Source organism: Pseudomonas sp. GM33 (assembly GCF_000282295.1).
GTDB lineage: Bacteria > Pseudomonadota > Gammaproteobacteria > Pseudomonadales > Pseudomonadaceae > Aquipseudomonas > Aquipseudomonas laurylsulfatiphila.
The window spans coordinates 1-57,671 of the sequence record NZ_AKJO01000070.1; the positions used below are offsets into that span (position 1 = coordinate 1).

Sequence of the window (57,671 nt, forward strand, 5' to 3'; positions counted from 1 at the left end):
CGAGCCTGCTCGCGATGACGGCTTACCGGACGATGAGTCGCCCGAAGCAGTAAGACTAACCCCGCTGCGCCTCAGCCTCTTCATGGGCATGGCGCAACCGTTCACGACTGTTGGTCAGGTGCAAACGCATGGCGGCCCGCGCCGCATCGGAATCCTGACGGGCAATGGCATCGTAGATTTCCTCGTGCTCACGGCTCAGGCGCCCCATGTAGTGCTGCTGGTCGTCATGGGCCAGGCGTGCGGAATTCAACCGTGTGCGCGGGATAATGCTGGTGCCCAGGTGGGTCATGATGTCGGTGAAATAACGGTTGCCGGTGGACAGCGCGATTTCGAGGTGGAAGGCGAAGTCCGAAGCCACGGCATCACTGGCGTGGGCGGCGCTTTCATTCAACGCATCGAGGGCGGCGCGCATGTTGGCCAGTTGTTCCGGACTGCGGCGTTGCGCCGCCAGCCCGGCAGACTCCACTTCGAGACTGATACGCAACTCCAGGATCGCCAGCACATCGCGCAAGGTCACCACGGTCGCCGGGTCGATACGAAAGCCACTCGGGCTCGGCGTGTCGAGCACGAAGGTGCCGATGCCATGGCGGGTTTCCACCTGGCCGGCCGCCTGCAGACGGGATATCGCTTCGCGCACCACCGTGCGGCTGACACCATGGGCATCCATGATGGCCGACTCGGTGGGCAACTTGTCGCCACGCTTGAGATGGCCGTCGCGGATCTGCTCGGACAGCACCGTCACCAGTTCCTGAGCGAGGCTGCGACGCTTGCGTGGGAGGCGTGGTGTGTCGATCGGGTTTTCCATGGTGTACATCGGTCTCGAAAGTTTCGGCGGCTGAAAGCGCATCATAGCGCAACGCGGTTGTACGATCACCACCGCCCCATGTAGGAGCGAGGTGTTTATGCGGTCACGGCCTGGTCCACCAGATGACCATTCTCGATACGAACATGCCGCGGATGGAAGCGCTTGAGGCTGCTGCGATGGCCGACGCTGACAATGCTCAGCCCCGGCAATTCATCGATCAGCGCCTGATACAGCGTGGCCTCGTCTTCCTCGTCCATCGCCGAGGTCGCTTCGTCCATGTACAGCCATTGCGGTGCATAAAGCAGCGCACGGGCAAAGGCCAGGCGCTGCTGCTCACCCGGAGACAACATGCGCTGCCAGTGGTTGGCTTCGTCCAGGCGGGCAATCAGGTGCGGCAAACGACAGGTTTCCAGCACCTGCACGTAGCGCTCGTTCGGATAGGTATCGCCGGGCTGTGGATAACTGAGGACATCACGCAGGGTGCCAATCGGCAAATACGGCTTTTGCGGCAGGAACAGGTAACGCGCCGATGGCAGGCGAATACTGCCGTGGCCGGTCGGCCACAGGTGTCCCATCGCCCGCAGCAGGGTCGACTTGCCGCTGCCGGAGCGACCGCTGAGCATCACGCGCTCGCCCTCCTCCACGGTCATCTCGGCGTTGGTCAGCAGGTGACGACCTTCCGCCAGGTCGAGGCCGAGGTTGTGCACCTTCAGGACGGAGCCCGAATTCTGCACGTCGATGGCGGGGGCACGCTCTTCATTGTCACGCATGGCCTGGTGGAAGCTCAGCAGACGATCACAGGTGGCGCGCCAGGAAGCGAGGCTCTGGTAGGCGCTGATGAACCAGCTGAAGCTTTCCTGCACATTGCCGAACGCCGAGCTGATCTGCATCAGTTCGCCCAGTTCGATCTTGCCTGAGAGGTAACGCGGCGAGGCCACGATGAACGGGAAGATGATGGCTGCCTGGCTGTAACCGGCGGTGAAAAACGTCAGGCGCTTGGACACCTTCATGATGTCCCAGAAGTTATGCCAGACCATCCCGAAGCGACTGCTCAACCGCCGATTTTCGTTCGGTTCGCCGTTATACAACGCGATGCTTTCGGCATTCTCGCGAATCCGCACCATGGAGAAACGCAGGTCGGCTTCGAAGCGTTGTTGTTGGTTGTTCAGACCGATCAGGCGTCGACCGATCAAATGCGTCAGCCAACTGCCCACCACGGCGTAAACCAGCACGCACCAGAACATGTAGCCGGGAATGGTGATGCCGAACACTTCGATACTGCCCGATACGCCCCACAGAATGATCGAGAACGACACCAGGCTGACGATATTGCGCAGCAGCCCGATACCCAGTTCAAGGGTGTTGGAGGTGAAGTTGTTGAGGTCTTCGGAAATCCGCTGGTCCGGGTTATCGGTGTAACCGCCCTGCTCCAGCTGGTAGTAGTTTTTGTCCGCCAGCCAACGGCTGAAATGCTTTTCGGTGAGCCACGCCCGCCAGCGGATCGTCAGCATCTGCGTCAGGTAGAGCCGATACACCGCGCCGACGATCGCCACCGCCGCAATCGCACAGAAATACAGGATCAGTTGCCAGAATGCTGCCTCGTCCTTCTTTTGCAGCGCGTTGTAGAAGTCCTTGTACCAGGTGTTGAACCACACCGAGATCCCGACGCTGATCAGCGACAGCGCAATCACCGCGATCAGCAGCGTCCAGGCCTTGACCTTCTCTTCACTGCGCCAGTAAGGCGTGATCATTGCCCACACTTTGCGAAAAAAATGCCCGCGCACGGCGTCGTTGACCGCGGAATACTCAGCGTTCTGATTCATGGATAAGGCTCGATAAAGAAAAGAACACGCACGAACCGATCATAGATGATCGGTCCGGTTTGTCGCGAGAAACGGCCCGCATTCGTTCAGCGCAGGTTCAGCGGCGAACGGGGCGCTTCTGCAGTTTGCGCTGCAGGGTGCGGCGGTGCATGCCCAAGGCGCGGGCAGTGGCGGAGATGTTGCCTTCGTGCTCGGTCAGCACGCGCTGGATGTGCTCCCACTGCAGGCGGTCCACGGACATCGGGTTTTCCGGCACCAGGCTGTCGAGGTCGGCGTGTTCGGACAGCAGCGCCGCCAGCACGTCGTCGGCGTCAGCCGGTTTGCACAGGTAGTTGCAGGCACCGCGCTTGATCGCCTCGACAGCGGTGGCAATGCTCGAATAACCGGTGAGAATCACCACGCGCATTTCCGGGTCCATTTCCAGCAACTTGGGCAACAGCACCAGGCCCGAATCGCCGTCCATTTTCAGGTCCAGGGCGGCGTAGTCCGGCAGATCGGCCTTGGCCAGTTCCAGGCCTTCTTCGGCGGAACCGGCGGTGCTGACGCGAAAACCGCGGCGGGCCATGGCGCGGGCCATGACGCGGGTGAATGTGGCGTCGTCATCGACCAGCAACAAATGCGGCAGTTCTTCGCCTTCGACTTGGATCTCTTCACTCATGTTCGTCTCCTCGGGCGACACGGGGAAGGCGCAGCTCGGTGAGCGTGCCGCCTTCCTCATGACTGTAGAGTTTCACTGAGCCGCCGGCGCGTGTCACGCTGGCCTTGCTCAAAAACAGGCCCAGGCCGAAACCTTTGCCCTTGGTGGTAAAAAACGGCTTGCCGATTTGCTCGGCGATGGCCAGCGGCACACCGGCGCCATGGTCACGGATGCTGATGGTGAGGTTTTCCCAATCCCAGTCCAGCGTCACCTGTAGCCCTTCGGGGCAGGCATCGGCAGCGTTGTTCAGCAGATTGAGCAACGCCTGGGTCAAGTCCGGCGGCGGCGCCATGCGGGGTACCGGGCCCTGGCCGAGGCGCTGGAAGCGATAGCTGGCTTCCGGGCGCATCAGGTGCCAGCGATTGAGGGCTTCATCAAGCCAGTCGGTGACGTCCTGCATCTCCACCGCCAACCGACGATTGGCCTCTGCGGCGCGCACCAGATGTTGCAAGGTCTCCTTACATAGCTTGACCTGATCCTGCAGCACGCTCAGGTCATCCTGCAACATCGGGTCAGAGTGGTCCTGACGCATTTCCTTGAGTAACACGCTCATGGTCGCAAGCGGCGTGCCCAGTTCATGGGCGGCACCGGCGGCCTGGGTGGCGACGGCCAACAGTTGCTGATCGCGCAAGCCTTCTTCGCGACGAATGGCGCGCAGTTCTTCCTGACGACGCAGCTCTTCGGCCATGCGCGCGGCGAAGAACGTGATGACCGCAGCCGCGAGGGCAAAGCTCAACCACATCCCGTACACCTGCAGGTTTTCCCGGGCGATGGGGAAGGTTTGCAGCGGATAGAACTGCGCCAGCAACAGTGTGTACATCGTCAGCGCGATCCCCGAGAGGATCACGGAATAACGCCATGGCAACGTCACGGCGGCAATGGTCAATGGCACCAGGTAATAGGAGACGAAGGGGTTGGTCGAACCACCGGAGAAATACAGCAATGCGCTGTGGATAAACAGGTCGCAAGCCAGTTGCACGGCGTATTCGAGCTCGGTCACCGGCCACGAGGTACGCAGGCGAATCGCTGTGAACACGCACAGCAGCATCGAACAGGCGAGGGTCGCAGCCAGTTGAAACCAGGGCAGAGGCAACAGTTCGAGCCAGTAAGCCAGGCCCACGGAACCGGCTTGGGCGGCCAGCACCAGTGTGCGGATGAATGTCAGCCGCCAGAGGTTCTGGCGAGTGGCGGAAGTGATTTGAACGGGGGCGAGCATGAGCTCTCCTGATGAGCGCTCCAGGCGGATCGCAGGGAGTATAACCAAGCGCGGGGGCTGACAGGCAAAAGTGCGGCAAACGGCCACAGTGTGGGAGCGAGCTTGCTCGCGAAAAACCAGAGCGCGCCACGGGGTGCCAGACTTGCCGCGTATTCGTTGACGACCTTCGCGAGCAAGCTCGCTCCTACAAAGGGCCGTGTGCATCTGTATAGAAGTTGTAACTGTGCGAACCAGAGCATAAAAGCTAGAGTCTGATGGTTTCACGCAGGTCCGGACCACACCCCTGCGCACCTTTCAAGGAGCCTTCATGCACACATTCCGCCGCAGCGCCGCCCTCCTCGCCCTGAGTCTCGGCACCGTCGCCAGCCTCCCGGCCCTGGCCGCCGACGAACTGCATTACAACCAGATTTCCCTGCGCGCCGAAGTCAGTCAGGAAGTGGCCCGCGATCTGATGATCGTGACGCTCTACACCGAAGAACAGAACAGCGACCCGGCCAAACTCGCCGCCGACATCAGCACCACCATGAACAAGGCACTGGCCCAGGCCAAGCAGGTCAAGGACATCACCCTGCGTCAGGGCAGTCGCAACAGCTACCCGATCTACGACACCAAGGGCCAGAAAATCACCGGCTGGCGTGAGCGCGCCGAATTGCGCCTGGAAAGTTCGGACTTCGCCGCACTGTCGAAGCTGACTGGCGAGCTGCTCACTGACCTGAAAATGGGCGGCATGGACTTCGCCATCGCCACTCCGACCCGCCAGGCCAGTGAAGACGCCCTGCTCAAGGACGCCGTGAGCGCCTTCAAGGCCCGCGCCCAACTGGCCACCGATGCCCTCGGCGGCAAGAGCTACAAAATCGTCAACCTGAACCTCAACAGCAACGGTTATCCACAACCGTACCTGCGCGCACCAATGATGATGAAAGCCGCCGCCATGGACAGCGCACCGGTGACGCCGGATGTCGAGGCCGGCACCAGCCAGGTCAGCATGACCGCCGATGGCTCGATTGAAGTGCTGATGCCTTGAATCGATAGCCCGCAGACAAGAACGGCGATCACTAAATGATCGCCGTTTTTTTTGGCAGTTTTCCGGCATGAGCTATAACTGGATAGGTCCTCCCGAGAAATGCCGTCGATTGGCCACTATCGGTGCAACAATAACCACTCTTATTCACGCCATGCCCACCCCACAATCCGGGGTATGAATAAGTAACACCCCCGCCCCACGCGGGAGCAACCCGAGTCAGGCGCGCACTGTAAAAGTGCGTCACTTGCACCGTAAAAACGCCGCGCAAACGGTCAAATGCGTCAGGAATTATACAAATGCGACATTAAGGTACGTTCGTGCCACCGTTTAAGGCTTGTAGTCACTCTGGATCTTGCATTGGGTATGGCCCCTGCATAAGTATCCGCAGGCACGACTCACGAGGTCGTCCTCTAATTCCAAAAATGACAACAAATCATGAGGCCACCATGCTTAAACAAGCGGTCATTCCGTTTTTAGTCGGCGCCAGCCTGTTGGCTAGTGCACCGTTCGCTCAAGCTGCGACTAACCTGGTGTTCTGCTCCGAAGGGAGCCCGGCCGGTTTCGATCCAGGTCAATACACCACCGGAACCGACTTCGACGCCTCTGCAGAAACCATGTTCAACCGCCTCACCCAGTTCGAGCGCGGCGGCACAGCTGTCATTCCAGGTCTGGCGACCAGCTGGGACGTCTCCGATGACGGCCTGACCTACACCTTCCATCTGCGTGAAGGTGTGAAGTTCCACACGACCCCATACTTCAAGCCGACTCGTGAGTTCAACGCCGACGACGTGCTGTTCACCTTTAATCGCATGATTAACAAGGATGATCCGTTCCGCAAAGCGTACCCGACCGAATTCCCGTACTTCACCGACATGGGGATGGACACCAACATCACCAAGATCGATAAAGTCGACGACAAAACTGTCAAGTTCACCCTCAAGGACGTTGATGCCGCGTTCATCCAGAACATGGCCATGAGCTTCGCCTCGATCCAGTCCGCCGAGTACGCTGCCCAGCTGCTCAAGGAAGGCAAGGCCGCCGACATCAACCAGAAACCGGTCGGCACCGGCCCGTTCGTGTTCAAGAGCTACCAGAAAGACTCCAACATCCGCTACACCGGGAACAAGGACTACTGGAAGCCTGACGACGTGAAGATCGACAACCTGATCTTCGCCATCACCACCGACCCGTCGGTACGCATCCAGAAGCTGAAGAAGAACGAGTGCCAGGTCACCCTGTTCCCTCGTCCGGCCGACCTGAAGGCGCTGAAAGAAGACAAGGACCTGAAACTGCCTGACCAGGCCGGTTTCAACCTGGGTTACATCGCCTACAACGTGATGCCCAAGGTCAAGGGTCAAACCGATGCCAACCCGCTGGCCGAGCTGAAGGTTCGCCAGGCATTGGACATGGCGGTCAACAAGCAACAGATCATCGACTCCGTGTACCAGGGCGCCGGCCAACTGGCCGTCAACGCCATGCCGCCGACCCAGTGGTCCTACGACACCACCATCAAGGATGCGCCGTACAACCCTGAGAAAGCCAAAGAGCTGCTCAAGGAAGCCGGCGTGAAAGATGGCACCGAAATCGTGCTCTGGGCGATGCCGGTACAGCGTCCATACAACCCGAACGCCAAACTGATGGCAGAAATGCTGCAGTCCGACTGGTCCAAGATCGGCCTCAAGGTCAAGATCCAGAGCTACGAGTGGGGCGAGTACATCAAGCGTTCCAAAGGTGGCGAGAACCAGGCGATGCTGATTGGCTGGAGCGGTGACAATGGTGATCCGGACAACTGGCTGAACGTGCTGTTCGGCTGTGACTCGCTGGAAGGCAACAACTTCTCCAAGTGGTGCGACAAGAAGTTCGACGACATCGTCAAGCAGGCCAAGCGCACTTCCGACCAGGCCAAGCGCACCGAACTGTACAAGCAGGCGCAACACGTCCTCAAAGATGCAGTCCCAATGACACCTATCGCTCACTCGACGGTGTTCCAACCTATGCGCGCCAACGTGCAGGACTTCAAGATCAGCCCATTTGGCTTGAACTCCTTCTACGGCGTCAGCGTCAGCAAATAAGGTTTTGCAACGGCGACGTTTCTGACGTCGCCGTTGCTTTATCTACCGAGCAAGCAGGAATTTGCCTACATCCAAATCCGCAGCTGACTACAGCATCGGGTGAGGACGCGTCGCCATTTCCTACGAGTCTTTAGGACTCTACGCATTTACTGCCGGACCCGTGGCTCATACCGTCGGGATCCGACCAGTACACGCGTGGGTCATCGGTTACTGCTGCGTGCATGGCTTGAAATCAGTGATGCCTCCACGTCTACGGACGGAGCGACCGCTCATTGACAACACTTTGAGAGAAAAGGGAGCGTTATGCGCCATACCTTGGTTTTATCCGCATTGCTGGGCACCGGCCTGTTGGCCGCCACCTCCATCAGCCAGGCCGCCAACAACAGCCTGGTATTCTGCTCCGAAGGCAGCCCCGCCGGTTTCGACACGGCGCAGTACACCACCGCGACCGACAACGACGCCGCCGAACCACTGTACAACCGGCTGGCAGAGTTTGAAAAAGGCGCGACCAACGTCGTACCGGGCCTGGCCACGAGCTGGGACATCTCCGAGGACGGCCTCAAATATACGTTTCACCTGCGCGAAGGGGTGAAGTTTCATACCACCAAATACTTCACGCCAACCCGCGACTTCAACGCCGACGACGTGCTGTTCACCTTCAATCGCATGCTCGATCCGCAACAACCTTTTCGTAAGGCTTATCCGACAGAGTTTCCGTACTTCAACGGCATGAGCCTGAACAAAAACATCGCCAAGGTCGAAAAGACCGGGCCACTGACCGTGGTCTTTACGCTCAACAGCGTGGACGCCGCGTTCATCCAGAACATCGCCATGAGCTTCGCCTCCATCCTGTCGGCTGAATACGCCGACAAGCTATTGGCCGAAGGCAAGCCGAGCGACATCAACCAGAAGCCGGTCGGCACCGGGCCGTTCGTGTTCAAGAGCTACCAGAAAGACTCGAACATCCGCTACACCGGCAACAAGCATTACTGGGCTCCTGACCGGGTCAAGCTCGACAACCTGATTTTCGCCATCAACACCGACGCCTCGGTTCGCGTGCAGAAACTCAAGGCCGGCGAGTGCCAGATCACCCTGCATCCGCGCCCTGCCGATGTGCCCGCACTGAAGAACGACACGGCCCTGCAACTGATCGAGAAGCCTGGTTTCAACCTCGGCTACATCGCCTACAACGTGCGCCACAAGCCGTTCGACCAGCTCGAAGTGCGCCAGGCGCTGGACATGGCGGTGAACAAACAGGGCATTCTCAACGCCGTTTACCAAGGTGCGGGGCAACTGGCGGTCAACGCCATGCCGCCGACCCAATGGTCCTACGACGACACGATCAAGGACGCCGCCTACAACCCGGAAAAAGCCAGGGAATTGCTCAAGGCCGCCGGCGTCAAGGAAGGCACTGAAATCACCCTCTGGGCCATGCCGGTCCAGCGTCCGTACAACCCCAACGCCAAGTTGATGGCCGAAATGCTCCAGGCTGACTGGGCGAAGATCGGTCTCAAGGTCAAGATCGTCAGCTATGAGTGGGGCGAGTACATCAAGCGCACCAAAAATGGCGAGCACGACATCAGCCTGATCGGCTGGACCGGTGACAATGGTGATCCGGACAACTGGCTGGGCACGCTATACAGCTGCGATGCCATTGGCGGTAACAACTACTCGATGTGGTGTGATCCGGCTTACGACAAGCTGATCAAGCAGGCCAAGGTCGTCACCGACCGTGACCAGCGCACCCTGCTCTACAAACAGGCGCAGCAGTACCTCAAGCAGCAGGTGCCGATCACGCCAGTCGCCCACTCAACGGTCAACCAGCCGCTGAGCGCCAAAATCGAAGGGTTCAAGGTGAGCCCGTTCGGTCGCAACGTGTTCTCGGGTGTCAGCATAGAAAAATAACCGATTAGCCAGAAATGCCGGGGGGCGGATTTTCCGCCCTCACGCAGACGCTTTGCCGTCTTTTGCCAATTTGGCCGACAGCAAACGTTTGCGATGCCATGAATGAGTTCTAAACCAATAGCCGGATCACAAAAAAAGACCGGTATAAAAAAAGAAAGTAAGGAGCTTTACCCATGAAACTGAGCAGCACCGCGTTATTGGCCTTGGCCATAAGCAGCGTAACCGCCACGGCTTACGCAGAAACCCAAAGCCAGGCTTTCACCCCGGTTACCGTGAACGAGAAGAACGCCCAGAGCGAAGCCACCGGTTTTGTCGAAGGCCAGTCGATCACCGGCACCACGCGTAACTGGTACGCCAACGAGCAACTGAAACGTGGTGCAAAATTCAAATACAACGATCACGGCACGCTGACCAATACCGATCGTCGTATCAACTGGGTCCAGGGCACTATCGTCAAATACAACTCGGGCTTCACCGAAGGGACTGTCGGTTTCAGCACCGAAGTGGCGGCCTACAACGCCATCGCACTGGACCGGGATCGTAAAGACCTGGCCTCCGGCAACGGTGGCGCACCGGGCACTCGTCCAAGCGCAGGCAACAACCGTACCCTGACCAAAGAAGGCGGCGACGCTCAAGGCCAGTGGAGCAAAGTGGGCCTGGCCAACGTCAAGGCCCGTGTCTCCAACACCACCCTGACCGCCGGCCGCATGAACTTCAGCAGCCCGATGGTCGACGTGATCGGTAACCGCGCACTGCCTTCGAGTTTCGAAGGTGTGGCCATCCACAGCGAAGAGCTGAACAACCTGGCCTTCGACCTGGCCACCTTCGACCGCAACTCACCGCGTACCGAAGAAAGCCAGCGTAAATTCCGCACCGAATACGCCAACGGCATCGTCGAGACCGATCACGTCTACACCGGCGGCCTGACCTACACCCCATTTGCCAGCCTGACCACCAGCCTCTGGGCGACCCAGGCGGAAGATATCTGGAACCAGTACTACTTCGGCGCTTCCCACGTTCTGGGCGACAGCCAGGTACTGAGCCTGACCACCGGCCTGAACTACTACAAAACCCAGGACACCGGTAAGGCCCTGATCGGCACTATCGACAACGACACCTACTCCCTGTCGTTCGGCCTGACCCACCAGGCCCACACCCTGACCCTCTCGTACCAGGAAGTGAACGGCAACGAGTACTTCGACTACCTGCACGAAACCAACGGCATCTACCTGGCCAACTCCCTGCTGTCGGACTTCAACGGCCCGAACGAAAAATCGTTCCAGGTTGCCTACGGTCTGAACATGGCCGAATACGGCGTGCCAGGCCTGAAGTTCAACATCTACCAGGCGCGCGGCTGGGGTATCGACGGCACTCACTACACCGGCAACGGCGGCGTGCCCGGCAAGGGTTACGACGGCATCCAGTCCCAGGATGGCGAACACCACTATGAATACGGCATCGGCGCAACCTACGCCGTGCAGAGTGGCCCGCTCAAGGCCACCACGATCCGCGGTACCTACACCGCTCACCGTGCCAGCGAAAACCAGGCTGACGGCAGCATCAACGAGTTCCGTCTCGTGACCACGGTTCCGTTCAACATCCTGTAATGCTCGCGCCTGACGGCTGATTCAATGACGAATCGGCCGTTCGGCTTTTGTCCTTTAACTGATTGCAGAGGGTTCTTGATGAAAATGCTTCCCCTACGTGCGGCCATCGCGGCCGCGTTGCTCAGTGTCGCTGTCGGCGTCTCGGCCAAACCCTTGGTGGTTTGCACCGAAAACAGCCCCGAAGGCTTCGACATGGTCCAGTACACGACTGCAGTCACAGCCGACGCCGTGGCCGAAACCATCTTCAATCGCCTGGCGGACTTCAAGCCCGGCACCACTGATGTGATTCCGGCACTGGCCGAATCCTGGGACATCAGCGAGGACGGTCTGACGTACACGTTCCACCTGCGTAAAGGCGTCAAGTTCCACACCACCGAATACTTCAAGCCGACCCGCGACATGAATGCCGACGACGTGGTCTGGAGCTTCCAGCGTCAGCTGGACCCGAACCACCCATGGCACAAGCTGTCGAGCGTAGGCTTCCCGTACTTTGAAAGCATGGGCTTCAAGGAACTGCTGAAAAGCGTCGAGAAAGTCGACGACAACACGGTCAAGTTCACCCTGACTCGCCGCGAAGCGCCGTTCCTGGCCGATATCGCCATGGCGTTTTCTTCGATCTACTCCGCCGAATACGCCGACCAGTTGCTCAAGGCCGGCAAAACCGGCGATCTGAACAACAAGCCCGTCGGCACCGGCCCGTTCGTCTTCCAGCGCTACAACAAGGATGCCCAGGTTCGTTTCAAGGCCAACCCGGATTACTTCCGTGGCAAGGCACCGGCTGACTCATTGATCTTCGCCATCGCCACCGACAACAACGTGCGCCTGCAGAAGCTCAAGGCCAACGAATGCCAGGTCGCGCTGTACCCGAAACCGGACGACATCCAGAGCATCAGGAAAGACACCAAGCTCAAAGTCGACGAACTGAACGCGATGACCGTTGCGTACATCGCCATCAACACCACTCACAAATACCTGAGCGACGTGCGTGTGCGTAAAGCCATCGACATCGCCTTCGACAAGGAAGCAGCCGTCAACGCGCTGTTCGGCAAAGGCAATGCGACCGCGGCGGTCAACCCGTTCCCGGACACTCTGCTGGGCTACAACCACGACCTGAAGAACCCGCCCCGTGACCTGGACAAGGCCCGCGCCCTGCTCAAGGAAGCCGGCGTACCGGAAGGCACGGTATTCACCCTGTTCACCCGTAACGGCGGTGGTGCCACCAACCCGAACCCGATGCTTGGCGCGCAGATGATGCAAGCCGACCTGGCCAAGGTCGGGATCAAGATCGACATCCGCGTGATGGAATGGGGCGAAATGCTCAAACGCGCCAAAAACGGCGAGCACGACATGGTTTCCGCCGGATGGGCGGGCGATAACGGCGACCCGGATAACTTCCTTACGCCTATGCTCAGTTGTGAAGCGGCCAAGAACGGAGAAAACTACGCACGCTGGTGCAATGACAAGTTCCAGGCGCTGATCGATCAGGCCCGGGAAAAAACCGACCCGGCCGAACGTGCAGCGCTCTACGAGCAGGCCCAGGTTATTTTTAACCAGGACCAGCCATGGATCAGCATGGCGCACACTAGAATGTTTACCGCAATGCGCAACAACGTAGAGGGCTATCACATTAGCCCCCTCACCACGAACAACTTCGCCACCACCCAGGTGAAGTAGATAAGAAAACTCCCGGCATTCCTGACGCAGGGATGCCGGGCACGCCTAACCGGCTGATGAGGTACACCTTACGATGTTTAGTTTTATTGCCCGCCGACTGGGGTTACTGATCCCCACGTTTTTCGGCATCACCTTGCTGACATTCGCGTTGATTCGCATGATCCCTGGCGACCCCGTGGAAGTCATGATGGGCGAACGCAGAGTCGACCCGGAAATGCACGCTCAGGCAATGGAACGCCTAGGTCTGAACAAACCCCTGTATGCCCAGTACCTGGATTACATCGGCAAACTGGCCCACGGCGACCTCGGGGAATCCCTGCGTACCCGTGAAAGCGTCTGGAACGAATTCACTTCCCTGTTCCCTGCGACCCTGGAGCTGTCCATGGCCGCCCTGCTGTTCGCCGGCATCCTGGGCCTTCTGGCCGGGGTGATCGCGGCACTCAAGCGAGGGTCCCTGTTCGACCATGGGGTGATGGGTGTCTCCCTGGCGGGATACTCGATGCCGATCTTCTGGTGGGGCCTGATCCTGATCATGTTCTTCTCGGTGAGCCTGGGCTGGACCCCGGTATCCGGACGGATCGACCTGCTCTACGACATCGAGCCACGCACCGGCTTCATGCTGATCGATACGCTGCTGGCCAACGAGCCGGACGCCTTCTTCGACGCCCTGCACCACCTGATCCTGCCGGCCATCGTGCTAGGGACCATCCCGCTGGCGGTGATCGCACGGATGACCCGCTCCTCGATGCTCGAAGTACTGCGTGAAGACTACATCCGCACCGCCAAGGCCAAGGGCCTGTCGCCGTCGCGCGTGGTGTTCGTGCACGGCCTGCGTAACGCGCTGATTCCGGTACTGACCGTGGTCGGCCTGCAAGTCGGCACCCTGCTGGCCGGTGCGGTCCTGACCGAAACCATCTTCTCGTGGCCCGGCATCGGCAAATGGCTGATCGAAGCCATTGGCGCCCGAGACTATCCCGTCGTGCAAAACGGCATCCTGTTAATCGCCTGCCTGGTGATTCTGGTCAACTTCGTAGTGGACATCCTCTACGGCTTTGCCAACCCACGCATCCGTCATCAGCGCTGAGATCATGACCATGACCACTCCAATTCCATCGGTAGCAGTCGATCAAAGCCTGCTGTACCCGTCTCCGTACAAAGAATTCTGGCAAGCGTTCTCCAAGAACAAAGGCGCCGTCGCCGGCCTGATGTTCATGCTGCTGGTGATTTTCTGCGCCATCTTCGCCCCGTGGGTCGCCCCCCACAACCCGAGCGAGCAGTACCGCGATTTCCTGCTGACCCCGCCGGCCTGGCTGGAAGGTGGGCAACTGCAGTTCCTGCTCGGTACCGATGAACTGGGTCGCGACCTGCTGTCGCGCCTGATTACCGGCTCGCGCCTGTCGCTGCTGATCGGCTTGTCGTCGGTGGTGATGTCGCTGATCCCGGGGATCCTGCTGGGTCTGTTCGCCGGGTTCTTCCCGCGCGTGCTCGGCCCGACCATCATGCGCCTGATGGACATCATGCTGGCCCTGCCGTCCCTGCTGCTGGCCGTGGCGATCGTCGCCATCCTCGGCCCTGGCCTGATCAACACCGTGATCGCCATCGCCGTAGTGTCCCTGCCGTCCTACGTTCGTCTGACCCGCGCCGCGGTGATGGGCGAACTGAACCGCGACTACGTGACCGCCGCGCGCCTGGCCGGTGCCGGCCTGCCACGCCTGATGTTCGTCACCGTGCTGCCCAACTGCATGGCGCCGCTGATCGTTCAGGCCACCCTGAGCTTCTCTTCGGCGATCCTCGATGCCGCCGCACTGGGCTTCCTCGGCCTTGGCGTACAACCGCCAACGCCTGAGTGGGGCACCATGCTGGCTTCGGCCCGCGACTACATCGAACGCGCCTGGTGGGTGGTGAGCCTGCCTGGTTTGACCATTTTGCTCAGCGTGCTGGCAATCAACTTGATGGGTGACGGCCTGCGCGACGCGCTGGACCCGAAACTCAAGAACGCCGCCTGAGGAGATTCCCATGTCACTGTTAGAAATCAAGAATCTCAACGTTCGCTTCGGCGACAAGAACGCCACGCCAGTGGTCGACGGCCTCGACCTGAAAGTGGACAAGGGCGAAGTGCTGGCCATCGTTGGCGAGTCCGGTTCCGGCAAGTCCGTGACCATGATGGCGCTGATGGGCCTGATCGAGCACCCCGGCATTGTTACCGCCGACTCGCTCAGCTTTGACGGCAAGGACATGCTCAAGCTGAACAATCGCCAACGTCGGCAGATCGTCGGCAAAGACCTGTCCATGGTCTTCCAGGATCCGATGACCGCGCTGAACCCGAGCTACACCGTCGGCTTCCAGATCGAGGAAGTGCTGCGCCTGCACCTGAAAATGTCCGGCAAGGCGGCCCGCAAGCGTGCGATCGAACTGCTGGAAAAAGTTGAAATCCCGGGCGCAGCCAGTCGTATGGACGCCTACCCGCATCAATTGTCCGGCGGTATGAGCCAGCGTGTCGCGATTGCCATGGCGATTGCCGGCGAACCGAAACTGCTGATCGCCGACGAACCGACCACGGCACTCGACGTGACGATTCAGGCGCAGATCATGGACCTGCTGCTGGCGCTGCAGAAAGAGCAGAACATGGGCCTGGTGCTGATCACCCACGACCTCGCGGTCGTGGCCGAAACCGCCCAGCGCGTGTGCGTGATGTACGCCGGCCAGGCGGTCGAAGTCGGTCAGGTGCCGCAACTGTTCGACATTCCGGCCCACCCGTACAGCGAAGCGCTGCTCAAGGCGATTCCGGAACACAGCCTGGGGGCCTCGCGCCTGTCGACCCTGCCGGGCATCGTTCCCGGTCGCTACGACCGTCCGCAGGGTTGCCTGCTGTCGCCACGCTGCCCGTACGTGAAAGACAACTGCCGTCAACAACGTCCGGCCCTTGACCAGAAAAGCAACAGCCTCGCTCGCTGCTTCTACCCGCTGAACCAGGAGGTGGCGTAATGGCCGTCGTTCTTACCGCCCGCGACCTGACCCGTCACTACGAGGTGTCCCGAGGCCTGTTCAAGGGCCACGCCACCGTGCGCGCCCTCAACGGCGTGTCGTTCGAACTGGAAGCCGGCAAGACCCTCGCTGTCGTCGGTGAATCCGGTTGCGGCAAATCCACCCTGGCCCGTGCCCTGACCCTGATCGAAGAGCCGTCCTCGGGTTCCCTGAAAATCGCCGGCCAGGAAGTGGCAGGCGCCGACAAGGCCCAGCGCAAGCAACTGCGCAAAGACGTGCAGATGGTGTTCCAGAGCCCGTACGCCTCGTTGAACCCACGGCAGAAAGTCGGTGATCAGTTGGCCGAGCCGCTGTTGATCAACACCAACCTGAGCGCTGCGGAGCGCCGTGAGAAAGTCCAGGCGATGATGAAACAGGTGGGCTTGCGTCCCGAGCACTACCAGCGTTATCCGCACATGTTTTCCGGTGGTCAGCGCCAGCGGATCGCCCTGGCTCGCGCGATGATGCTGCAACCCAAAGTGCTGGTGGCAGACGAACCGACCTCGGCGCTGGACGTGTCGATTCAGGCACAGGTGCTCAACCTGTTCATGGATCTGCAGCAAGAGTTCAACACCGCCTACGTGTTCATCTCCCACAACCTGGCGGTGGTTCGCCACGTGGCCGACCATGTGATGGTGATGTACCTGGGTCGCCCGGTGGAAATGGGCACGAAAGAGGACATCTACTCCCGCCCCCTGCACCCCTACACCCAGGCACTGTTGTCGGCGACGCCCGCCATCCACCCGGATCCGGACAAGCCGAAAATCAAGATCGTCGGCGAGTTGCCTAACCCGCTGAACCCGCCACCGGGCTGCGCCTTCCACAAGCGCTGCCCGTATGCCACTGCGCGTTGCAGCACTGAAGAGCCGGCCCTGCGCCTGCTCGACAATCGCCAGGTGGCCTGCCACTACGCCGAGCAATTCCTCGACGGCGCGGCATAAAACTGTGGGAGCAGGCTGACTCCCATAGGGATTGAGTTGCTCAAATTCTTGAAGCGTCAACCAAACCCCTTCTCATTCGATTGCGCATCAATCGATACAGGAGGGGTTTTCTTTTGCCTGTCGAGTGGTGATTGAGCGTCGCTGTTTTGCAGAAACGCACCTGTCATTCCTGAGAGCTTCGAACGCTCAGCCGTTTTGTTTGAATCCTGTCGGTGAGTCATGAGTCGTGATGACGGGCTTGTCACGCGACTCGCGGCATAAACCCGCAAGCGTTCGAAAACTATAAGGACAGGTGAAGCTCATGGGCACTCAAGCAAAAGACGTAAACCTGCTGTACGCCGGTCAACTCGACCCGGCATTTGGTGTTGTTGGTCAGATCCGGCCCAATTTTCTGGCCGGCTCGGCCAGGGCCGTTGTGTTATCGGCTGAAGGTTCCCTGACCTACGCCACTCGGCAGGGAGAGGGTTTCACTCTGTACCGCACCGATTCTGACGGTATCAAGGACAAGGCGTTTGGCAATGACGGGAACACAGGTGAGTGGCAATTCGTCAGCGGTAAAAAGGCAAGTCCGTCGCGTTTGCTACTGCAAGAGGATCGCAAGATCCTGGTGATCGGTGATACCCGGGAACCCGACGGTATTGGCCGGGCAGCACTGAGACGCTTTCATGCCAACGGCAGCCCTGACCTGGACTTCGGCAGTGTCGTCGTTCCTGTAGCACAGCATGATTATTCCCAAGTGGCATTGATCGACGGTTGCCTGCAGGGTGATGGAAAAATACTTGTGGCGTTCAGCTATTTCATCAGTGAGTCCGAAGGGTCACTGCTGGCTCGCCTGCACAATAATGGCGAACTCGATACCGGTTTCGGCAAAAGCGGTTTTGTCGAGATCGAAACCGGGGGCGACTTCATCCGGCTTTGCAGCGTTGTGATTCAAGACGGAAAAATCGTTGTTGGCGGAACCACCACATCCGGTCAGCTTGTTCTTGCACGATTTGATCTGGAGGGGAAGGTCGATAGCCAATTTGGTGTCGATGGTTTTGCCTTCCTGGCATCAACGGATGGCTCACTCAAAATGAGTCAACTCATTCAGCAGGCTGATGGGAAGCTGGTATGCGCCGGCGGTCTCAAGGAGAGCATGGGCATGGCGATGAGGTTTACCGCAGACGGTCACCCCGATAAGGAGTGGAATGGCGGGCTTCCTGTATTCACCAACACCGGTCCTGAAACATTCTGGCGATCCCTGGCCCAGCAGCCGGATGACAAGATTGTCGTGGTCGGTTACAACCGGGCACTCCATATCATCGCTGGCAGGTTGTTGCCCAATGGCGACTATGACACCCACTTCGGCGGGACGGGGTCCGGGTGGGTTTCTTTTGGTCCTTCAGGAGGATTGCCGTGGGATATGAAGGTCCAGAGCGGTGCTCGCATTATCGTTGGCGGCGAGGCTTTCATTGAAGCAGGGAATCGCGGCCCGGTCGTCTACGGGCTCCAGGCCTGATCCCGTTCTCGACGGCGCGGCATAAAAACAGTGGGAGCGGGCTTGCTCGCGAATGCGATCTGCCATTCAAAATTAATGCTGACTGACACACCGCTTTCGCGAGCAAGCCCGCTCCCACAGGGTTGGAGTTGTAACCCAACCCCTTCTACCGCTCGCCATCGAGCGATTACGTCTGGCTATCGCCCTCTTCTTCATCGGAGTCCGGCTCGTCGGTGGTCGAGTCATCGTCGTTGTCAGCACCACCCTGCCCCTGATCTCCCGGTTCCGATTCGGATTTGGCGAGCATCAACCCCGCGTATCCCGCTTGCCCGCTCGAAGCCTGCTCCCCGTGATCGATGCACTCGGCCCACGCCGTCGACGTTCCGAGCGATAGCATCACCAACACCTTCAACAGCAGTAAAACGCGAAACAACCTGTTCATAGCCGATTCCTTCCTTTCGTGGAGTGCCTGTCTGGCGCTGAGTGAAATCTAGTTCCGATCAGCCGGGTTCTCCAGATTGGACGCTGACGAGCGAGCAGAAATGCACTCGGCAGAAAGACCGGTTTCAAATATACCCAATAGCCGGATCAACTAAGCGAAACCGTTCGGCCAGGTTGCCCCTCAAGCTTGTCTGGAGCGCGAGGACGGGTGGCCTGATAAATCATGGGTATGGACAGCAGCGCCAGTGCCGCACTGGCCAGCCACACACTGTGCCCGCCAAAGTGACCGTACAACTGACCGCCAAGCATGGGCGACAACAGTGCACTCGCACTCCAGCTCATGAAAAACACGCCAAAGTACTGCCCGCTTTTTCCACGTTGCGCATGCTGCATGACCCGTGCATTCAGTGGCGGCATGAACAGCGCCTCGCCCAATGTCCAGACCACCGTCGACAGACAGGCATAGAGCAGCCCGGAACCCAACGGCAACATACCGAGCCCACAGGCCAGCAACAGACTGCCCGCCACCAGTTGGCGACGCGTGCCCCAACGTTCACCCCAATGGGCCAACGGAATCTGTAACGACACCACCAATACGGCATTCAATGCGAACTGCCAGCCGATCGCTTCGGTGCTCAGGCGATAGTAATCACGCAGATAGTTACCCAGCGTGCTGTAGACCGTGTCGAATGCCATCCCGAGCAAGACCGTCGTCGCCAATAACCAGAGAAAGGGTTTGTCGCGATACGGCACGCATGAGCCTGAGTCGGTATCAGGTCTCTCATCAGGCACCAGTACCGGTCGGCGCCATGTCGTGCGGACAAACCAGAGCAAGGCCAGCAGGGTCATGGCCGCGCTGGCGAAGAACACCCAGCGAAAATCGGTCTGCGCCAAAACGCCGCCGGCCACCCCGGCAGCGGCCATTCCGAGGTTCCGGGCTACCCGGCTCAAGGCCTGTGCCCGGGAACGCTGCGCAACCTCGCAATACTCCATGATCAGCCGCTGATGCAGCGTACGGATCGCCCCGTCGACGGCCCCGCTGAGCAACAGCAGCCCGCCCAGCAACGGCACCTGCGTGACCAGCCCGAGCAGGATCAGCACCCACATCGACACAAAGAACAACGCCGCGGTGAGCCGTGCCGTGCGCACATGGTCACTGAGCAAACCACCGAGCATCGAGCCGATCAGCAATCCAGCGCCATAGGCTGACAACAGCCAGCCAACGGTTTCAATTGCCAGCCCCAGTTCCTGACGCAGGTACAGCGCCATGAACAACTTGACCATGCTGCTCAGTCGATTGATGAACAACAGCGCCGCGAGCACCCAGGCCATCACGCCGAAATAGCCGTCCAGCCTCAGCCGATGAGTCAGCCGATGCGTCATTCCCTTGATCATCAAGATGGCCGCTGATTGCGAAATGTGTCTTGAACACTAAACGCCAACAACTGACTTGTCGCGGGCAAATCTCCCCATAGGAGAAAAGCAGAGGCGGGCTACAAACGGGAAGGAAAAGACCTACACAATCGCCTCCAGCGCAAAAATCAATCCAAAAAAAACCCACTGCTTTCACAGTGGGCTTTCGGGTGTCGCCATTGAGCGCTTAGTGATGCTCGCGGGTCGCACGGAATTTCACGTCCGGCCAACGCTCTTCCATCAGTGCCAGGTTGACCCGCGTAGGCGCGAGGTAGGTCAGGTGACCGCCGCCGTCCAGTGCCAGGTTTTCCACAGCCTTGTTGGAGAATTCCTCAAGCTTCTTCTTGTCGCTGCATTCGATCCAGCGCGCGGAATAAACAGTGATCGGCTCGTAGGAGCACTCGACCTTGTATTCCTCTTTCAAACGGCTGGCGACCACATCGAACTGCAGCACACCGACGGCGCCTAGGATGATGTCGTTACTGCGTTCCGGGAAGAACACCTGGGTCGCGCCTTCTTCGGCCAACTGCTGCAAGCCCTGGCGCAGTTGCTTGGATTTCAGCGGATCCTTCAGGCGCACGCGGCGGAACAGTTCCGGGGCGAAGTGCGGGATGCCGGTGAAGCCCAGGACTTCGCCTTCGCTGAAGGTGTCGCCGATCTGGATGGTGCCGTGGTTGTGCAGGCCGATGATGTCGCCGGCAAACGCCTCTTCCAGTTGCTCACGCTCGGAGGAGAAGAAGGTCAGCGCATCGCCGATCCGCACGTCCTTGCCGGTGCGCACATGGCGCATCTTCATGCCTTTTTCGTACTTGCCGGAGCAAATACGCATGAAGGCGATGCGGTCGCGGTGTTTAGGGTCCATGTTCGCCTGGATCTTGAAGATGAAGCCCGAGAACTTCTCTTCCACCGGCTCCACGGTGCGCTCGTTGGCCACCCGGGCCAGCGGGCGTGGAGCCCAATCAACGACGGCGTCGAGGACATGGTCGACACCGAAGTTGCCCAGCGCCGTACCGAAGAACACCGGGGTCAACTGACCGTCGAGGAATTCCTGCTGGTTGAACTCGTGGCAGGCGCCCTGCACCAGCTCAAGCTGTTCGAGGAAACGCTCGTACTCGTCACCCAGGTGCGCACGGGCTTCATCGGAGTCGAGCTTCTCGATGATCTTGGTTTCGGTGCGCTCATGGCCGTGACCGGCGGTGTACACGATGATGTAGTCGTCGGCGAGGTGATACACGCCTTTGAAGTCACGGTAGCAACCGATCGGCCAGGTGATCGGCGCGGCCTTGATCTTGAGGACGGCTTCGATTTCGTCGAGCAGTTCGATCGGGTCGCGGATATCACGGTCGAGTTTGTTGATGAAGCTGACGATCGGCGTGTCACGCAGACGGCAGACGTCCATCAGGGCGATGGTCCGTGGCTCCACACCTTTACCGCCGTCGAGAACCATCAAGGCCGAGTCCACCGCGGTCAGGGTGCGGTAGGTATCTTCGGAGAAGTCTTCGTGGCCCGGAGTGTCGAGCAGGTTGATCATGTGCTCGCGATACGGGAACTGCATGACCGACGTGGTAATGGAAATACCACGCTGCTTTTCCATTTCCATCCAGTCGGAGGTGGCATGGCGGTCGGATTTACGAGATTTCACCGTACCGGCTACCGCGATCGCCTTGCCCATCAGCAAGAGTTTCTCGGTGATGGTGGTCTTACCGGCATCGGGGTGGGAAATAATGGCGAAAGTGCGGCGTTTCGCGACTTCGGCGGCCTGTTTGGTCATGGGAAATCGCCTGGCAGGTGATTCAAAAAAGGGCGGCGAGTATAGCTTAAAAAGTGATCGACGGACCACCGTCCATACACCCCGATCCCCCTGTAGGAGCTGCCGAAGGCTGCGATCTTTTGATCCTGTTTTTTAGAAGCAAAGTCAAAAGATCGCAGCCTTCGGCAGCTCCTACAGGTGGCCACATGGCATTTAATGTGGGAACCTTTTAAAGCACGGAGACGTCCACTCCCCCGTAACCACCACTCGTCGGGGGCCTGAAACACCTGCGATTCGGCCTGACGAGGCTGTGCTCATGGCTCGATTGCCCTGCGCCAACCCCCTGTAGGAGCGAGCCCGCTCGCGATGGACTTCAACGATAACGCTGGGTACCTGAATGTACGCGTTGTCTGGACGTTTTTCGCGAGCAAGCTCGCTCCTACGGTGGAACGCGCTCGGCATGAGCTGCTTCTCGCGATCATTTTTTCGGCAGCCAAGCAAGGCATTGCCACACGAAAATGTGTTCGCCGACTGAAAAAAGGAGTCCGCCTGTGGCTATCCGCTATGGCAAAGGGCTGATGGGAGGCGCGTTGGTAATCGCCCTTCTGGCCCTGCTGATCCAATGGATCGGCATCAACACGATCGAACACTACCGCGACGATTTGCTGTTTTACCTGCAAGCTCATCTGATTCTCGTCCTCGCTTCCATGCTGGCCGCCCTTATCGTGGGCCTCCCCGCCGGTATCTTGCTCAGCCGCCCGTCCATGGTCGGTCGTGCTGAACGCTTCATGCAGTTCTTCAACATTGGCAACACCGTTCCGCCCCTGGCCGTCCTGGCCATTGCCCTGGGCATCCTCGGCATCGGCAGTGGCCCGGCCATCTTCGCCCTGTTCCTCGCCTCCTTGCTGCCTATCGTGCGCAACACTTATGAGGGCCTGAAAAACGTTCAGGGCTCGCTCAAGGAAGCCGCCGTCGGCATCGGCATGACCCCGCGTCAGGTATTGTGGAAAGTCGAGCTGCCGAACGCCGTGCCGATCATCATCGGCGGCGTGCGCGTGGCGTTGGCGATTAATGTCGGGACGGCGCCGCTGGCGTTCCTGATCGGCGCCAACAGTCTTGGCAGCCTGATATTCCCCGGCATTGCCCTGAACAATCAGCCGCAGTTGCTGCTCGGTGCCGCATGCACCGCATTGCTGGCCCTGTTGCTGGACGGCATGGTCACACTGGGCAGTCGCCTCTGGCTCGAACGCGGCCTGCGCCCGTCTTAAGCCTCGGTAAAGGAACTCTCATGAAAACAACAAGCTTTTTACTAGGCTGCGTTCTGCTGTGCGCAGGATTTGCCCAAGCCGCGGAAAAACCCTTGATCCGCATCGGCGCCCGGGTGTTCACCGAACAGACCCTGCTGGCGGAAATCACCGCGCAATACCTGCGCACCAAGGGTTACGACGTGCAAGTGACCGGAGGTCTCGGCAGCAACCTCGCCCGCAGCGCCCATGAAAGCGGTCAACTGGACATGCTCTGGGAATACACCGGTGTGTCGCTGGTGGCCTACAACCATGTCACCGAAAAACTCGACAGCGAACAGTCCTACGCGCGAGTGAGAGAACTCGACGCACAAAAAGGCCTGGTCTGGCTCACTCCGTCGAAGTTCAGCAACACCTACGCCCTTGCCCTGCCGAAAAACGTCGCTGACCAATACCCGCAGATCAACACCATCAGTGAGCTGAACAGCGTGCTGCGCAAGGAGGCCAAGACCAACAATCTGGTGGCACTGGACACCGAGTTTGCCAACCGCTCGGACGGACTCGCAGGCATGGTCCAGCTGTACGACATGAACCTGACCCGCAAAAACATCCGGCAGATGGACGCCGGTCTCGTCTACACCGCGCTGCGCAATGGCCAGGTGTTTGCCGGCCTGGTCTACACCACTGACGGCCGCCTGAATGCCTTCAAGCTGAAACTGCTGGAAGACGACAAGCATTACTTCCCCGACTACACCGCCGCACCGGTGGTGCGTCAGGCCTGCCTCGACGCGCATCCGCAACTGGCCGCACAGCTCAAGCCACTGGCGGAACTGTTCGACGACAACACCATGCGCGAGCTCAACGCGCGGGTGGATGTCGATCACCAGAGTCCTTCAGCCGTGGCCGCCGATTTCCTGCGCCAGCATCCATTGAACTGAGAAGGAGAAGTCATGGAATTCTTGAACGCCTTTTCCCATCTCGACTGGCAACAGGTGATGCATCTGACCGGGCAACACATCACCCTGGTCGGCATCGCCGTGACCCTGGCAATTCTGGTCGGCGTGCCACTGGGCATCCTGATGACGCGCTTCCCGAGTCTCGCCGGGCCCTTGCAGGCCAGTGCCACGGTGCTGCTGACGGTGCCGTCGATTGCCCTGTTCGGCCTGTTGTTGCCGTTCTACTCCAAATTCGGCCAGGGCCTCGGCCCGATGCCGGCGATCACCGCAGTGTTCCTCTATTCACTGCTGCCGATCATGCGTAACACCTACCTGGCCCTGACCAGCGTCGAACCGGGCATCCGCGAAGCAGCGCGCGGCATCGGCATGACGTTCGGCCAGCGCCTGCGCATGGTTGAGCTGCCCATCGCCGTGCCAGTGATCCTTGCCGGCGTGCGCACCGCCGTGGTCATGAACATCGGCGTCATGACCATCGCCGCCGCCATCGGTGCCGGTGGCCTCGGTGTACTCATCCTCGCTTCCATCAGCCGCAGCGACATGTCGATGCTGATCGTCGGCGCCGTGCTGGTCAGTGTGCTGGCGATCATCGCCGACCTGATCCTGCAAGTACTGCAACGCTCGCTGACTCCAAAAGGACTCCTGAAATGATCGAACTTCAAAACCTCAGCAAGACCTTCCAAAGCAACGACAAGGATGTGAAAGCCGTGGACTCGGTGAGCCTGACCGTCAATGAAGGCGAAATCTGCGTGTTTCTCGGGCCATCGGGTTGCGGCAAAAGCACCACGCTGAAAATGATCAACCGCCTGATCAAACCCACCTCGGGCAGGATCCTGATCAACGGCGAAGACACCACCGGCCTCGACGAAGTGACGCTGCGCCGCAACATCGGTTACGTGATCCAGCAGATCGGCCTGTTCCCGAACATGACCATCGAAGAGAACATCGTGGTCGTACCGAAACTGCTCGGTTGGGACAAACAGAAATGCCACGACCGCGCCCGCGAGTTGATGAGCATGATCAAGCTCGAACCCAAGCAGTACTTGCATCGCTATCCACGGGAGTTGTCCGGTGGCCAGCAACAACGGATCGGCGTGATTCGCGCCCTGGCGGCAGATGCGCCATTACTGTTGATGGACGAACCGTTCGGCGCGGTCGACCCGATCAACCGCGAGATGATCCAGAACGAATTCTTCGAGATGCAGCGGGCGCTGAACAAGACCGTGATCATGGTCAGCCATGACATCGACGAGGCGATCAAACTCGGCGACAAGATCGCGATCTTCCGCGCTGGCAAGCTATTGCAGATCGATCACCCGGACACCTTGCTCGCCCACCCGGCGGATGAGTTTGTCAGCAACTTCGTCGGCCAGGACAGCACGCTCAAGCGCCTGCTGCTGGTAAAAGCCGAAGACGCGGCGGACAACGCGCCCTCCGTCAGCCCGCAAACCCCGGTGGCCGAGGCGCTGGAATTGATGGACGAGCATGACCGTCGCTACGTGGTGGTGACCTGCACAGAGAACAAGGCCCTGGGTTACGTAAGACGTCGCGACTTGCACCGTCAGACCGGCACCTGCGCGCAGTACCAGCGCGAGTTCAACGCCACGGCGGCGTACGACGAGCATTTACGCATCCTGCTGTCGCGCATGTACGAGTTCAACCGGTCGTGGTTGCCGGTGATGGATGCCGAGCGGGTGTTTTTGGGTGAAGTGACGCAGGAGTCGATTGCGGCCTACCTGAGTTCGGGGCGTTCGCGGGGGATGAAAACCAATATTGTCTCGCCGGCCGAGGCAGTAGTCGCCTGACAGCTTGCTCGGTAAAAATACAAAACCTGTGGGAGCGAGCTTGCTCGCGATGGCATTTTCACAGCCAACATCGTAGTTGACTGACTTAACGCTATCGCGAGCAAGCTCGCTCCCACAGCTCTTGTGCAATTTTTCAGGGATTCGCAGACCGGAAAAAAATATCAACAGCAGCGGATGCAAAAGCTATCCCAACATACCTTTTGAAATAGCCAAATCCCCCCTCAGCCCATCTTCTCGCAGCCAACGTCGGCGATGTTGACGCCATCACACTTATCCATAAATTGGCGCACAAAAGCATCGAACGTGCAGGTATTTTTAACACTTCACAATTCTTCGGGAACATCCGACTGTCATCTGAGTCGGTTACAAAGAGTGATGCCCGCAACGCGCGTCAGAAGAGTGCAAAAACGCGACATTTTTTGTTGATCTCAAGCCCCTCACGCCCTAAAGTTCGCGCCGAACGTCCATGCTGGAAACGATCCATCCGGCTCAAGTACTGACGACGAGACAGCAAGGCCAAGGGAAAGCTGCACTTCCCATGGCCTTTTTGCTTTCGGCGACATGCCTTGGGAAGTAGGCGAACCAAAGTGGGGATACGGAGGACGTTCAGGAGGGTGTGTCATCAATGAATTCACGAGTGCGCCGGAGCCTGCTTTTGCGCAGGGCAAGGCGCGAGGACCGCAGTTTGGTTGTTCCAAATAAGGGACGAGCAACGCAGCCCTGCGCAAAAGCAGGCCCGGCCCTTCGGGTTGTGCCTGAGCGCGCGCCATGCTGCGTTGCAAGCCTTGCGAAGGGAATGACCATTAGCGGCGGCCTGCGCCTTGCCTGGCACGCGCTCAGGCGCAACGCACTCGCGAATTCATTGATGACACACCCTCGCACCCATTGATAATTTTAGTTTGCCAGTAGGAGTTCCCAGCATGTCGATCCAAGTCGAAGACTATTTCGCGCGTGAAACCTTTCAGAAAATGAAGGCGTTCGCCGACAAACAGGAAACCCCGTTCGTGGTGATCGACACCGCGATGATCGCCCAGGCCTACGACGACCTGCGCGCCGGTTTCGAATTCGCCAAGGTCTACTACGCGGTCAAGGCCAACCCGGCCGTTGAAATCATTGACCTGCTCAAAGAGAAAGGCTCGAGCTTCGACATCGCTTCGATCTATGAGCTGGACAAAGTGCTGAGCCGTGGCGTCAGCGCCGACCACATCAGCTACGGCAACACCATCAAGAAATCCAAGGACATCCGCTACTTCTACGAGAAGGGCGTGCGCCTGTTTGCCACCGACTCCGAAGCCGACCTGCGCAACATCGCCAAGGCCGCCCCGGGTTCGAAAGTCTACGTGCGTATCCTGACCGAAGGCTCGACCACCGCCGACTGGCCGTTGTCGCGCAAATTCGGTTGCCAGACCGACATGGCCATGGACTTGTTGATCCTCGCTCGCGACCTGGGCCTGGTACCTTACGGCATTTCGTTCCACGTCGGCTCGCAGCAGCGCGATATCAGCGTCTGGGACGCGGCGATCGCCAAGGTCAAAGTGATCTTCGAGCGCCTTAAAGAAGAAGACGGCATCCACCTGAAGCTGATCAACATGGGCGGCGGCTTCCCGGCCAACTACATCACCCGCACCAACAGCCTGGAAACCTACGCAGAAGAAATCATCCGCTTCCTCAAGGAAGACTTCGGTGACGACCTGCCGGAAATCATCCTGGAACCGGGCCGTTCGCTGATCGCCAACGCTGGCATCCTGGTCAGCGAAGTGGTGCTGGTCGCACGCAAGTCCCGTACCGCGGTAGAGCGTTGGGTGTACACGGACGTGGGCAAGTTCTCCGGCCTGATCGAAACCATGGACGAAGCCATCAAGTTCCCGATCTGGACCGAGAAGAAAGGCGAGATGGAAGAAGTAGTCATCGCCGGCCCTACCTGCGACAGCGCCGACATCATGTACGAAAACTACAAATACGGCCTGCCGCTGAACCTGGCCATCGGTGATCGCCTGTACTGGCTGTCGACCGGTGCGTACACCACCAGCTACAGCGCTGTCGAGTTCAATGGTTTCCCGCCGCTGAAGTCGTTCTACGTGTAAATCCCGCCCGTTATATAAAAAAGGCCTGTGAGTAATCACAGGCCTTTTTTTATTTTCACCGCAGCACCAACTCTCAACACATTAAGTTTCGATATCGGAACATCGAACCTTATCCAGCATAAACAGTAAATCGCCAATTTTCCTCCACCATCAGACACACACTGAAACTCTTCACAACTTAACTTTAACCACAGCCACCATTACTTTTCAGTGACGACAACACCCCCATAACGCAATAACATAAAAGGGATTTTCATGTTAGCCACTGAAGAACAGGTCATTACCGCAGAACAACTAAATTCATTGACATCGGATTTCATGGGGGCCGTTTCCGGCACTCTCGAGGGTGTCGAGCGTGAAAAAGGATTATTGGTCACAAATGACGATATCAGAAAAATCAAACGCTACGTCAATGTCGGGCTTACACTCCCCATCGAAATTGATGAAATAGAACAGATATACAATTTCGACCAGGTGGATATCATCGGACTCAAATCTGCCGATATGCAAACCCTGTTCCTGCCCATGAGAAGCCATGCTGCCTCTTGGTCACCACTGGAATCCAACATGAAGAAAGTCGGCTCGGACCTTCATGTGTTTGCCGACAACTTCACCTCAAACAGCCAATCCATCATTAAGTACCTGGAGGGCCTTCCCAGTTACATTAGCGGAACCGGAAAAGTCGGCGACCTGAGCCCGGAGGAAATCGAAAATCTTCCGGAAATCCAATTGACTGAAGGTGAAAAACAAAAAATCCCGGCATTACTGGAGCTGGTTGAAGAGCTTAAATCCGTTATTATCGAACACAGCGCAAGCACAAAGACAACCAAAGACCAGATCAGCAAATTCAAATTTGACATCAACGCGCTAAAGTCGAAACTTGGTTTAAAAGTAACCTTGTGCAACAGCCATAACTTCGATAAAAAAATAGAAAAACTCAATGACGACCTTAAATTTCTCAATGAGCGCATCGACCAAAAGCTCGCGGAAATCGGAGAATATTCCAAAAGCAAATGGTGGGGAGTCTTCGGTGGCATAGTTGGCTTTATCGTTACTTCTACAATATATGGAGCCAAGGCCAACAAGGCTCGTAACGAACTGGAGCAGCTAACAACCAAACGACGCGAAATCGAATCAGAGATCGCAACCACCAATACGGTCCTCGCGTCGTTGCTGGCATTCGAAACCAGCCTCCAGGACCTGCACCTCAGGATTGAAGATGCTGCTGGCAGTTCATCGAACCTCGAAAGCCTCTGGCAGTTGATACAGACTTACGTCGAGTCCTCCAGCAAAAGACTGGATGGCGTTACCAATGCCATGTACTTGGTAACTTTTGCCACCAAACTAACCACGATGATGGATAACTGGTCAGCGATAAAAAAGCAGGCGGGCGATTTACTGACTGCCTTCAACAATGCCACAAGCGACTCCTGACATCCCGGCTTGCGCCGCACATGCCAAACCAAACATTTATTTTCTAAAAAACGGAAAAATCATGACCCTACATACTCTCGGCTCGCAATTCCAGTACCCCTCTCCCGACATGAAGAAAATCAAGCAAAACAGGGATGAAATCCACTATAAAATCCGCACATTAAGCACTGTCTATCTACCGGTACTCGGGGAGCAACTGGCATCGTTGCTGGAGGAACTAAACGCCATCGACAAGCAAGCACTTAGCAGCCTGACTCTGTTGCCTAGCGTTTTACCCATTGGCGAAATTCAACGCTTTCACACCATCATCGAGAATCTGAAACTCGAACCCTCTACCCCCGAGCAACAGGAAGCCATAGATAGTTTTTACGAAGAAATCAATTCGTCAATTAAAACCGGTACGTCCGAAGTCTTAAAACACTCAACAACGCTGAACAACAACCTGACGAACTTTAAAGCAGTAACCCTCAGCGACAACCAATACCGCATCAAGGAACTGGAAGACTCCATCAGCAACATCAGCCCGCATATAGCAGAACTGGAAAGCGACATTGAGAAACTGACAACTGACGAATCAGAGCTGAATGGTGCCATTAAACTCATTGAAGCAACGGACACTTTCTCACTGATCAAGGAGCTGTTTCTCACGGCGGAAAAACTTGCAGGGCTTAATCTCTCCGCCCCTCAAGTTGAACTCGTCAAGACTGGCATTGCCGCCGCCGGCAAGATTCTCAACTTAATCAGTGACAGAATCAAATATGACAATTTGATTGAAGCCAGGCGCCAGATTCAGGCGCGCCTTGATGATCGTCGTCGAAACCTGATTAGCATCAAACAAGATGTAAAGCTCTTGCAGGATCGAAAAAGTCAGTTGGTGGAATTCCAGTCCGTGCAAACCCCGAGAGAGGCTTACACGAATGAGATAAGCACCCTCGCCGATGCCATTGATAAATTCCTAGAGATTAATGAACATGATGCTACCGACGATTTCAGTTCGGTTGTTAAACTGTTCATCGAACAGTCGAACATCTTCATCAAACATTTGAAAAATCTTCGCCAGGAATGGAAAAGCTAAACCGGGTCCGCTCCAGCTGGAAGTAGCATCCTGATCAGCGCGAGCGAAGGCACACACAACGCCATTTCGCTCGCCCCGATAACCGCTGCAGTTCTCGGTATCTAGGCCACCTGCGCCTGATTTTGCAATTGTTCGGCACGCTGCTGAAAGCGCGAGGCCAATGCCTGCAGATCGGGGTGGGGAGCCTGCAGCAGTGCCTGGCCGCTCACTCGCAGGAAATTCAGGTTGCCAGCCTCCAACGCCCGATCAAGCCATACCAAGGCCTCTTCGACGTTCCCGTCCTGCGCCAGAACCGCCGCATAACTGAACTGCCCGCGAAAATCCCCGCCCTCTGCGGAACGTCTATACCACTCGAAAGCGGCATCCGGGTCGGCCCGGCAAAATCGGCCCTCCTCCAGATAGCGCCCCAGCAGGTTCATCGACTTCGCATGGCCGAGGTCCGTCGCACGCCGGTACCAGCCCAGCGCCAATGCCTGATCTTCGGCCACACCGCGCCCGGTGGCCAACAGATTGGCGAGGTTATACATCGCCCAGTCCAGCCCACCCTGCGCTGCAATCCGGTAATGCCGCGCCGCAATCGAGGCGTCGGCAACACACCCCCAACCATGCTCATGACAACGGCCGAGCATATTGCGTGACATCAGGTGCCCCTGGCGCGCAGCGATGCCAAACCAGCGCAACGCCAGCGGCTGGTCCTGGGCGATTCCCTGGCCGTCGAGCAGAATCTGCCCGAGCAAGGCCTGGGCCTCGACCTCACCTTCACGTGCGGCGATCAGGATGGCCTGGGCCGCGCGGGCCGGACTTTCGTCGAGCATGGAGCGCAGGCGCTCGCCATCGAGCATTTCCTCGCGGCGTAAACGAAAATCCGCCACTTACACCTCGACCCAGCGACGCAACAGATTGTGATAGGTGCCGGTCAGGCGAATCAGCGACGGATGATCAGGGACATCGCGGGTCAGTTGCTGGATGGCCCCGTCCATCTCGAACAACAGGGCGCGCTGACTGTCTTCGCGCACCAGGCTTTGCGTCCAGAAAAACGAGGCGAGTCGCGTTCCGCGTGTCACCGCGTTGACCTTGTGCAGGCTGGTGCCGGGGTACAGCACCATGTCGCCGGCGGGCAGTTTCACCCGCTGAGTGCCGAAGGTGTCCTGGATTTCCAGCTCGCCGCCGTCGTAATCCTCGGGTTCGCTGAAGAACAGCGTGGCAGACAAATCCGTGCGCACCCGCTCGATGCTGCCTTTAGGCTGGCGCACCGCGTTGTCGATATGGAAATCGAAACTGCCACCGGCGGTGTAACAGTTCACCAACGGAGGAAAGACTTTGTGCGGTAGTGCAGCCGACATGAACAGCGGATTCTTCCACAGCCGCTCCAGCATCGCCGCGCCGATCTCCTTGGCCAACGGGTGGCCTTCCGGCAGTTGCAAATTGTGCTTGGCCTTGGCCGACTGGAAGCCGGCGGTGATCTTGCCATCGGCCCAATCGGCCTGTTCCAGAGCCTCGCGAATGCGCTGCACCTCGTCTTTCTCGAACAGGCCTGGAATGTGCAGCAGCATGACAAGACACCTGAAAACAAAGGGATGGCAATGGTATTGATTCTTATTGCCTATGTAAAACCCAACAGACGAACGAGACAGCAAAAACCGTAAGGGTAAATTGTAAAGAATGTAAATTAAGCGCAAATAGTAATATTTCGCAATTGATACAAATACGTGTTTACCCTATATTCCGCCGCCTCAAATCCTTGGGGAGGGGAATTCAAATGTCGCGTCAGCAACCACAAGTACCGGTCAGTTCACCACGTCTGCTCGCATCGGCCATCGGCATGGCGATTACTGCCGGCTCTGCGGGCCACATGGTTTTCGCGGCGGAAAAAACCGACGGGAAAACACCGGACAATGTGATTTCGCTGGGCGCCACCGCCATCACTGGCGAAGCCCAGGACGAGACAACCTACAACGTAGAGAAAGCCTCCTCGCCCAAGTACACCGCGCCGCTGATCGACACGCCGCGCTCGGTGACCGTTGTTCCGCAACAGGTCTTGAAAGACACCGGTTCGCTCAACCTGCAGGACGCGTTGCGCACGGTTCCAGGCATCACCTTCGGTGCCGGTGAGGGCGGCAACCCGCAAGGCGACCGACCGTTCATCCGTGGCTTCGACGCCCAGGGCGACACCTATCTGGACGGCGTGCGCGATACCGGTTCCCAGAGCCGCGAGATCTTCGCCGTTGAATCGATTGAAGTCAGCAAAGGTCCGAACTCCGCGATCGGCGGCCGTGGCGCAGCCGGCGGCAGCATCAACCTGGTGAGCAAGAAAGCGCACCTGGGCGATTCACTCGACGGCGGTTTCACCTGGGGTTCCGACCAGACCCAGCGCTACACTTTCGACGGCAACTACCAGTTCACCGACACCGCCGCTGGCCGTCTGAACCTGCTGAGCCACGAGAGCAACGTCGCCGGGCGTGACAGCGTCAACTACGACCGCTGGGGTGTTGCACCGTCCCTGGCCTTCGGCCTGGGTACGGACACTCGCGTCAACCTCGACTACTACCACCTGGAAAGCAACGACACGCCGGATTCGGGCATTCCGTATTCGATCCCGGCCGGTGGCTCGGCTGCGCGTACCAAAGCCAATCCGGACAAGCCGAATGACGGCGGCGACAGCAGCAACTTCTATGGCCTGAACGACCGCGACTTCCGCAAGACCCGTGTCGATACGGCGACCTTCGCCATCGAGCACGACCTGAGCGACGCGCTGACCATCAAGAACACCCTGCGTCACGGCACCAGCATGCAGGATTACATCCTGACCCAGCCGGATGACAGTAAAGGCAACGTCAACAATGGCAGCGTCTGGCGCCGCGCGAACACCCGCGTGAGCAACACCGAAACCACCACCAACCAGACCGACCTGTTTGGTGATATCTACATTGCCGGGTTCAAGAACAGCTTCTCCACCGGTGTCGAGTACACCCATGAGGAAAACCAAAAGTCCTCGTACAACGTCAACACCGACACCACCCCGGGAACAGCCGCAGTGACCACTAACTGCTCGCCGGCACTGATCGGCGCGCCAAGCGGCTACAACTGCACCTCGCTGTCCAATCCGAACCCGAATGACCCGTGGAACGGTGCCATCTCGCGTAACTACGCCGGCACCGACACCAAGGCCGACACCTACGCACTGTATGTGTTCGACACCCTGACGTTGTCCGAGCAGTGGCTGGTGAACATGGGCCTGCGTTACGACCATTTCGACACCAGCTACAAAACCTTCAACGGTTCCAGCGTGACCACGTCCAAGGGCGATGACACCAGCGAATTCGTCACCGGTCAGTTCGGCGTGGTGTACAAACCAGCGGAAAACGGCAGCATCTATGCGTCCTACGCGACGTCCGCCACGCCACCGGGTAACACCCTGGGCGAAGGTTCGGAAGGCAACCCGTTGGGTGGCACGCCGGATCGCAACGGCAATCTGCTGAAAAGCGACATGGAGCCGGAAACCACCAAGAACTACGAAATCGGTACCAAGTGGGACCTGTTGAACGATCGCCTGTCCGTGACCGCCGATATCTTCCGCACCGAAAAAGACAACGCTCGTGTGCAGACCAACACCACCACTTATGAGAACGCCGGCAAAACCCGCGTTCAAGGTATCGAACTGTCGGCCAGCGGCAAGCTCACCGACAAATGGCAAGTGTTCGCCGGGTACGCCTACATGGACAGCGAGCAAGTCGATGGCGGCGACCTGCCGGCCAACAAAGCCAACGATGGCAACGAGCTGCCTAACACGCCGAAAAACAGCGCCAGCCTGTGGACGACTTATCAGGTCACGCCGAAGCTGACCATCGGCGGCGGTGCGTTCTATGTCGATGACGTGTTCGGCAACGTAGCCAACACCACCATGGTTGACTCCTACGTTCGTTACGACGCGATGGCAGCCTACAAGCTGAGCAAAAACGTCGACCTGCAACTGAACGTGCAGAACCTGACGGATGAAACCTACTACGACAAAGCATTCTCGACTCACTTCGCCAACCAGGCGGCCGGTCGCACCGCGTTGCTGAGCACCAACTTCCACTTCTGATTGCCACTCACACTGCAATCCCTGTGGGAGCGAGCTTGCTCGCGATGACGGCGCCACATTCAACATTTATGTTGGCCGACACACCGCTATCGCGAGCAAGCTCGCTCCCACAGGAGAGGGTGAAAGCTGAAGTCAGACCCGGCCCCGTTCATTCACATGAACGGGGCCTTTGTGCGTAAAAAAGAATGCTTCTCGACAACCCCACGGCATAATGCGCGCCGTGATGAATCAACTTGAACGAACAAGGCGAGCGACGTGTTGAAGAAAACCCTGTTCCAGTTGCACTGGTTTTTCGGCATCAGCGCCGGGCTGGTCCTGGCCCTGATGGGCATCACCGGGGCGATGGTGTCGTTTCAGGATGAAATCCTGAGCACACTCAACCCTTCTGTGTTGCAGGTCGAAAAACAGCTCGCCGGCGTGCTGCCGCCTGCCGAACTGGTGGAGCACATCGAAGCCGCTTCGGGCAAAAAAGTCTCGATGCTCACCGTGGAAACCGACAGCGGCAACGCCGCCAAAGTATGGTTCACCCCGCCGCCGGGCGAACGCCGTGGCGAGATGCGCTACTTCGATCCGTACACCGCCGAGTTCCTCGGCGATGCCTCCGGCCAGGGTTTCTTTGGCCTGATGCTGCAACTGCACCGCTTCCTCGCCATAGGCGACACAGGTCGGCAGATCACCGGCGCGTGCACGTTGATCCTGGTGTTCTTCTGCCTGTCCGGCCTGTACCTGCGCTGGCCGCGCCAGTGGAGAAGCTGGCGCGCCTGGCTGACCCTGGACTGGAAGAAAAAGGGTCGCAGCTTCAACTGGGACCTGCACTCGGTGGCCGGCACCTGGTGCCTGGTGTTTTATCTCCTGGCAGCGCTGACCGGGTTGTCCTGGTCCTACGAGTGGTACAACAAGGGGCTGACCCGGTTGCTCTCCGACTCACCGCAGAACGAACGCGTTCGCGGCGGACGTGGCCCTGCGCCGCAAGGTCCGGCACCAACAGCCGATTACGCAGCAATGTGGAGCAGCATCTACAGCGCGGCCGGCCCGCAACTCAGTTCCTATAACGTGCGCATGCCGCCAGTGGCCGGCCAGCCGGCGACCGTTTCCTTCCTGCTGAAAACCTCGCCTCACGACCGCGCCTTGAACCAGATCACCCTCGACCCGGCCACCGGCGTGGTCAAACGGGTTGACCGCTACAGTGACAAGAGCTTCAAGGCGCAACTGCTGACCAGCATCTATGCACTGCATGTCGGCACTTACTTCGGCATCGTCGGGCGCATCATCCTGACCCTCACTGCGCTGAGCATGCCGCTGTTCTTCGTCACCGGCTGGATGCTGTACCTGGATCGTCGCCGCAAAAAACGCCAGATCAAGGACGCTCGCCAAGGTCTCGTAACACCAGTTGATGACGCACCGGCCTGGCTGATCGGCTTCGCCAGCCAGAGCGGGTTCGCCGAACAACTGGCCTGGCAGACCGCCGGGCAATTGCAGGCTGCGGGCCTGCCGGTGAAGGTGCAGCCGCTGGCGAACGTCAGCGAACGGGATTTGCAGGACTCGAACAACGCACTGTTCGTCGTCAGTACTTTCGGTGATGGTGAAGCACCAGACAGCGCCCGGGGTTTCGAACGCAAGGTACTGGGCCGCACGCCGAGCCTGGAGCGCCTGAACTATGCAGTCCTCGGCCTCGGCGACCGGCAATATCAACACTTCTGCGGATTCGCCAAACGCCTGCACACCTGGCTCGGCGAACACGGCGGCACAACCTTGTTCGCCCCGGTGGAAGTGGACAGCGGCGATCCTTACGCCTTGCGCCACTGGCAACAGCAACTGGGCCTGCTGACGGGCCAGGCGCCCGTCGACACCTGGCAAGCGCCCAGCTACGACAACTGGACCCTGACCCATCGCGAGTTGCTCAACCCGGACAGCAGCGGTTCCCCGGTGTACTTGCTGGGGCTCAAGCCACCCACCACCAGCAGCTGGCTGGCCGGTGACCTGGTGGAAGTCTTGCCGCGCAATTGCCCATGGGTGATCGAGCATTTCCTCGATGGCCTGGGGATTCACGGTGAGACCAAGGTGCAACTCAACGGCCTGCAGGAAACCCTCGAACAGGCCCTCGCCAGCCGCCAGTTGCCGCAGAACCGCGCCCATCTGGTCGGCCTGCATGCGCAGGCGTTGGCAGAAGCCCTAGTGCCGCTGGCCATGCGCGAGTACTCCATTGCGTCGATTCCGGCCGATGGCGTGCTGGAACTGATCGTGCGCCAGGAAGTGCATGCCGATGGCAACCTCGGCGTCGGTTCCGGCTGGTTGACCGAACACGCGCCAGTGGGCAGTTCCATCAGCCTGCGCGTGCGGCGCAACAGCGGTTTCCATCTGCCGGCCCAACCGGTGCCGATGATCCTGCTGGGCAATGGCACAGGGCTGGCCGGGTTGCGCAGCCTGCTCAAGGCACGGATTGCCGACGGCCAGCAACGTCACTGGCTGCTGTTTGGCGAGCGCAATCGCGAGCATGACTACCTGTGCCGAAAGGAGCTGGAGGAATGGCTGATCAATGGCGATCTGGCGCGACTGGACCTGGCGTTTTCACGTGATCAGGCCGAAAAGATCTACGTACAGGATCGCCTGCGCGAATCGGCGGCCGAACTGAAGCAGTGGCTGGCGGACGGTGCGGTGATCTACATCTGCGGCAGCCTTCAAGGCATGGCTTCGGGTGTGGACCAGGCGCTCAACGAGGTGCTGGGCGCCGCCGAAGTGGAGCGCCTGATCGAACAGGGCCGCTACCGCCGCGACGTGTACTGATTCACCACATCCCCATGTGGGAGCGGGCTTGCTCGCGAAGGCGTCGTGTCAGTCGAAATCATCTGTGCTGACACTCCGCTTTCGCGAGCAAGCCCGCTCCCACATGGGTTCAGTGCCGATCAAACCGGCTGCAACTTCTGCTCGAACACCGACACCCCATCCAGATCGCGCAACACCACGCTCAACTCCCCGCTCTGCCCATCGATGTTCACCTCGCCAAAAAACTGAAACCCGGCAAATGGCGAGAGGTTCTGCGCCGGCGGAGCCTTTTCGAACACCGCTTCAGGACCAAAGGTTTTATCCAGCGGATTCGGTCCGTAACTGCCGGCATTCAAAGGCCCGGCGACGAACTCCCAGAACGGTTCGAAATCCTGAAACGCCGCCCGATCCGGATGGTAATGATGGGCCGCGCAGTAATGCACATCCGCAGTCAGGAACAGGAAATTGCGTACCTGCTGCGCCCGCAGAAAACCGAGCAATTCGGCGATTTCCAGTTCGCGCCCCTGGGCCGGGCCGGGGTCACCGTTGGCCACCGCGTCCCACCGCGTGACACCGGGTCTGACTTCGCCGTCCCCTTCGCCGAGGCCGATGGGCATGTCGGCGGCGATCACTTTCCATTGCGCATTCGAGGCCTGCATTTCGCGCTTGAGCCAGTCCAGTTGCTCGCGACCGAGGAATGGCTTGGCCTCGCCCAGATTGTCGTCATTGGCCCCGCGATAACTGCGCATGTCCACCACGAACACATCGAGCATGGGCCCGTAACCGAGCTTGCGATAGATGCGCCCGCCGCCATCGGTGCTCTGCCAGCGCATCGGCGCGTATTCGAGCCAGGCCTGGCGTGCGCGGTCCACCAGGCTGTGGATATCTTTGCTCTGGTAACGCGCACCCAGCTGCTTGCCGGGCGACCAGTTGTCCACCACTTCGTGGTCGTCCCACTGCCAGATCTGCGGGACCTCGGCGTTGAAGCGACGGATGTTTTCGTCCATCAGGTTGTAGCGGTAATTACCACGGTACTCATCGAGGGTCTCGGCGCTTTTGCTCTTGGCCTCGGTGGTGATGTTGCGCCATACCCGGCCGCCTTCTGTGGTGAGCTGCGCCCGGATCGGGATATCGGCGTAAATGATGTCGCCGCTGTGGATAAAGAAGTCCGGCAGCCGCCGGCGCATCGCCTCGTAGATGCGCATGCCGCCAAAGTCCGGGTTGATGCCGAAGCCCTGGCCGGCGGAGTCGCCGCTCCAGACAAAACGGATGTCGCGCCGGGTCTGCGGCACGCTGCGCAAGTGACCGAACCAGGGCTCGCTGGCAACGCCGCTCTGAGCGTCTTCAAATTGCACTCGATAGAAAATCGCCTGGTCGGCGGGCAGCCCGTTGAGTTCGACCCGCGCGGTAAAATCGGTGCGCGCATCGGCCAGGGGCGAGACGAATCGACGAGGGTTGGGAAACAGGCTGCGGGTGTCCCACTCCACCACCATCCGTGCGGGGCGGTCGCAGCGGCTCCAGATGATCGCCCGGTCACCCAGCAGGTCGCCAGACTGCACGCCGTCGGTGAGTTGCGGCCGATCCTTGACCGAAGCGATCACCGCCGGCGCCAGCCCCGGCAACAACAGCCCGGCGCCGACCGCTTGCACGACACGACGGCGCCCGAGGTTGAAATCGCTCATGGTGCTCCCCCCTTCAGTGGAAAACCAAAGCATGGCTGGATGACTCGGGGATGACACAAAAACTGCCAACATCATAGATCCCTGTGGGAGCGAGCTTGCTCGCGATAGCGGTCTCACATTCAACATTTATGTCGACTGAAACACTGCAATCGCGAGCACGCTCCCACAGGGGTCAGGCGGTGACCGGTTCTACCACCATTTCCACCGTTTCCGGCCGTTTGACCAGCGCATACACCACCGCCGTCAACAGACTCCCCGCGACGATCGCCAGCAGATACAACAGTGCATGGTTGATCGCATTCGGGATCGCCAGCACGAACAAACCGCCGTGGGGCGCCATCAATTTACAGCCGAAATACATCGACAGCGCACCGGTCAGCGCGCCGCCGGCGATGCTCGCCGGAATCACCCGCAACGGATCTTTCGCCGCAAACGGAATCGCCCCTTCGGAGATAAAGCATAGCCCCAGCACCAGCGCTGCTTTACCGGCTTCGCGTTCAGTCTGCGCAAACTTGCGCCGGGCAATCAACGTGGCGATGCCCAGGCCGATCGGCGGCACCATGCCGGCGGCCATGGTCGCCGCCATCGGCGCGTAACTCTGCGACGCCAGCAACCCGACCGAGAACGCATAGGCCGCTTTATTGATCGGCCCGCCGAGGTCGACGCACATCATGCCGCCCAGCAGTACACCGAGCAGGATCGCGTTGGTGGTGCCCATGCTGTCGAGGAAATGGGTGAGCCCGGCAAGCATCCCGGCCACCGGTTTGCCGACCACGTAGATCATCACCAGACCGGTGAACAGACTCGCCAGCAACGGAATGATCAGGATCGGTTTCAACGCCTCAAGGCTCTGGGGCAAACGCGCGTATTTATTGATCGCCCTGGCCGCATAACCGGCGAGGAAACCGGCAACGATACCGCCAATGAAACCGGCACCCAGGGTGCTCGCCAGCAGACCGCCGATCATCCCCGGCGCGAGACCGGGACGGTCGGCGATGGAGTAGGCGATATAGCCTGCCAGCAGCGGCACCATCAACTTGAACGCAGTGTCGCCGCCGATCTGCATCAACGCCGCCGCCAGCGTGCCCTCCTCCTTGAACGCGGTGATGCCGAACACGAACGACAAGGCGATCATCAAACCGCCGGCGACCACCATCGGCAACATGAACGACACGCCAGTCAACAGGTGTTTATAGACGCCCGTCTTCTCCTGTTTGGCCGTTGTTTGGGCAGCGTTCGCTACACTTTCCTGCTGCCCTTCGGCCAAGGCTTTTTTCAGGGTTGCTTCGGCTTGCTTGAGGGCAATGCCGGTGCCACAGCGATAGATTTTCTTGCCGGCGAAACGCTCGGTGGCGACTTCGATATCGGCCGCCAACAGCACCACATCGGCCTCGGCAATCGCCGCTGCGCTCAGTGGATTGCGCGCACCGACCGAGCCTTGGGTTTCCACCTGCAAGTCATAACCCAGGCGCTTGGCCGCTTGTTGCAAAGCCTCGGCGGCCATGAACGTGTGAGCGACGCCCGTCGGGCATGCGGTAACGGCCACCAGTCGCGGCGCGTTCCGGGCTACAGCCACTGGCTCGATGACCACTTCGGAAGCGGCGTAAATCTGCGCTTCCTGCGCACCACGTCGCAGCATGGCTTCCACGTCTTGCAGGGCCTGGGCCGGGGTACTCTGGAACACTCGCTTGCCGACAAACCGCGCCATGTCCACGGGCGCGCTGGTCACCAGCAGCACCCACTCGGCCGCGTCGAGGGTAGCCGCCGACAGTTGCTTTTCCGGATGTGCGGCGTCGGTGATTTCGACACTGGTGCTCCAGCCCTGACGCTGGGCCGCGGCATCCAGCAGCCGGGCACACAGCACACTGGTGACCATGCCGTTCGGGCAGGCCGTAATGATGGCTAACTTCATGACAAACCCTCTTATTGTTCTGTCAGGGGACGCACGCGCACACCCTGTTCGAGCTGCGCCAGTTGCGCTGCATCGCCAATGCCGAATCCGATCTGGGTCACTGCCATCGCGGCAATCGCCGTGGCAGTGCGCAAGGTTTGCTCCGGCGTATCGGCGCTGAGCAAGCCGTGGAGCATCCCCGCCAGTAATGAATCACCCGCGCCCACCGTGCTGACGACGCTGACCCTGGGTGGCGTGGCATGCAGCGCCGAACCGACGCTGAACCAGTTCACGCCTTCGGCGCCGTGGGAAATCACCACATGCTCGATGCCCCGGGCGTGCAAACGCTCCGCCGCCAAGGCCTGCGCACTGACCGACACGACTTCGCAGTCCAGCACCTCGGCCAGCTCTTCAGTGTTGGGTTTGATCAGCCAGGGTCCCGCTTTAAGCGCTGCACGCAATGCCTCACCGCTGGTATCGAGGGCAACGTTCAGGCCCAGCGTCTTCAAGCGCACAATCAGCGCCTGCAACCACTGCGCACTGACGCCCAACGGCAAGCTTCCGGCGACCACCACCGCATCGTGGCCCGGGGCAATCTGCTCCAGTCGATCGATCAAGGCCTGCTGCGCCGCTTCGCTGACCTGAGGCCCCGGTCCGTTGATGTCGGTGATGCGTCCGTCGCTTTCCGCCAGCTTGATGTTGCTGCGGGTTTCACCGGGAACGCGGATGAAGGCGTCGACAAAACCGCGTTTGGCGAACAGCGTTTCAAACGCTTGCAGGTTGTCTTCGCCAAGAAAACCACTGACGGTCAACTGATGTCCGAGGTCGGCCAGCACTTGCGCCACGTTCACGCCTTTACCGGCGGCGTGTGTGTGCATGACATCGCTGCGATTGACCTGACCGGCTTCAAGGCGCGGCAACTGTACGGTCAGGTCCAGCGCCGGGTTGAGGGTCAGGGTGAGAATCCGTGCCATTACAGGGCCTCCACGAGTGCGCGCACTTCATTGGCGCTGCCCACGGCCAAGGCCTCACGGGCAAGGGTTTGAGTCTGAGTGAAGCCCAGTTCGCGAATCCGCGCCTTGACCTCGGCAATACTGCGCGCGCCGACACTGAGCTCATCCACCCCGAGGCCGACCAGTACCGGCACCGCCAGCGGGTCGGCTGCCAACTCGCCGCACACGCCGACCCATTTGCCATGGGCATGGGCCGCACGCACGGTGATGTCGATCAGTTGCAGCACCGCCGGGTGCAAGCCATCGGCCTGGGCCGACAGCGTCGGATGGCCACGGTCGATGGCCAGGGTGTATTGGGTCAGGTCGTTGGTACCGACGCTGAAAAAGTCGACCTCCCTGGCCAACACCGGCGCCAGCAAGGCCGCCGACGGCACTTCGATCATGATCCCCAGTTGCAGGTCGGCAACCGGGATTTCCAGGCGCAGACGTTCGGTCATGTCACGGGCCTGACGCCATTCATCAACACTGCCGACCATCGGGAACATGATCCGCAGCGGACGGTTGTCGGCGGCCCTCAGCAAGGCACGCAGTTGCGCCTCCATGATCTGCGGGCGCTGCAAGGTCAGGCGAATGCCGCGCACGCCGAGGAACGGGTTTTCTTCCTTCGCAATCGGCCAGTACGGCAGGGGTTTGTCACCACCGACATCGAGGGTACGCACCACCAGCGGTCGCCCGGCCAAGCCGTCGAGGACGCGGCGGTACTCGGCTTCCTGGGTCGCCTCGTCGGGCGCTTGCGGGTGGGCCATGAAAATCAGTTCGGTGCGCAACAGGCCGATACCTTCGGCGCCCTGCTCCACCGCACTGGTGACGCCGGCACTTTCGCCGATATTGGCGAACACTTCGACGGCATGGCCGTCGGTCGTCAGTGCCGGCTGGTGGCGTTGCTCGGCGGCTGCCTTCAAGCGCTGCTCGCGGGTATCGCGTTCGGCCGTGGCGCGCTGCAAGGTCGTCGCATCAGCGTCCACATGCAGACGCCCACGCTGGCCATCGAGCAGCAATGGCGTACCCGGCGCCAGCAGCAACACGCCAGGGCCGGCGCCGACCAATGCCGGAATGCCCAGGGCCCGGGCAACAATTGCACTGTGCGCCGTAGCGCCACCCCGTGCAGTGAGAATCCCGGCCACGCGAGCCGGGTCGAGACGCGCGACGTCGGACGGACCGACCTCGTCCATCACCAGGATGTACGGCTGATCCGGTTCGCTCGGGGTTTCGATCCCACTGAGTTGCAGCAATACCCGACGCCCAATGTCGCGCAAGTCGGCAGCGCGCTCGGCGAGCAAGGCATCCTGCAATGCTTCCTGCTGCCGGGCCGCCGCTTCAATCACGACCATCCACGCGGCCTCCGCGCTTTCGCCCTGCTTGAGGCGCGTATCGACCTCATCGGTGAGTTCCGGGTCGTCGAGCATCTCCTGGTGGGTGATGAAGATTTCGCGAATGGCTTTGCTTTTGCTGCGCTCGATCAATCCCTGGATGTCACGGCGCACCTGCGCCAGCGCCTGCTGGAGACGTTCGCGTTCGATGGCGGCGGACTCACCGCGCAACGGGTAATCGATGGTTTGCAGGACTTGAATATGCGCCGGGCCGATGGCGATGCCCGGTGCGGCGGCAATGGCCTGGACCACGCTGCCGGATGTCGGGGCGAGGATCACTTCGGCCATATCGGCAACGACTTCCCGTGCCTGGCTGACTGGCGGCAGCGGCTCGATTTCCTCACCGAGGCCTTCTTCGATGGCGGCCAACAAGGCCGGCAACGCATCCGCCGCGATGGCCGGTTCGGCAATGAATTCCAGGACCTGCCCGCGACGGGCGCCGAGGCTGAGCAGTTTGCTCAGGCTCTTCACCGACACCGCGCTGTCGTGGCCGTCGACGATCCGCACGCGGATCTCGCCCTCAAAACTTTTCGCCAGCTGCGCAAGGATCTTCGCCGGCCGCGCATGCAAACCGTGGGCATTGGCCAAGGCAATCCGCGCACTGGGCCAGTCGGCGGGCACTTCACCACCGAGCACTTCGAGGACTTTGCGGCTGCTGGTGGCGCGCCCCAATTCATGACCACGTCCTTCGATCAACAACGCGCACAGGCGCTCCAGCAGGGTTTGATGGGCCTCACCGAGGCTGGCCAGGCAGAACAGTCCATTGAGTGGCTGGCCGAGATAACGCAGCGGTTTGTCCGGGGTGACGAAGGCCAGGCCGGGGCGTTTCACCGTTTGCTCGCTGTGCAGCCACCACAGGCCATCGCCCAACGGCAGCGCTTCAACCTGTTGCAGCACGGCGGAAAAACCATTGCTCACGCAGTCGGCCTGGCGCAACAAACGCGCGCCGCGCCAGACCAGCTCTTCGAAATCTTCGGCCGCCACACCGAGGCCGATCATCTGCGCATCCAGCGCCAGCTCCTGGGGCGCACCCTGCAGCAATTTCAGCAGTGCTTCAGCAGAGCTGGCGCGACGCAAGGCCTGGCCCAGATCAGTCTCGCCGAGGGCGCGGGTGAGCAATTGCAACAGGCGCAGATGCTCATCGGACTTGGCGGCGATACCGATCGCCAGGTAAACGATATGACCCTCGCCCCAGTCCACCCCCTCAGGGAACTGCATCAGGCGCACACCGGTGGTGAACACCTGGTCGCGGGTTTCGGGAGTCCCGTGGGGGATGGCAATACCTTGACCGAGAAAGGTCGAGCCCTGGGCCTCCCGCGCCTGCAAACCGGCCAGATAACCCTCGGCAACCAGGCCGTCGGCGACCAGATGCCGGGCCAGCGATTGCAGCGCTGCGGACTTATCCACGGCCGACTGGCCCATGGAAATCTGCTCTACAGTGAGCTCGAGCATGCGTTCTCCTTTTTGGCGCCTTGGGGTGCCAGGTATTGTTTTGAATGAGTCAGCTCAGGCGCTTGGTCGTCACTTTTGGCGGTTTCACGGCAGAACCGGCCAAAGGCGCCTTTAACGTAGAAAATACGCTTGCTGAAACGTTTAATCTAGAATAAATGGCACGTTACTCGATAATGTCCCATCCTTGAAGCTCAACTTGTCGGATGCGTTGCGACAATGGTCGCCTGCCTTAATCGGTTAGGATTGACGAAAATGTCGAGGCAATCTCGAAAAAACAAGGAAACAGCGGGTTGAAACTCAGTGATATTGCCCAGTTGGCCGGTGTGTCCGTCACCACCGCCAGCTATGTCATCAATGGCAAGGCCGAACAACAGCGCATCAGCAGCGCCACCGTCGAACGCGTGCGCGCGGTCGTCGAACAACATGGCTTCACGCCTAACCCACAGGCCGCCGGCTTGCGCAGCCGACACACGCGTACCTTGGGGTTCATTCTGCCGGATCTGGAAAACCCCAGTTACGCGCGAATCGCCAAATTGCTGGAACAAGGCGCCCGCGCCCGCGGTTATCAGTTGCTGATCGCCAGTTCCGACGATGCCCCGGACAGCGAACGGCAATTGCTGCAACTGTTCCGCGCCCGGCGCTGCGACGCGCTGATTGTTGCCAGTTGCCTGCCGGCCGGCGACGACAGCTATCGCCAGTTGCAGGCCAAAGGCATACCGATCATTGCCATCGACCGGGTCATGGACCCCGAGCGCTTCTGCTCCGTGATCAGCGACGACCGCGAGGCCAGCCTGCAACTGACCCGCAGCCTGCTGGAGCCGCTGCCCAAACAGATCGCCCTGATCGGTGCCCGCCCGGAACTGAGCATCAGCCGGGAACGTGCCGCGGGTTTCAAAGAGGCCCTCACCGGGTTCAACGGCGAAGTACTGATCGAAGAAGGCGAATCCTTCAGCCGCGAGTGCGGCAAACAATTGATGGAAGAGTTGCTGCTGCGCCTGGGCCATTTGCCCGATGCGCTGGTGACCACCTCCTACGTACTGCTTCAGGGCGTGTTCGATGCGCTGCACGACTTCCCGTTGAAAAACCGCCCGCTGCGCCTCGGCACATTCGGCGACACCCAGCTGCTGGACTTCCTGCCGTTGCCGGTCAACGCCATGGCCCAGCAACACCAGTTGATCGCCGACAAGGCCCTCGCGCTCGCTCTGACGGCCATCGAGCAGTCGGATTACCGGCCCGGCGTGCAAGCCATCCCGCGCACGTTCAAGCAGCGTATTCTTCAGGACTGAGCCGTGGAGTTGATCGACACCCATACCCACCTGGATTTTCCGGACTTCGACGCTGATCGCCAGGCGCTGCTGGCCGAAAGCCGCGCCCTCGGGGTGCGGCGGATCGTGGTGCTGGGGGTTTACCAGGCCAATTGGCAACGGGTCTGGGAGCTGGTGCAAAACGATCCCGACCTGCATGCGGCGTTCGGTTTGCATCCGGTGTATCTGGACGATCATCGCCCTGAAGACTTGAGCGAACTCGGCGATTGGCTAACCCGCCTGGCTGGCCATCGGCAACTGTGTGCGGTGGGCGAAATCGGCCTGGATTACTTCATCGAATCCCTCGATCGCGACCGCCAACAGGCGTTGTTCGAGGCGCAATTGCAACTGGCGGCGGACTTCAATCTTCCCGCATTGATCCATGTGCGGCGTAGCCATGCGGCGGTGATTGCCACCCTCAAACGGTTTCGCCTCAAACGTGCCGGGATCATCCACGCCTTCGCCGGCAGCAAGGAGGAGGCGCGGGAATACATCAAGCTCGGTTTCAAGCTTGGCCTTGGCGGCGCCCCGACCTGGCCACAGGCGCTGCGCATGCACCGCGTACTCGCCGAACTGTCGCTGGATTCGGTGGTGCTGGAAACCGACTCACCGGACATGGCACCCGCCATGTTCCCCGACCAGCGCAACAGCCCGGCACACTTGCCGGCGATCTGCGCGGCACTGGCGCCATTGATGGCAATCAGCCCGGAACGACTGGCGGCTGCCAGCACCGCCAACAGCTGCAAAGTATTCGGCTGGTAATCAGTCCGCGTGAGCCCTGGCAGCTTCCAGGATCAGCGTCAGGTGCTGACGCCGGCGGAAGTAAAGAACCACCGCTAAATACACGAACAAGACGATCAGCGAAGCATTCAGCTGTTCGATGACACTGAGCATTCCCACCCACTCCATCACCAGCGCCACCAGCAGGGCCGTGCAGACCATCACCCGCAGGCTGGCCCGCAACAGCGAAAAAGAGTCGAGAGACTTGAAGCGCTTGATCTGTTCCGGACAACGCAACTGAACGTGTTTCCGGCAGTGGGCGCAGGCAAACGCTTCATTGATCGCAATGGCGTTGAGTTGCCAGGGCTGAAGCAGCAACGTGCGCTGACAATGCGCACAGCGCCCCTGGACTCCTGTTGTTGCAGCAGACATGACCAAACTCCTCCATGGGTAAGCCGCGTAACTCTTCCTTGATTGAAATCCAATAGCCAGCGCACGGAGAAAATCAGGAAGATTCTCACCGAGAAAGGGAAAAAGTATTACGAAACTTACCGACAGTACACCAAAACCGTGGGAGCAGGTTTGCCCGGGAAAGCGATCATCCAGTCACACTAATGTTGGATGTGCCGCCGTCTTCGCGGGCAAGCCCGCTCCCACAGGGTCCCGAGGAAACCTTCAAACCCGGAATGCACTGATCAACTGTTTCAACTCCACGACCTGAGCCGACAACGCCCGGCTGGCGTCTTCGGTCTGATGCGCACCTTCAGCGGTACGCTCACCGGCGCGATTGATCTCGACGATGTTCTGGTCGATGTCGTGGGCCACGGCGGTTTGTTGCTCCACGGCGGCGGCAATCTGCTGGTTCTGGTCGACGATCATACCGACCGCGCCCAGGATGTTTTCCAGCGCCCGCTGGACCTTCTCCGACTGCCCCACCGTGCCGTTGGCCATTTCATGGCTGGTGCCCATGGCCTTGACCGCCGCGCCGACTCCGCCATGGAGCTTGGCGATCATCTGCTCGATTTCTTCGGTCGATTGCTGGGTACGCTTGGCCAGGGTCCGGACTTCATCGGCTACCACGGCGAAACCGCGCCCCTGCTCACCGGCCCGTGCGGCCTCGATAGCGGCATTGAGCGCCAGCAGGTTGGTCTGCTCGGCGATGCTCTTGATCACTTCCAGAACGCGGCTGATGGACTGGCTGTCGCTGGCCAGTTGATTGATCACCCGCACCGACTGATCGATTTCGCTGGCCAGTGCGGCAATGCTCCCTTGCTGCGACTCCACCAGACCGCGACCGCTGACGGTTTCGTCGTTGACGCTGTGGGCGCTGCTCACCGCCGCTGCAGCACTGCGCGCGACCTCCTGGGAAGTGGCCGACATCTGGTTCATCGCCGTGGCCACTTGTTCGATCTGTGTGCGCTGCCCGGCGACGGCCTGGTTGCTTTGCGCGGAAACGCTTTCCACCTGACCGGCCTGGCGCTCGACTTCGCTGACGGTCTGCCCGACCCGCTCGATCAGGTCATGGATTTTCTTCACGGTGCCGTTGAACACCTCGCCCAACTCGCCCAGTTCGTCACGGCTATGGGCGCTGAAGGTCACCGTCATGTCGCCGGCCGCCACCTTGTCCATCACCGCTCCAAGGCGCTTGAGCGTGGTGCGGGTCGAGACATAGAAAGCGCCGTAGAGATAAAAGATCAACACGAATACGACTGATAACGCCACGGCCTGCAAGACCATGTGCGTGCGGTTCTGGTCCAGGCGTTGCTGCAACTGCGGGCCCAGATACTTGAGGGTTGCTTCGTTGAGTTGGTAAGTCTGGTCCATCAGGGCGCTGACCTGATCGTAAAAGCCCTGCCACGGCGCATCGAGGGTATCGGCCATGACCACTTGCTCTTCGAACAGCTCGCTGGCTTTCTTCAAGGATGCCCGGCTGCTATCGGCCTGAGCGGCCAGGGTATCGCGGGCGGCTTTGCTGGAACCCAAGGCGTCCTGCAACTTCAGGCCATATTCGGCCTGGAGCTTTTCAATCTGCGCCAGCAATTCATCGAAACGGGTACTCGACGCCGAGTTGATGAAACCCTGCCCCAACGAGTAGGACCCCATTGCCCGACCTTCACCCAGAATCTGGGTGACACGTGGGGTGACGAGGGTGACGAGCTCACTCAACTGGCGCATGTCGCTCTGATTGTCGCGACTGAGGCCGGACTGGCTGGTGATCAGCTGGCCGAAAATCTGCGCACTGCCCACCAGCTTGCCGATCAGGGCACTTTTGCTTTGCAGGGAGTTTTCCGTTTGCTGGGCCTTGAACGCGGCGATCATCTCATCGCGCTTGCCATCAAACACCGCGACCTGCTCCGGGTCGCTGGTCATCGCCGTCAGCCCTTGCAGGCGAGTCAGAATATTCTGCTCGAGGGTGCTGATCTTCGATTCGACATTGCCGGCCTTGCCGGATTGGCCGAGGCTGACATTGATCTGCACCAGATTGTTCAGGGTTTCCAGATCGCGCCTTAACGTCAGGCTGCTGCCCAACAGGTCGAGACTTTGCAGTTCGATGCGTGTGCCCTGGAATTCGCGGTAGGAGTCACGCACCAGATAGAAGTTGGTCACCAGCATCGGTACCAGGAACAGTACGCTGATCAGGCTGAACTTCATGCCGAAGCTCAGACGATTCATCAGTGCAACAGCGGGATAGAGCAAGCTCTTCACTGGATGTCTCCCTTCAATTTCTTATTTTTTTTATTGGCAGGCGCAGACAGACAGCAGATAGCCACTATGCGGCGCTATCTCTGTATAACTTAAATCGGCAGGAAGTTTTGTAACTTAAGGTTAACGACAGGTTTCATCCGCCAGTGCGGATGAACCATTGTGGTGAGGGGGCTTGCCCCTCACCACAAGAGCATCAACTGCTGGCCTAATGCAGGACCGTCCACAACGCAAACCCGGCATACCAGAGCACTGCGGCACGCAGCAGCAGGTCCCAGATGCGGTCCAGGTTGTTGATACCTTCTGCGCCAGCCACCGGTGCCGGAATTTCACCGGCCACCAGCCCGACTTTCACGATCAATTGTGCGGCACTGATGTTCCAGTTCAGCAGTTCATGCAGCATCACCCGACTGACCGCGACAAAATTGCCGACCAACGCCAGGCTCGCCGCCAGCAGACGCACCGGCAACCAGTCGAAGGCGTGACGCAGTTGCCCGGCGCGCTCGACCAGCGCCGGGCTTTTCCCGTCTTCTTCGGCCAGCGCCAGCAGTCGATAACTCAGCGCCGCGACCGGGCCCAACAGGAAGTACCAGAAAATCACCGCGAAAAAGCTCTGGTAGGCCTCCCACAGCAAATGCCCTTCGACCTGCTCCAGCAACTGCTCGCCACTGTCTGCACAGATATCCAGATCGCGCTTGGCGACAAGGGCCGCCGCTTGCAGGTCCTCCCTACGCCAGGCATCGCGGAACGGCCCGAGATCGCCCAGCAGATCACCGCGCCCCAGGCTGTAGATCACGACCAGCAGATGGATCGGCAACGCGAGCAACCCGTAGGCCACCGGTTCGATGACGACCAGCAGCAAACCCAGCAATGCCACCGGCAACAAGACCACGACCGACAACACCAGCCATGGCCGGCCCGAAAACCGCGGGCTGGCCTCAAGCTTGTTCAGCTCGTGTGTCCAGCCACTGTCACGCTGAACCCGATGGCGCAGGGCCGAGAACTTTTCGATCCACACCGCCAACAGCAACACCAGAAAACTCATTGCCCATCCTCTTGTGCCAGAGCGGCGCGATAACGTGCCCAGTCGAACGCCGGTCCCGGATCGGTTTTACGCCCGGGTGCAATGTCGCTGTGCCCGCAGATACGCTCTGTAGTGATCGCCGTGAACGTCCGTTGCAACTGACGGGTCAGGGCCGTCAACGCGCCGTATTGCGCGTCGGTGAACGGCAGATCATCCGTGCCTTCAAGCTCGATGCCCACGGAAAAATCGTTACAGGTTTCCCGCCCATCGAAGCACGAGACTCCTGCATGCCACGCACGCTCAAGGCATGAAACAAACTGGGTGACCGTTCCGTCACGCTCGATCAGAAAGTGTGCGGACACCCGCAAATCCGCAATCCCTTCAAAATAGGGGTGTTCGGTGACATCCAGGCGATTCTGGAAAAATTCCTGCACCTTGCCAGTGGCGAACTGCGCCGGTGGCAGGCTGATGTTGTGAATCACCAGCAGGGAAATCTCGTCTGTGGGGCGCGCATTGAAGTTGGGTGAGGGGCAGACATGCACACCCTGAATCCAACCGCTCGCGGGGTCCAACTGCATACCGATTCCTTCAACGTCGACTGTGTTGGCACAGTATGCCGCGATATTCCCCCAAGGCGCGATCACTTGCCGCGCTTGAGGCGCTTGAGGTTGCCGATCACCCGTTCGAGAGCTCGCTCGAACAGCAAGGTGTCGTCAAGCACTCGCGCCCTGCCATTGCGCAGTTCCAGGGCCAGGTCAGGCCGACTGCGCTCGAGCACTTTCATGCCGGTGCGGTTGACGAAGATGTATTGGCCGGTGGTTGCAATGATGGCCACCAGTTTGCAGCGAAGGCTGTTTTCCGGGTCTTCCTGAAACTCGACCCAACAGCCCGGAAGCATTTTATCGACCTGGCGCAAACCCGCATCGTCCGCCAGCAAACGTATCGGCTCACTGAGCACCTGACTTTCCTCGGCCAAATGCAGGACGACAGGCGTCAGCACCTCGATCATCAGCGACGCACTGGCGGGTGAGCCCCCCGCTGCCTGAACGTGCAAGCTCTCCAGCTCGCTGAAAAACTCGCTGGCGGCAAACGGATCGAAGGCCGACGAATTCAGTCCGTCGCGCAACGACTTGAGCAAATCCGGTACCAGGGCCAACATCCTGGTCGCATCGGACTCGTGGTGGTGCTGAACGCTCCAGACCAATTGCTCCAGGGTACGCACATCGGCATGCCACTCAGCCGACCGATCGCCATGCTTGAGGTACGTCAGCAGCAGTACTTTGCTCCAGGCCTCCTGGACAAACCCCAGTACGCCTTGCGGCAGGTACTTGCCAAACAACGCCTGATTCAACACCTGCTCGACACGCTGGCGGGCCAGCCCGGTCCTGGCTCGTCCTTCCTCGGCATCACGAATGCGTTGCTCGAGCAACTCGCTGCGCCGGCGCTCGTCCTGGGTAAACGCGAGAAAGTCAGCCAGCAGTTCGGAAAATATCGAGGGGTCATCGATAAAGTCATTCAACAAACGCTGTACGACCTGATCGATGCGCACGTACAGGCTGTCACGCTGATGATCGTCACAGGCGTCCCACCCCATAGCCGCGTTGGCGATTTCGTTGAGCAGGCGTCGTGCCGGATGACTGCTGCGACTGAAGAAACTCTTGTCGAGCAGCGCCACCTTCACCAGTGGAATCTGCAATCGGCCGATCAGCACCTTGAGCGGATCCGGCAGATTTCGATCATCGAGCATGCACTCGAACAGCATGGCGACCAGGTTGATCACATCTTCATCGGCCTCCTCGAAAACCCGCGACCTGCCACTTTTGACGCTGACCCGGGTCAGTAACTGTTCGAGCTGGTTACGCAGGTCAAAATCGTCCACGACTGCCGGGGCCGGCACGTATTGCTGCAAATGCGACAGCAGGCGCAACAGATCGCGCGTGGAAATCGGCAGCGCAGTGGCACTGACTTCCAGCGTTGGCGACAGGCTGCCGCGAACGTTGAACAGCAGGGCCTGCAACGCGGCGAAAACCGCCTGGACATTGTCATCGATGGGCAAGCAGACCGGGGTGGCGCACTCATCGGTCGGTTCGACGGGGGCGCTGTCGGGCCGGTCGACGGTACGGCGCACCGGGGCCGGTTCAAGGTCGGGCAACACACCGGTAGCGAGCAACAGTTGATTGGCTTCGGCGTAAAGCTGATCGGTCTCGCTGAGGACATAACGCTCGAACAACCCGAGGAGAATCAGCTTCACCTTGATCTCCAGCCCCAGCTGGCGCGCAGCCTGCAAGAAGTATTCGCAGAGCATCGCCGGACTCAGGGGGTTGTGCAGATCGCCCAACCCCTTGCCCGACAAAGCGCAGAGTCGAGCCGTCAGTTGATCCAGGGCTAACCCGTCGCGGTCCAGGACCCGGCTGACCATCGTGTCCACCGCGACTGTACGCTCCCCCTCGTCATCGGTTTGCGCCAAGGATGAATCGGCCGCCAAGGCCTGGGGCATAGCTGTAATGGCAGGGTCGTATTGGGCAAGCCGGATGAACGCGCCGAAAAACTGCTCGAGAAACACCCGCTCGATGCTTTTGTGCTTGAGACGCAAATCGCGCATCGTTTGAAAGAAGATGTTCTGCTCGACGTCACAGCGGGCTTGGTCGGCCATTTCGAAGAGGGTGTCGTCGGCGTTGTCGAACAACGCCTGCAATCCGTGGCGCAGCTGTTGCGCGGCCTTGTCGCGAACCTGGAGAAGAATCGCCGGCAGTCGGGCGAGTGGCGAATGAGCCACCTGGTCGGTAGTTGCCTTGTGCAAAGGCACTACATTCCCGTCGTTGTGCATTCGGCCTCCCTGGAACGGTGATGCTTCGACTCGTCAAACTGATGACGTCAAATACAAGGCGAATTATCTTGTAAAAGCTCACCTTTGTGCCAGAAGACTCTGCACCTCATCTCAAACAGGCGTTTGCTCGGTAGCGATGGCCCGCACCGACACCCTCAGGGATTCGACCAAATGCAGGCGCCATTGCCAACGTAATGCTCTGATGCCTTGGGTTGGTCCGTGCCATGGCCCTATAATCGAGCCACTTTGTTTGTGGAGTCCGTTATGCCGAATCTACGTCTCGCCGATCTGACCGCCGAAATCGAAGCCAACGTGCGCCGTGCGTTGCGTGAAGACATCGGCAGCGGCGACATCACCGCGCAGTTGATCCCGGCCGAACGCCTGGCCAAAGCCACCATCATCACCCGCGATGCGGCCGTCATCAGCGGTACCGCCTGGGTGGATAACGTGTTTCGGCAACTGGACCCACGGGTGGCAGTGCACTGGCAGGTTGCCGACGGTGAACGGGTGACGCCCAATCAGGTGCTGTTCCACCTCGAAGGCCCCGCGCGCTCACTGCTGACCGGCGAACGCAGCGCCCTGAACTTCCTGCAACTGCTCTCCGGTGTGGCGACCCGCGCGCAATACCTGGCGGACTTCGTGGCCGAGACCCAGGTCAAGCTGCTCGACACCCGCAAGACACTGCCGGGGCTACGCCTGGCGCAAAAGTACGCCGTAACCTGCGGCGGTTGCCACAACCACCGCATCGGCCTGTATGACGCCTTCCTGATCAAGGAAAACCACATCGCCGCCAGCGGCGGCATCGCGCAGGCCATCGCCGCCGCGCACAAGATCGCCCCGGGCAAACCGGTCGAGATTGAAGTGGAAAGCCTGGATGAACTGAAAGAAGCGTTGGCGGCCGGTGCCGACATCATCATGCTCGACGAACTGAGCCTGGACGACATGCGCGAAGCCGTGCGCCTGAATGCCGGCAAGGCCAAGCTGGAAGCCAGCGGCGGGATCAACGAGAGCACGTTGCTGCCGATTGCCCGGACCGGGGTGGATTACATTTCGATCGGTGCAATGACCAAGGATGTGAAGGCGGTCGATCTATCGATGCGTCTCAGTATCTGAAACCATCGCGCAATAAAAAACGCCAGCCTCGAAAAGGCTGGCGTTTTTGTTTCAAACCACCAGATTGTTCATCTCGCAGTATTCTTCCCACTCGACGCCTAAAACTTCGGCCGCTTCTTTATGCAACTTCAGGCGTTCTGCTTCGTATTCCTCCGGGGTCGAGGTGTACTTGAGCGTCAATTCCCACGGCTGCAAGCCCTGGGCTTCAGCTTCATCCTCGAAGGCCCATTGAATCTGGTCTTTCTGATCGTCCGGACTCAAGTCCTTGATCTCGTCCATCAATTCGGGCGCGTCCAGCACGTACTTCTTGAGGGCTTCTTCGTGTCTTTTTTCTTGGCTCAATTCTTTTACGGTCATGTTGTTCTCGCTGATCTGGGGAATGGAAGATGGATCTGGATCATCAAGGATCTCTCTGACGCAGAAGAACCGCTTGTAGTCCGGTCTGTCTGGCCTTCAGAACCATTCGGGATCATCTGAAAACTGCTGGGCGAAGCTCATGCAGGCTCCGAATATAGGATGTTTGTCGGACGATTTGCACGTCTCTTTACATCTCCCCACAAAAAGTTGTGCACAGGATGCGCTGATGGCGGCGGGAACATAAATTCAAATCCCCAGTCATAGCAATGTGCCATATCGGCATTTCACAAGGAACCTCAGTGATGCGCAGCATTTCCAAATCTTCGTCTGTTGTGCTTGCAACCGCATTGTTCGCCAGCCTGGCACTACCGTTTCCGGTGCTGGCCGCTATCGAAGTGAGCAGCGGCCCCCCCTCGTTTGGCGACAAGATCCCGGTTCTGCACTACGAGTACGACAAATACACCCTGGTCAAAACCGTGATAAGTGCCGATGACCTGCAAAGCATGCAAAAGTCGCTGAAGGACACCTCAGGGAATGTCGAAGACCTGAAGAAAACCGTCAGCGAACAACAACGCACGATTGAGGATCTCAAGCGCAACAACGGTTCCAGCTCAAGCTCCAGCAGCAGGGAAATCGACGAGCTCAAGCGCAAGGTGGCCGAGCAGGAGCGCGACATCAACAACCTCGGCAAGCAGGTTGAAGAACTCAAACGCAATAGCGGCTCCAGCTCCAGTTCAAACAGCAGCGAGATTTCCAGCCTGAAACGGGAAGTCAGCGATCAGGAGCGCGAACTCGACAACCTCAAGCGGACCGTCGAGGACTTGAGCAGAAAGGTGAAATAACAAGGGGGGAGATGGTGCCCGAGACAGGAATCGAACCTGCGACCTTCGCGTTACGAGTGCGCTGCTCTACCGGCTGAGCTACACGGGCGGTGGGCTAAACCTAGCACTGCTATCGAGGTCCGGCAACTTCGCGCAATGTCTCGATGTTTCGCAGACAAAAAAATGCCCCGCCGTTTTCACGGCGGGGCATTTTTTACAACGTTGAAGCGGTCAGGCGTGAGGCGCGATTAAACGCCCGAAGCCTTGGCTGCTGCCACGTCTTTGATGGACAGTTTGATACGGCCGCGGTTGTCCACGTCCAGTACCAGCACTTCCACTTCCTGGCCTTCTTTCAGGATGTCGGTCACTTTCTCTACGCGAGCGTCGCTCAGCATCGAGATGTGAACCAGACCGTCCTTGCCCGGCAGGATGTTGACGAATGCGCCGAAGTCGACGATGCGCTCAACCTTGCCGACGTAGATCTTGCCGATCTCGGCTTCAGCGGTGATACCCAGAACGCGCTGACGTGCAGCTTCAGCGGCTTCCTTGGTTTCGCCGAAGATCTTGATAGAACCATCGTCTTCGATGTCGATCGAAGCCTTGGTTTCTTCGCAGATCGCACGGATGGTCGCGCCGCCTTTACCGATAACGTCACGGATCTTGTCGGTGTCGATCTTCATCGCGATCATGGTCGGAGCATTGGCCGACAGTTCGGTACGCGACTGGCCAATGATCTGGTTCATCTGGCCGAGGATGTTCAGGCGCGCTTCCAGGGCTTGGCCCAGAGCGATCTCCATGATTTCTTCGGTGATGCCCTTGATCTTGATGTCCATCTGCAGCGCGGTGACGCCTTTGGCGGTACCGGCTACCTTGAAGTCCATGTCGCCCAGGTGGTCTTCGTCACCCAGGATGTCGGTCAGGACGGCGAACTTCTCGCCTTCTTTGACCAGACCCATGGCGATACCGGCAACCGGTGCCTTCATCGGCACACCGGCGTCCATCAGGGCCAGGGAAGCACCGCAAACGGAAGCCATCGAGCTGGAACCGTTGGATTCGGTGATTTCCGACACTACACGGATGGTGTACGGGAACACGTCAGCGGCAGGCAGCATGGCCGAAACCGAACGACGGGCCAGACGGCCGTGACCGATTTCACGACGACCAGCGCCACCCATGCGACCACACTCGCCCACCGAGAACGGAGGGAAGTTGTAGTGCAGCATGAACGGGTCTTTTTTCTCGCCTTCCAGGGTGTCCAGCAGCTGTGCATCACGGGCAGTACCCAGCGTTGCAACGACCAGGGCCTGGGTTTCGCCACGGGTGAACAGGGCAGAACCGTGGGTTTTTGGCAGAACGCCGACTTCGATGTTCAGCGGACGTACGGTGCGGGTGTCGCGACCGTCGATACGTGGCTTGCCGTTTACGATGTTTTCGCGAACGGTGCGGTATTCGATTTCACCGAAAGCCGCTTTGACGTCGGAAGCGGAAGGCTGGCCTTCTTCACCGGACAGCTTGGCAACGACCTGGTCCTTCAGCTCGCCCAGGCGAGCGTAACGGTCGGCCTTGACGGTGATGGTGTAGGCCTGGGAGATCGCTTCGCCGAACTCGGCACGGATAGCGCCCAGCAGTTCGGTGGCCTCTGGTGCAGGAGCCCAGGTCCAGGTTGGCTTGGCAGCTTCGGCAGCCAGTTCTTTGACCGCGTTGATCACAACCTGGAACTCGTCGTGAGCAAACAGTACCGCACCCAGCATCTGGTCTTCGGTCAGCTCTTTGGCTTCCGATTCAACCATCAGCACGGCGTCCGAAGTACCGGCAACGACCATGTCCAGGCTCGAAGCAGCTTGCTGCTCGTAAGTCGGGTTCAGCAGGTAGCCGGTGCTTTCGTGGAACGCAACGCGGGCAGCGCCGATCGGGCCATCGAAAGGAATGCCGGAGATCGCCAGGGCAGCCGAGGTACCGATCATCGCAGCGATGTCCGGATCGGTCTTCTTGCTGGTGGAAACGACGGTGCAGACAACCTGCACTTCGTTCATGAAACCTTCAGGGAACAGCGGACGGATCGGACGGTCGATCAGTCGGGAAG

At 59.4% G+C, this 57,671-nt stretch carries 43 protein-coding genes, 1 tRNA gene and 1 pseudogene (1 of these 45 running past the window's edge); 23 read left to right on the forward strand and 22 right to left on the reverse strand.

Features of this window, described 5'->3' with window-relative positions; genetic code table 11:
- Positions 1–55: 55 nt before the first annotated feature.
- The 4 genes from PMI26_RS19815 to PMI26_RS19800 form a co-directional block, all read right to left on the reverse strand.
- Complete coding sequence (locus PMI26_RS19815) at positions 56–805, reverse strand: FadR/GntR family transcriptional regulator (RefSeq protein WP_015093478.1); 750 nt, start codon at positions 803–805, stop codon at positions 56–58.
- Between the two features lie 95 nt (positions 806–900).
- Positions 901–2,628 (reverse strand): ABC transporter ATP-binding protein/permease, encoded by a 1,728-nt coding sequence (locus PMI26_RS19810; RefSeq protein WP_007973040.1) that lies wholly within the window; start codon positions 2,626–2,628, stop codon positions 901–903.
- A 97-nt stretch (positions 2,629–2,725) separates the two neighbouring features.
- A complete protein-coding gene (locus PMI26_RS19805; RefSeq protein ID WP_007973041.1) occupies positions 2,726–3,286 on the reverse strand; it encodes a response regulator transcription factor in 561 nt (186 codons plus the stop codon).
- The gene (locus PMI26_RS19800; RefSeq protein ID WP_007973043.1) at positions 3,279–4,541 is read right to left on the reverse strand and encodes an ATP-binding protein; all 1,263 of its coding nucleotides are present in this window, start codon (positions 4,539–4,541) and stop codon (positions 3,279–3,281) included. Before PMI26_RS19800 ends, PMI26_RS19805 begins: the two co-directional genes overlap by 8 nt.
- Before the next feature lie 307 nt (positions 4,542–4,848).
- Here PMI26_RS19800 and PMI26_RS19795 point away from each other — a divergent pair, with 307 nt between their 5' ends.
- The 10 genes from PMI26_RS19795 to PMI26_RS19750 all read left to right on the forward strand — a co-directional run bounded on the left by PMI26_RS19795 (position 4,849) and on the right by PMI26_RS19750 (position 18,286).
- Entirely contained in the window at positions 4,849–5,565 is a 717-nt protein-coding gene (locus PMI26_RS19795) for an SIMPL domain-containing protein (protein ID WP_007973044.1), read from the forward strand.
- 446 nt (positions 5,566–6,011) lie between these two features.
- A complete protein-coding gene (locus tag PMI26_RS19790; RefSeq protein WP_007973045.1) occupies positions 6,012–7,637 on the forward strand; it encodes an ABC transporter substrate-binding protein in 1,626 nt (541 codons plus the stop codon).
- Positions 7,638–7,940: 303 nt separating this feature from the next.
- Positions 7,941–9,542 (forward strand): ABC transporter substrate-binding protein, encoded by a 1,602-nt coding sequence (locus PMI26_RS19785; protein ID WP_007973046.1) that lies wholly within the window; start codon positions 7,941–7,943, stop codon positions 9,540–9,542.
- 173 nt (positions 9,543–9,715) lie between these two features.
- Positions 9,716–11,149, forward strand: coding sequence for an OprD family porin (locus PMI26_RS19780; protein ID WP_007973047.1), 1,434 nt, complete (start codon positions 9,716–9,718; stop codon positions 11,147–11,149).
- A gap of 78 nt (positions 11,150–11,227) precedes the next feature.
- The gene (locus tag PMI26_RS19775; protein WP_007973048.1) at positions 11,228–12,823 is read left to right on the forward strand and encodes an ABC transporter substrate-binding protein; all 1,596 of its coding nucleotides are present in this window, start codon (positions 11,228–11,230) and stop codon (positions 12,821–12,823) included.
- Positions 12,824–12,896: 73 nt separating this feature from the next.
- Positions 12,897–13,907, forward strand: a complete 1,011-nt coding sequence (locus PMI26_RS19770; RefSeq protein ID WP_007973049.1) for an ABC transporter permease subunit — start codon at positions 12,897–12,899, stop codon at positions 13,905–13,907.
- Between the two features lie 10 nt (positions 13,908–13,917).
- Positions 13,918–14,829: an ABC transporter permease subunit gene (locus PMI26_RS19765; RefSeq protein WP_007973050.1), complete on the forward strand. Its 912-nt coding sequence runs from the start codon at positions 13,918–13,920 to the stop codon at positions 14,827–14,829.
- Between the two features lie 10 nt (positions 14,830–14,839).
- Positions 14,840–15,808, forward strand: a complete 969-nt coding sequence (locus PMI26_RS19760; protein WP_007973051.1) for an ABC transporter ATP-binding protein — start codon at positions 14,840–14,842, stop codon at positions 15,806–15,808.
- Positions 15,808–16,788 (forward strand): peptide ABC transporter ATP-binding protein, encoded by a 981-nt coding sequence (locus PMI26_RS19755; protein WP_007973052.1) that lies wholly within the window; start codon positions 15,808–15,810, stop codon positions 16,786–16,788. Before PMI26_RS19760 ends, PMI26_RS19755 begins: the two co-directional genes overlap by 1 nt.
- Positions 16,789–17,089: 301 nt before the next feature.
- Positions 17,090–18,286, forward strand: coding sequence for a delta-60 repeat domain-containing protein (locus PMI26_RS19750; protein ID WP_007973053.1), 1,197 nt, complete (start codon positions 17,090–17,092; stop codon positions 18,284–18,286).
- 166 nt (positions 18,287–18,452) lie between these two features.
- On the opposite strand, the gene PMI26_RS19745 is transcribed toward PMI26_RS19750, so the two are convergent.
- The 3 genes from PMI26_RS19745 to PMI26_RS19735 all read right to left on the reverse strand — a co-directional run bounded on the left by PMI26_RS19745 (position 18,453) and on the right by PMI26_RS19735 (position 21,890).
- Complete coding sequence (locus tag PMI26_RS19745) at positions 18,453–18,707, reverse strand: hypothetical protein (RefSeq protein ID WP_007973054.1); 255 nt, start codon at positions 18,705–18,707, stop codon at positions 18,453–18,455.
- Between the two features lie 146 nt (positions 18,708–18,853).
- A complete protein-coding gene (locus PMI26_RS19740; protein ID WP_033047681.1) occupies positions 18,854–20,089 on the reverse strand; it encodes an MFS transporter in 1,236 nt (411 codons plus the stop codon).
- Between the two features lie 217 nt (positions 20,090–20,306).
- Positions 20,307–21,890, reverse strand: a complete 1,584-nt coding sequence (locus PMI26_RS19735) for a peptide chain release factor 3 (protein WP_007973058.1) — start codon at positions 21,888–21,890, stop codon at positions 20,307–20,309.
- 497 nt (positions 21,891–22,387) lie between these two features.
- On the opposite strand from PMI26_RS19735, the gene PMI26_RS19730 reads away from it, so the two are divergent.
- The 7 genes from PMI26_RS19730 (at position 22,388) to PMI26_RS19700 (ending at position 30,464) form a co-directional block, all read left to right on the forward strand.
- On the forward strand, positions 22,388–23,137 hold the full coding sequence (locus PMI26_RS19730; RefSeq protein WP_443200838.1) for an ABC transporter permease: 750 nt from the start codon (positions 22,388–22,390) through the stop codon (positions 23,135–23,137).
- Between the two features lie 20 nt (positions 23,138–23,157).
- Positions 23,158–24,051, forward strand: a complete 894-nt coding sequence (locus PMI26_RS19725) for a glycine betaine ABC transporter substrate-binding protein (protein WP_007973061.1) — start codon at positions 23,158–23,160, stop codon at positions 24,049–24,051.
- A 12-nt stretch (positions 24,052–24,063) separates the two neighbouring features.
- On the forward strand, positions 24,064–24,717 hold the full coding sequence (locus PMI26_RS19720) for an ABC transporter permease (protein ID WP_007973063.1): 654 nt from the start codon (positions 24,064–24,066) through the stop codon (positions 24,715–24,717).
- The gene (locus tag PMI26_RS19715) at positions 24,714–25,871 is read left to right on the forward strand and encodes an osmoprotectant ABC transporter ATP-binding protein OsmV (RefSeq protein ID WP_007973064.1); all 1,158 of its coding nucleotides are present in this window, start codon (positions 24,714–24,716) and stop codon (positions 25,869–25,871) included. The genes PMI26_RS19720 and PMI26_RS19715 overlap by 4 nt, the downstream gene beginning before the upstream one ends.
- Before the next feature lie 920 nt (positions 25,872–26,791).
- The gene (locus PMI26_RS19710; protein ID WP_007973066.1) at positions 26,792–27,955 is read left to right on the forward strand and encodes a type III PLP-dependent enzyme; all 1,164 of its coding nucleotides are present in this window, start codon (positions 26,792–26,794) and stop codon (positions 27,953–27,955) included.
- A 255-nt stretch (positions 27,956–28,210) separates the two neighbouring features.
- Positions 28,211–29,389, forward strand: a complete 1,179-nt coding sequence (locus PMI26_RS19705; protein WP_007973068.1) for an alpha-xenorhabdolysin family binary toxin subunit A — start codon at positions 28,211–28,213, stop codon at positions 29,387–29,389.
- 61 nt (positions 29,390–29,450) lie between these two features.
- Positions 29,451–30,464: an alpha-xenorhabdolysin family binary toxin subunit B gene (locus PMI26_RS19700; protein WP_007973070.1), complete on the forward strand. Its 1,014-nt coding sequence runs from the start codon at positions 29,451–29,453 to the stop codon at positions 30,462–30,464.
- A 101-nt stretch (positions 30,465–30,565) separates the two neighbouring features.
- Here PMI26_RS19700 and PMI26_RS19695 read toward each other — a convergent pair whose 3' ends face one another.
- Both PMI26_RS19695 and PMI26_RS19690 read right to left on the reverse strand, forming a co-directional pair.
- Positions 30,566–31,336, reverse strand: a complete 771-nt coding sequence (locus tag PMI26_RS19695) for a tetratricopeptide repeat protein (protein ID WP_007973072.1) — start codon at positions 31,334–31,336, stop codon at positions 30,566–30,568.
- Complete coding sequence (locus PMI26_RS19690; protein ID WP_007973074.1) at positions 31,337–32,017, reverse strand: Fe2+-dependent dioxygenase; 681 nt, start codon at positions 32,015–32,017, stop codon at positions 31,337–31,339.
- A 206-nt stretch (positions 32,018–32,223) separates the two neighbouring features.
- On the opposite strand from PMI26_RS19690, the gene PMI26_RS19685 reads away from it, so the two are divergent.
- Entirely contained in the window at positions 32,224–34,548 is a 2,325-nt protein-coding gene (locus PMI26_RS19685; protein ID WP_007973075.1) for a TonB-dependent receptor, read from the forward strand.
- A gap of 255 nt (positions 34,549–34,803) precedes the next feature.
- A complete protein-coding gene (locus PMI26_RS19680) occupies positions 34,804–37,332 on the forward strand; it encodes a PepSY domain-containing protein (protein WP_007973077.1) in 2,529 nt (842 codons plus the stop codon).
- Positions 37,333–37,451: 119 nt separating this feature from the next.
- Here the strand turns inward: PMI26_RS19680 and PMI26_RS19675 are convergent, their stop codons facing one another.
- From PMI26_RS19675 to ptsP, 4 genes are all read right to left on the reverse strand, one after another.
- On the reverse strand, positions 37,452–38,993 hold the full coding sequence (locus PMI26_RS19675; protein WP_007973079.1) for an alkaline phosphatase D family protein: 1,542 nt from the start codon (positions 38,991–38,993) through the stop codon (positions 37,452–37,454).
- A gap of 172 nt (positions 38,994–39,165) precedes the next feature.
- Positions 39,166–40,905 (reverse strand): PTS fructose-like transporter subunit IIB, encoded by a 1,740-nt coding sequence (locus tag PMI26_RS19670; protein ID WP_007973081.1) that lies wholly within the window; start codon positions 40,903–40,905, stop codon positions 39,166–39,168.
- Positions 40,906–40,916: 11 nt separating this feature from the next.
- Complete coding sequence (gene pfkB / locus PMI26_RS19665; RefSeq protein WP_007973083.1) at positions 40,917–41,858, reverse strand: 1-phosphofructokinase; 942 nt, start codon at positions 41,856–41,858, stop codon at positions 40,917–40,919.
- Complete coding sequence (gene ptsP, locus PMI26_RS19660) at positions 41,858–44,719, reverse strand: phosphoenolpyruvate--protein phosphotransferase (protein ID WP_007973084.1); 2,862 nt, start codon at positions 44,717–44,719, stop codon at positions 41,858–41,860. Before ptsP ends, pfkB begins: the two co-directional genes overlap by 1 nt.
- 290 nt (positions 44,720–45,009) lie before the next feature.
- Between ptsP and cra the strand changes: the two genes are divergently transcribed.
- Together cra and PMI26_RS19650 are read left to right on the forward strand one after the other, a co-directional pair.
- Entirely contained in the window at positions 45,010–46,005 is a 996-nt protein-coding gene (gene cra, locus PMI26_RS19655; protein WP_007973085.1) for a catabolite repressor/activator, read from the forward strand.
- Between the two features lie 3 nt (positions 46,006–46,008).
- Positions 46,009–46,785 (forward strand): TatD family hydrolase, encoded by a 777-nt coding sequence (locus PMI26_RS19650; RefSeq protein ID WP_007973086.1) that lies wholly within the window; start codon positions 46,009–46,011, stop codon positions 46,783–46,785.
- Here PMI26_RS19650 and PMI26_RS19645 read toward each other — a convergent pair whose 3' ends face one another.
- The 6 genes and pseudogenes from PMI26_RS19645 to PMI26_RS19625 form a co-directional block, all read right to left on the reverse strand.
- Entirely contained in the window at positions 46,786–47,175 is a 390-nt protein-coding gene (locus PMI26_RS19645; RefSeq protein WP_007973087.1) for a hypothetical protein, read from the reverse strand. It lies immediately after the preceding gene.
- A gap of 243 nt (positions 47,176–47,418) precedes the next feature.
- Positions 47,419–48,132 (reverse strand): methyl-accepting chemotaxis protein, encoded by a 714-nt coding sequence (locus tag PMI26_RS32290; RefSeq protein WP_443200839.1) that lies wholly within the window; start codon positions 48,130–48,132, stop codon positions 47,419–47,421.
- Positions 48,133–48,276: 144 nt separating this feature from the next.
- Positions 48,277–49,416: pseudogene (locus tag PMI26_RS32295) on the reverse strand (HAMP domain-containing protein); the annotation flags it as partial.
- 238 nt (positions 49,417–49,654) lie between these two features.
- A complete protein-coding gene (ampE, locus tag PMI26_RS19635; RefSeq protein WP_007973090.1) occupies positions 49,655–50,491 on the reverse strand; it encodes a regulatory signaling modulator protein AmpE in 837 nt (278 codons plus the stop codon).
- Positions 50,488–51,048: a 1,6-anhydro-N-acetylmuramyl-L-alanine amidase AmpD gene (gene ampD / locus PMI26_RS19630; protein ID WP_007973093.1), complete on the reverse strand. Its 561-nt coding sequence runs from the start codon at positions 51,046–51,048 to the stop codon at positions 50,488–50,490. Before ampD ends, ampE begins: the two co-directional genes overlap by 4 nt.
- A gap of 62 nt (positions 51,049–51,110) precedes the next feature.
- Complete coding sequence (locus PMI26_RS19625) at positions 51,111–53,297, reverse strand: DUF1631 domain-containing protein (protein WP_007973095.1); 2,187 nt, start codon at positions 53,295–53,297, stop codon at positions 51,111–51,113.
- A 264-nt stretch (positions 53,298–53,561) separates the two neighbouring features.
- On the opposite strand from PMI26_RS19625, the gene nadC reads away from it, so the two are divergent.
- Positions 53,562–54,410 carry a carboxylating nicotinate-nucleotide diphosphorylase gene (nadC, locus tag PMI26_RS19620; protein WP_007973096.1) on the forward strand — a complete coding sequence of 283 codons (849 nt, stop codon included), beginning with the start codon at positions 53,562–53,564 and terminating at the stop codon, positions 54,408–54,410.
- Between the two features lie 51 nt (positions 54,411–54,461).
- Here the strand turns inward: nadC and PMI26_RS19615 are convergent, their stop codons facing one another.
- Positions 54,462–54,767, reverse strand: coding sequence for a DUF6388 family protein (locus tag PMI26_RS19615; RefSeq protein WP_007973098.1), 306 nt, complete (start codon positions 54,765–54,767; stop codon positions 54,462–54,464).
- Between the two features lie 302 nt (positions 54,768–55,069).
- Between PMI26_RS19615 and PMI26_RS19610 the strand changes: the two genes are divergently transcribed.
- Positions 55,070–55,609, forward strand: a complete 540-nt coding sequence (locus tag PMI26_RS19610; protein WP_007973100.1) for a hypothetical protein — start codon at positions 55,070–55,072, stop codon at positions 55,607–55,609.
- Positions 55,610–55,621: 12 nt separating this feature from the next.
- Here PMI26_RS19610 and PMI26_RS0129495 read toward each other — a convergent pair.
- Together PMI26_RS0129495 and pnp are read right to left on the reverse strand one after the other, a co-directional pair.
- Positions 55,622–55,697, reverse strand: a tRNA-Thr gene (locus tag PMI26_RS0129495).
- Positions 55,698–55,836: 139 nt separating this feature from the next.
- On the reverse strand, positions 55,837–57,671 hold the 3' portion of the coding sequence (pnp, locus tag PMI26_RS19605) for a polyribonucleotide nucleotidyltransferase (protein ID WP_007973102.1). It continues 271 nt past the right edge of the window; the window shows 1,835 of its 2,106 coding nt (coding positions 272–2,106); the start codon falls outside the window, past its right edge; the stop codon is at positions 55,837–55,839.

Bases quoted from the DNA above. Each gene is read 5' to 3' on its own strand.
- PMI26_RS19815 (WP_015093478.1), bottom strand. From the start codon at position 805: ATGGAAAACCCGATCGACACACCACGCCTCCCACGCAAGCGTCGCAGC.
- PMI26_RS19810 (WP_007973040.1), bottom strand. From the start codon at position 2,628: ATGAATCAGAACGCTGAGTATTCCGCGGTCAACGACGCCGTGCGCGGG.
- PMI26_RS19805 (WP_007973041.1), bottom strand. From the start codon at position 3,286: ATGAGTGAAGAGATCCAAGTCGAAGGCGAAGAACTGCCGCATTTGTTG.
- PMI26_RS19800 (WP_007973043.1), bottom strand. From the start codon at position 4,541: ATGCTCGCCCCCGTTCAAATCACTTCCGCCACTCGCCAGAACCTCTGG.
- PMI26_RS19795 (WP_007973044.1), top strand. From the start codon at position 4,849: ATGCACACATTCCGCCGCAGCGCCGCCCTCCTCGCCCTGAGTCTCGGC.
- PMI26_RS19790 (WP_007973045.1), top strand. From the start codon at position 6,012: ATGCTTAAACAAGCGGTCATTCCGTTTTTAGTCGGCGCCAGCCTGTTG.
- PMI26_RS19785 (WP_007973046.1), top strand. From the start codon at position 7,941: ATGCGCCATACCTTGGTTTTATCCGCATTGCTGGGCACCGGCCTGTTG.
- PMI26_RS19780 (WP_007973047.1), top strand. From the start codon at position 9,716: ATGAAACTGAGCAGCACCGCGTTATTGGCCTTGGCCATAAGCAGCGTA.
- PMI26_RS19775 (WP_007973048.1), top strand. From the start codon at position 11,228: ATGAAAATGCTTCCCCTACGTGCGGCCATCGCGGCCGCGTTGCTCAGT.
- PMI26_RS19770 (WP_007973049.1), top strand. From the start codon at position 12,897: ATGTTTAGTTTTATTGCCCGCCGACTGGGGTTACTGATCCCCACGTTT.
- PMI26_RS19765 (WP_007973050.1), top strand. From the start codon at position 13,918: ATGACCACTCCAATTCCATCGGTAGCAGTCGATCAAAGCCTGCTGTAC.
- PMI26_RS19760 (WP_007973051.1), top strand. From the start codon at position 14,840: ATGTCACTGTTAGAAATCAAGAATCTCAACGTTCGCTTCGGCGACAAG.
- PMI26_RS19755 (WP_007973052.1), top strand. From the start codon at position 15,808: ATGGCCGTCGTTCTTACCGCCCGCGACCTGACCCGTCACTACGAGGTG.
- PMI26_RS19750 (WP_007973053.1), top strand. From the start codon at position 17,090: ATGGGCACTCAAGCAAAAGACGTAAACCTGCTGTACGCCGGTCAACTC.
- PMI26_RS19745 (WP_007973054.1), bottom strand. From the start codon at position 18,707: ATGAACAGGTTGTTTCGCGTTTTACTGCTGTTGAAGGTGTTGGTGATG.
- PMI26_RS19740 (WP_033047681.1), bottom strand. From the start codon at position 20,089: ATGACGCATCGGCTGACTCATCGGCTGAGGCTGGACGGCTATTTCGGC.
- PMI26_RS19735 (WP_007973058.1), bottom strand. From the start codon at position 21,890: ATGACCAAACAGGCCGCCGAAGTCGCGAAACGCCGCACTTTCGCCATT.
- PMI26_RS19730 (WP_443200838.1), top strand. From the start codon at position 22,388: ATGTGTTCGCCGACTGAAAAAAGGAGTCCGCCTGTGGCTATCCGCTAT.
- PMI26_RS19725 (WP_007973061.1), top strand. From the start codon at position 23,158: ATGAAAACAACAAGCTTTTTACTAGGCTGCGTTCTGCTGTGCGCAGGA.
- PMI26_RS19720 (WP_007973063.1), top strand. From the start codon at position 24,064: ATGGAATTCTTGAACGCCTTTTCCCATCTCGACTGGCAACAGGTGATG.
- PMI26_RS19715 (WP_007973064.1), top strand. From the start codon at position 24,714: ATGATCGAACTTCAAAACCTCAGCAAGACCTTCCAAAGCAACGACAAG.
- PMI26_RS19710 (WP_007973066.1), top strand. From the start codon at position 26,792: ATGTCGATCCAAGTCGAAGACTATTTCGCGCGTGAAACCTTTCAGAAA.
- PMI26_RS19705 (WP_007973068.1), top strand. From the start codon at position 28,211: ATGTTAGCCACTGAAGAACAGGTCATTACCGCAGAACAACTAAATTCA.
- PMI26_RS19700 (WP_007973070.1), top strand. From the start codon at position 29,451: ATGACCCTACATACTCTCGGCTCGCAATTCCAGTACCCCTCTCCCGAC.
- PMI26_RS19690 (WP_007973074.1), bottom strand. From the start codon at position 32,017: ATGCTGCTGCACATTCCAGGCCTGTTCGAGAAAGACGAGGTGCAGCGC.
- PMI26_RS19685 (WP_007973075.1), top strand. From the start codon at position 32,224: ATGTCGCGTCAGCAACCACAAGTACCGGTCAGTTCACCACGTCTGCTC.
- PMI26_RS19675 (WP_007973079.1), bottom strand. From the start codon at position 38,993: ATGAGCGATTTCAACCTCGGGCGCCGTCGTGTCGTGCAAGCGGTCGGC.
- PMI26_RS19670 (WP_007973081.1), bottom strand. From the start codon at position 40,905: ATGAAGTTAGCCATCATTACGGCCTGCCCGAACGGCATGGTCACCAGT.
- pfkB (WP_007973083.1), bottom strand. From the start codon at position 41,858: ATGGCACGGATTCTCACCCTGACCCTCAACCCGGCGCTGGACCTGACC.
- ptsP (WP_007973084.1), bottom strand. From the start codon at position 44,719: ATGCTCGAGCTCACTGTAGAGCAGATTTCCATGGGCCAGTCGGCCGTG.
- PMI26_RS19645 (WP_007973087.1), bottom strand. From the start codon at position 47,175: ATGTCTGCTGCAACAACAGGAGTCCAGGGGCGCTGTGCGCATTGTCAG.
- PMI26_RS32290 (WP_443200839.1), bottom strand. From the start codon at position 48,132: ATGAACCAGATGTCGGCCACTTCCCAGGAGGTCGCGCGCAGTGCTGCA.
- ampE (WP_007973090.1), bottom strand. From the start codon at position 50,491: ATGAGTTTTCTGGTGTTGCTGTTGGCGGTGTGGATCGAAAAGTTCTCG.
- ampD (WP_007973093.1), bottom strand. From the start codon at position 51,048: ATGCAGTTGGACCCCGCGAGCGGTTGGATTCAGGGTGTGCATGTCTGC.
- PMI26_RS19625 (WP_007973095.1), bottom strand. From the start codon at position 53,297: ATGCACAACGACGGGAATGTAGTGCCTTTGCACAAGGCAACTACCGAC.
- nadC (WP_007973096.1), top strand. From the start codon at position 53,562: ATGCCGAATCTACGTCTCGCCGATCTGACCGCCGAAATCGAAGCCAAC.
- PMI26_RS19615 (WP_007973098.1), bottom strand. From the start codon at position 54,767: ATGACCGTAAAAGAATTGAGCCAAGAAAAAAGACACGAAGAAGCCCTC.
- PMI26_RS19610 (WP_007973100.1), top strand. From the start codon at position 55,070: ATGCGCAGCATTTCCAAATCTTCGTCTGTTGTGCTTGCAACCGCATTG.